Annotated in this window: 34 protein-coding genes (2 of these 34 only partly in view); 22 read left to right on the top strand and 12 right to left on the bottom strand. The window is 66.9% G+C overall.

Annotated features, from left to right (window positions below; genetic code table 11):
* Window positions 1-298: the 3' portion of an FxsA family protein gene (locus GV832_RS04365; RefSeq protein WP_168773611.1), read on the top strand. The gene continues 143 nt to the left of window position 1, outside the view; 298 of the gene's 441 nt are visible here — the last part of the coding sequence; the start codon falls outside the window, past its left edge; its stop codon occupies window positions 296-298.
* 38 nt (window positions 299-336) lie between these two features.
* Window positions 337-819: a protein-export chaperone SecB gene (gene secB / locus GV832_RS04360; RefSeq protein ID WP_168773610.1), complete on the top strand. Its 483-nt coding sequence runs from the start codon at window positions 337-339 to the stop codon at window positions 817-819.
* 40 nt (window positions 820-859) lie between these two features.
* On the opposite strand, the gene dnaQ is transcribed toward secB, so the two are convergent.
* From dnaQ to GV832_RS04340, 4 genes are read right to left on the bottom strand one after another with little or no spacing between them, the layout of a single operon-like run.
* Window positions 860-1,549, bottom strand: a complete 690-nt coding sequence (gene dnaQ / locus GV832_RS04355; protein ID WP_168773609.1) for a DNA polymerase III subunit epsilon — start codon at window positions 1,547-1,549, stop codon at window positions 860-862.
* Window positions 1,542-2,126 (bottom strand): dephospho-CoA kinase, encoded by a 585-nt coding sequence (coaE, locus tag GV832_RS04350; protein ID WP_168773608.1) that lies wholly within the window; start codon window positions 2,124-2,126, stop codon window positions 1,542-1,544. Before coaE ends, dnaQ begins: the two co-directional genes overlap by 8 nt.
* Window positions 2,123-2,959: a shikimate dehydrogenase gene (locus tag GV832_RS04345; protein ID WP_168773607.1), complete on the bottom strand. Its 837-nt coding sequence runs from the start codon at window positions 2,957-2,959 to the stop codon at window positions 2,123-2,125. The genes coaE and GV832_RS04345 overlap by 4 nt, the downstream gene beginning before the upstream one ends.
* Window positions 2,956-3,546, bottom strand: a complete 591-nt coding sequence (locus tag GV832_RS04340; protein WP_168773606.1) for a Maf family protein — start codon at window positions 3,544-3,546, stop codon at window positions 2,956-2,958. The genes GV832_RS04345 and GV832_RS04340 overlap by 4 nt, the downstream gene beginning before the upstream one ends.
* Before the next feature lie 402 nt (window positions 3,547-3,948).
* Here GV832_RS04340 and hemJ point away from each other — a divergent pair, with 402 nt between their 5' ends.
* The 7 genes from hemJ to GV832_RS04305 all read left to right on the top strand — a co-directional run bounded on the left by hemJ (window position 3,949) and on the right by GV832_RS04305 (window position 11,310).
* Window positions 3,949-4,398, top strand: coding sequence for a protoporphyrinogen oxidase HemJ (hemJ, locus tag GV832_RS04335; protein ID WP_168773706.1), 450 nt, complete (start codon window positions 3,949-3,951; stop codon window positions 4,396-4,398).
* A gap of 153 nt (window positions 4,399-4,551) precedes the next feature.
* Window positions 4,552-5,823 (top strand): transcription termination factor Rho, encoded by a 1,272-nt coding sequence (rho, locus tag GV832_RS04330; RefSeq protein WP_168773605.1) that lies wholly within the window; start codon window positions 4,552-4,554, stop codon window positions 5,821-5,823.
* A gap of 4 nt (window positions 5,824-5,827) precedes the next feature.
* Window positions 5,828-7,090 (top strand): tRNA uridine-5-carboxymethylaminomethyl(34) synthesis GTPase MnmE, encoded by a 1,263-nt coding sequence (gene mnmE, locus GV832_RS04325; RefSeq protein WP_227754216.1) that lies wholly within the window; start codon window positions 5,828-5,830, stop codon window positions 7,088-7,090.
* A gap of 12 nt (window positions 7,091-7,102) precedes the next feature.
* Window positions 7,103-8,968: a tRNA uridine-5-carboxymethylaminomethyl(34) synthesis enzyme MnmG gene (mnmG, locus tag GV832_RS04320; protein ID WP_168773604.1), complete on the top strand. Its 1,866-nt coding sequence runs from the start codon at window positions 7,103-7,105 to the stop codon at window positions 8,966-8,968.
* Window positions 8,961-9,587, top strand: coding sequence for a 16S rRNA (guanine(527)-N(7))-methyltransferase RsmG (rsmG, locus tag GV832_RS04315; protein WP_168773603.1), 627 nt, complete (start codon window positions 8,961-8,963; stop codon window positions 9,585-9,587). Before mnmG ends, rsmG begins: the two co-directional genes overlap by 8 nt.
* Window positions 9,580-10,401: a ParA family protein gene (locus GV832_RS04310; RefSeq protein WP_168773602.1), complete on the top strand. Its 822-nt coding sequence runs from the start codon at window positions 9,580-9,582 to the stop codon at window positions 10,399-10,401. Before rsmG ends, GV832_RS04310 begins: the two co-directional genes overlap by 8 nt.
* 15 nt (window positions 10,402-10,416) lie before the next feature.
* The gene (locus GV832_RS04305; RefSeq protein WP_168773601.1) at window positions 10,417-11,310 is read left to right on the top strand and encodes a ParB/RepB/Spo0J family partition protein; all 894 of its coding nucleotides are present in this window, start codon (window positions 10,417-10,419) and stop codon (window positions 11,308-11,310) included.
* Between the two features lies 1 nt (window position 11,311).
* Here GV832_RS04305 and hemW read toward each other — a convergent pair whose 3' ends face one another.
* Genes hemW through rph form a run of 4 tightly spaced genes read right to left on the bottom strand, consistent with a single transcriptional unit; the run spans window position 11,312 to window position 14,155 of the window.
* Window positions 11,312-12,472, bottom strand: coding sequence for a radical SAM family heme chaperone HemW (gene hemW / locus GV832_RS04300; protein WP_168773600.1), 1,161 nt, complete (start codon window positions 12,470-12,472; stop codon window positions 11,312-11,314).
* Window positions 12,469-12,843: a RidA family protein gene (locus GV832_RS04295; RefSeq protein WP_168773599.1), complete on the bottom strand. Its 375-nt coding sequence runs from the start codon at window positions 12,841-12,843 to the stop codon at window positions 12,469-12,471. The genes hemW and GV832_RS04295 overlap by 4 nt, the downstream gene beginning before the upstream one ends.
* Window positions 12,840-13,445 (bottom strand): non-canonical purine NTP pyrophosphatase, encoded by a 606-nt coding sequence (locus GV832_RS04290; protein WP_168773598.1) that lies wholly within the window; start codon window positions 13,443-13,445, stop codon window positions 12,840-12,842. Before GV832_RS04290 ends, GV832_RS04295 begins: the two co-directional genes overlap by 4 nt.
* A complete protein-coding gene (gene rph, locus GV832_RS04285; RefSeq protein WP_168773597.1) occupies window positions 13,442-14,155 on the bottom strand; it encodes a ribonuclease PH in 714 nt (237 codons plus the stop codon). Before rph ends, GV832_RS04290 begins: the two co-directional genes overlap by 4 nt.
* Before the next feature lie 129 nt (window positions 14,156-14,284).
* On the opposite strand from rph, the gene hrcA reads away from it, so the two are divergent.
* Together hrcA and GV832_RS04275 are read left to right on the top strand one after the other, a co-directional pair.
* Window positions 14,285-15,349: a heat-inducible transcriptional repressor HrcA gene (hrcA, locus tag GV832_RS04280; protein ID WP_168773596.1), complete on the top strand. Its 1,065-nt coding sequence runs from the start codon at window positions 14,285-14,287 to the stop codon at window positions 15,347-15,349.
* Window positions 15,350-15,366: 17 nt separating this feature from the next.
* Entirely contained in the window at window positions 15,367-15,900 is a 534-nt protein-coding gene (locus tag GV832_RS04275; RefSeq protein ID WP_168773595.1) for a nucleotide exchange factor GrpE, read from the top strand.
* Between the two features lie 98 nt (window positions 15,901-15,998).
* Here the strand turns inward: GV832_RS04275 and mutS are convergent, their stop codons facing one another.
* The gene (gene mutS, locus GV832_RS04270) at window positions 15,999-18,593 is read right to left on the bottom strand and encodes a DNA mismatch repair protein MutS (protein ID WP_168773594.1); all 2,595 of its coding nucleotides are present in this window, start codon (window positions 18,591-18,593) and stop codon (window positions 15,999-16,001) included.
* A 118-nt stretch (window positions 18,594-18,711) separates the two neighbouring features.
* Here mutS and GV832_RS04265 point away from each other — a divergent pair, with 118 nt between their 5' ends.
* The 4 genes from GV832_RS04265 (at window position 18,712) to GV832_RS04250 (ending at window position 24,112) form a co-directional block, all read left to right on the top strand.
* Window positions 18,712-20,460 carry a glycosyltransferase family 61 protein gene (locus GV832_RS04265; RefSeq protein WP_168773593.1) on the top strand — a complete coding sequence of 583 codons (1,749 nt, stop codon included), beginning with the start codon at window positions 18,712-18,714 and terminating at the stop codon, window positions 20,458-20,460.
* A 6-nt stretch (window positions 20,461-20,466) separates the two neighbouring features.
* A complete protein-coding gene (locus tag GV832_RS04260; protein WP_168773592.1) occupies window positions 20,467-21,363 on the top strand; it encodes a D-amino acid aminotransferase in 897 nt (298 codons plus the stop codon).
* 96 nt (window positions 21,364-21,459) lie between these two features.
* Window positions 21,460-22,173: a sulfotransferase-like domain-containing protein gene (locus GV832_RS04255; protein ID WP_494338078.1), complete on the top strand. Its 714-nt coding sequence runs from the start codon at window positions 21,460-21,462 to the stop codon at window positions 22,171-22,173.
* A gap of 76 nt (window positions 22,174-22,249) precedes the next feature.
* Complete coding sequence (locus GV832_RS04250) at window positions 22,250-24,112, top strand: calcium-binding protein (RefSeq protein ID WP_227754215.1); 1,863 nt, start codon at window positions 22,250-22,252, stop codon at window positions 24,110-24,112.
* A gap of 60 nt (window positions 24,113-24,172) precedes the next feature.
* On the opposite strand, the gene GV832_RS04245 is transcribed toward GV832_RS04250, so the two are convergent.
* Both GV832_RS04245 and GV832_RS04240 read right to left on the bottom strand, forming a co-directional pair.
* Entirely contained in the window at window positions 24,173-25,402 is a 1,230-nt protein-coding gene (locus GV832_RS04245) for an argininosuccinate synthase (protein ID WP_168773591.1), read from the bottom strand.
* 58 nt (window positions 25,403-25,460) lie between these two features.
* Window positions 25,461-25,805, bottom strand: a complete 345-nt coding sequence (locus tag GV832_RS04240; protein WP_168773590.1) for an Hpt domain-containing protein — start codon at window positions 25,803-25,805, stop codon at window positions 25,461-25,463.
* Window positions 25,806-25,977: 172 nt separating this feature from the next.
* Here GV832_RS04240 and GV832_RS04235 point away from each other — a divergent pair, with 172 nt between their 5' ends.
* The gene (locus GV832_RS04235; RefSeq protein ID WP_227754231.1) at window positions 25,978-27,243 is read left to right on the top strand and encodes a PP2C family protein-serine/threonine phosphatase; all 1,266 of its coding nucleotides are present in this window, start codon (window positions 25,978-25,980) and stop codon (window positions 27,241-27,243) included.
* Window positions 27,244-27,261: 18 nt separating this feature from the next.
* On the opposite strand, the gene GV832_RS04230 is transcribed toward GV832_RS04235, so the two are convergent.
* Window positions 27,262-27,990, bottom strand: coding sequence for a SapC family protein (locus tag GV832_RS04230; protein WP_168773588.1), 729 nt, complete (start codon window positions 27,988-27,990; stop codon window positions 27,262-27,264).
* A 137-nt stretch (window positions 27,991-28,127) separates the two neighbouring features.
* On the opposite strand from GV832_RS04230, the gene GV832_RS04225 reads away from it, so the two are divergent.
* The 6 genes from GV832_RS04225 to GV832_RS04200 form a co-directional block, all read left to right on the top strand.
* A complete protein-coding gene (locus GV832_RS04225) occupies window positions 28,128-28,901 on the top strand; it encodes an efflux RND transporter periplasmic adaptor subunit (RefSeq protein WP_168773587.1) in 774 nt (257 codons plus the stop codon).
* A gap of 132 nt (window positions 28,902-29,033) precedes the next feature.
* Window positions 29,034-50,777 (top strand): LEPR-XLL domain-containing protein, encoded by a 21,744-nt coding sequence (locus GV832_RS04220; protein WP_168773586.1) that lies wholly within the window; start codon window positions 29,034-29,036, stop codon window positions 50,775-50,777.
* 10 nt (window positions 50,778-50,787) lie between these two features.
* Window positions 50,788-52,614, top strand: coding sequence for an efflux RND transporter periplasmic adaptor subunit (locus GV832_RS04215; RefSeq protein ID WP_168773585.1), 1,827 nt, complete (start codon window positions 50,788-50,790; stop codon window positions 52,612-52,614).
* Window positions 52,611-54,752 carry a peptidase M50 gene (locus GV832_RS04210; protein ID WP_168773584.1) on the top strand — a complete coding sequence of 714 codons (2,142 nt, stop codon included), beginning with the start codon at window positions 52,611-52,613 and terminating at the stop codon, window positions 54,750-54,752. Before GV832_RS04215 ends, GV832_RS04210 begins: the two co-directional genes overlap by 4 nt.
* On the top strand, window positions 54,746-56,629 hold the full coding sequence (locus tag GV832_RS04205) for a preprotein translocase subunit SecA (protein WP_168773583.1): 1,884 nt from the start codon (window positions 54,746-54,748) through the stop codon (window positions 56,627-56,629). The genes GV832_RS04210 and GV832_RS04205 overlap by 7 nt, the downstream gene beginning before the upstream one ends.
* Before the next feature lie 129 nt (window positions 56,630-56,758).
* Window positions 56,759-57,671: the 5' portion of a sensor domain-containing diguanylate cyclase gene (locus GV832_RS04200; protein WP_168773582.1), read on the top strand. 437 nt of this gene lie beyond the right edge of the window; the window shows 913 of its 1,350 coding nt (coding positions 1-913); it begins with the start codon at window positions 56,759-56,761; the stop codon falls past the right edge of the window.

Here is a 57,671-nt window from a genome sequence, read left to right as displayed (position 1 = left end):
GATGCCCGCCGGCCGGTCCAAGGTGATCAGGGTCGAGGATGTCGCGGGGCCGCTCGCGCACAGCATCCTGCGCGGGTTGGCCGGGGTGCTTCTGATCCTGCCGGGCTTCCTGACCGACCTCATTGGCCTTTGCCTGCTGATCCCCGCGATCCGCGAAGTGATCATCGCCCGGATCAGGCAGCGTTTTCCGCTCCGCACCTCGGGTTTCCAGGCGGCGCAGGACGACATCATCGACGGCGAGGCCATCGAGATCGAAGCCTCACGGCTTGAGAAGCCTTCGGGATGGACCAAGCCGTGATGCCCTGCTAGACCTGTTGCAGGATTTTGGAGGGTCATATGGCCGAGGAAAATGGTGCGGCTCAGCCGCAAGTGAAAATGCAGGTTCTGGCGCAGTTCATCCGCGACCTGTCCTTTGAGAATAACGTGGCGCTGAAGGGGCTGACCGGCACCGAGATGCAGCCCGAGGTGCAGGTGGGCGTCAACCTCGACGCCAAGGCCCGCAGCCAGCCCAATACCTTCGAGGTGAACGCCAAGTTCAAGGTCACCTCGGTGAACAAGGTCAACGGCGACACGCTGTTCCTGTGCGAGCTGGATTACGGCGGCATCTTCCTGATCGAGGGCGTGCCGCAAGAGCAGCTGCACCCCTTCCTCTTGATCGAATGCCCGCGCCTGATGTTCCCCTATATCCGCCGGATCATCTCGGATGTGACGCATGACGGCGGCTTCCCGCCCCTGAACATCGACAACGTGGATTTCCTGGCCTTGTATCGCCAAGAGATCGCCCGTCGTCAGGCTGCTGCCCAGGCCGTGGCCAACTAAGCGCTTCCATCCCCGCGTTTCACGTGAAACGCGGGGCTTTTCATTGCCGTTTCGCCCAGATCGAGGCCTCGCCCAGCTTGGCGGTAAAGGCCTTGTGAGCCTCCAGCTCCGCGTCGGTCAGGCGCGAGGGCAGGGGGGTCGGTCGCGGCGCGGCCCGGGTGCTTTGCGTGGTGCGCGGCCCGGTCTGGGTGGTCGTGGCAGCCAGGGCAAAGTCCGGTTGACGGCCACCGATCAGCTCCAGGTAGACTTCGGCCAGAAGCTCGCTGTCCAACAGCGCGCCGTGCTTTTCGCGGCCCGAGTTGTCGACGCCGAAGCGGCGGCAGAGCGCGTCCAAGGAGGCCGGAGAGCCCGGGAACTTCTTGCGCGCCATGGCCACGGTGTCGGTGGCCTGGGTCATCGGCAAAAGCGGCAGGCCAACCGCCTGAAGTTCGGCGTTCAGGAACTTCATGTCGAAGCTGGCGTTGTGGATGATCAGTTGCGCATCGCCGATGAAGGCCAGGAAATCGCGGGCCACGCTGCGAAAGACCGGCTTGTCGCGCAGGAAGTCGTCGCCCAGACCATGGACCTCGAAGGCCTCTTTCGGCATGGCACGTTCGGGGTTGATATATTGGTGATAGGTCCGGCCCGTGGGCATGTGGTTCAAAAGCTCGACCGCGCCGATTTCGACGATGCGATGACCTTCCGAGGGTTCGAAGCCGGTGGTTTCGGTGTCGAGAACGATTTCACGCATGGCGGCCTCGGATATGGGCGATCAGGGCCTGAACATAGGCGCGGGTCGAGGCCAGGTCGAGCGTTTCGACGATATGGGTGGCGAGGGCGCGCTTTTCGGCGTCCGGCATCTGGCGGGCACGGATCAGGTCGAACTGCTCTTCCGTCATCGTGCCGCGCGCGAGGACCCTGTGGCGTTGCAGGTCGGCGGGTGCGGTGACGAGAAGGGTGGCATCCATCTCGGCCTGGGTGCCCTTCTCGAAGAGGAGCGGAATATCGAAAACCGCTATATCAGTGACGGTTTCAGCAAGGAAAGCCGCACGATCCTGCGAGACCAGGGGATGGACCAGGGCCTCGATCTGCGCCAGGGCGGCAGGGTCTTGGGCGATCAGCGCGCGCAAGGCGGCGCGGTCGATGCCATCCGGTGCAACCTGGGGAAAAAGCGCACGCAGGGGGGCAACGGCGGCGCCTCCGGGGGCGTAGAGGCGATGCACGGCGGCATCGGCATCCCAGACCAGGATTCCGGAATCGGCGAAGAAGCCCGCCGTGGTGGATTTGCCCATACCGATGGAGCCCGTCAGACCCAGCCGGAAGGTCATGCTTTCAGAACCGCGTCACGCAGCGCCTCATCGACCTCGGGGCGCTTGCCGAACCAGCGCTCGAAGCCCGGAGCGGCCTGGTGCAGCAGCATCCCCAGCCCATCGACGACATGGGCGCCGCGCTCTTGCGCCTCGATCAGGAATTGCGTCATCAGCGGCGTATAGACGAGATCTGTGGCCACCGCCCCCCGCTCCAGCTCCTCAAGCGGCAGGCGCAGGTCGGGCTTGCCGGTCATGCCCAGCGACGTCGAGTTGATGACCAGGCCCGCGCCCCGCAGCATCTCACCGGCATGGACCCAATCATGCACCACCAGCTTGGCACCGAAGTCGGAGCGCAGTTGCTCGGCCCGCAGCCGGGTGCGGTTGGCGATGCGGATTTCCGGGACGCCCACCTCGATCAGCGCGGCGATCACGGCCCGGGCCGCACCACCGGCACCAAAGAGCGCCACCGGGGCATTGGGGGCCCAATGCGGCGCATATTGGCGCAGGTTGGCCATGAAGCCCGCGCCATCGGTGTTATCGGCATGGACCTTGCCATCCTTGCGGAAAATCAAGGTATTGGCCGCACCGATCAGGGCCGCGCGATCGGTGACCACATCGGCCAGCGCCAGGACTTTCTCCTTGTGCGGGATCGTCACGTTGATCCCGACGAAGCCCAGGCGCGGCAGCATCTTCAGCGCCTCGGCCAGGTCCTGGGGGGCGATGTCCATGGGAATGTAATGCCCCTTGATCCCATAACGTCGCAGCCAATGACCATGCAGCGCCGGAGAGCGGCTGTGCGCGATGGGATGGCCGATGACGCCAGCCAGTGGAATTCGGGGCAACTCGGTCACGATGGGATGAAACCTCGCAGGGACAGGTAGTTCAACAGGGGCAGAAGCGGCAGGCCCAGGATGGTAAAGTAGTCGCCTTCGATCTGGCTGAAAAGCCGCACGCCCTCGGATTCCAGTTGATAAGCCCCGACGGAATGCGAAATCGCGGGCCAGTTGCGGGCGACATAGCCCTCCAGCCAGTCCGGGGTTGGCGTGACCATGGTCAGGCGCGCGACGCCGACATGCCGCCAGATCGGCTTCATATCGTGATACAGCACAAGCGCGGAGAGGAGCTGGTGGGTCTTGCCGCTGAGTTCATCCAGTTGAACGCGGGCTTCCTGCGGACTGCCGGGCTTGGCGAAGATCCTGGGCCCAAGCGCCAGGACCTGGTCGCAGCCGAGGACAAGGCTGCCGGGGTGTTTTGTCGCCAGTTTCAAGGCCTTGGCCTCGGCCAGCGCATCGGCCACGTCGCGGGGCGTGGCGCCCTCGGCCTGAAGGCTTTCGCGCAGGGCTTCCTCGTCGATGCGGGCCGGATGGGCTTCGACAGCGAGGCCTGCATTGCGCAGAAGCGTCAGGCGGATTTCACTTTGCGAGGCTAGCAGCAGCATGGGGCACCTGTGGGTAAGTCCTTGCAAAATGCCGCTTTGTTCCGGCCAAGGAAAGGGGGGATAGCAGCCAACCGCGAAAACCGAGGCAAGCGGGGCCGTGAACGAAAAGGCACTTTCCCCATGTGCAGGAGTTTCGGCCCGGGCTGGGGATGGCCGAGGCGACGGGAATTTGGGGAGAAGAGTCCGGGGAGAAGTCGGGCCCTCAACGCGCTGGACGTTAAGGGAATCTTAAGGAATTGACAGGGAAGATTGGAGCAGATGGCGCTGAGTCTTCCACAGGGTTCTTCCTGTGGAAAAGAACGTGGGTGATTTGGGCAATCCCGTTACCCACAGGGGCTATTACTATCATCATCCTTTCTCTATCTTCTTTATAAAGAGAAGGATGGATCGATGTTCGAAGCCATGAGCGATGTCCTGGGCGACTGGTACTTCTGGATCAAGACCCTCCATGTGGTCAGCGTCATCGCCTGGATGGCGGGGCTGTTCTACCTGCCTCGGCTTTTCGTCTATCACGTCGAGCAGGTGAAGGCGGGGACAGAGACGGACGACATGTTCCAGACCATGGAGCGGCGGCTCTTTCGGGCCATCATGCAGCCTGCGATGATCGCGACCTGGGTTTTCGGGCTTTGCCTGGTCTTCACACCGGGGATTGTAGATTGGTCGATGGCCTGGCCCTGGGCCAAGGCCTTCTCGGTTCTGGCCATGACGGGCTTCCATGAATGGATGGGCGCGCGGCGCAAGGACTTTGCCAATGGGCGCAACCTTTTGACGGGGCGGCAGTACCGGATCATGAACGAGGTGCCGACCTTGTTGATGCTGGTCATCGTGGCCTCGGTGATCGTGAAGTTCTGAGGGAGAGGTGCGCTGAAGCGCAGCCACCCCCGGAATCGTTGACTTTGGGGCGGGCTGCGCTTAAATGAGCCTCAGCGCGGCCGTCCGGCCATCCCGCTTTTCCATATCTGACACGCGACAGGCTGGGGGCTCCCGGCCTTTGGGGTTTTGTGCATGACCGTCGAACATCTGAATCTCTCTGACCTGAAAGCCAAGACTCCGGCGGAATTGCTGGCCATGGCGGAAGAGTGGGAGATTGAAAACGCACCCTCGATGCGCAAGGGCGAGATGATGTTCTCGATCCTGAAAGAGCATGCGGAAGAGGGCTGGGAGATCGGCGGGGACGGGGTTCTGGAAGTGCTCCAGGACGGGTTTGGGTTCCTGCGGTCGACTTCTGCCAACTATCTGCCCGGTCCCGATGACATCTATGTCGGCCCGGAGATCCTGCGGCAGTTTTCACTGCGCACCGGCGATACGATCGAGGGCGTGATCGCGGCGCCTCGGGATGGCGAGCGGTATTTCTCGCTGACCAAGGTCACCAAGATCAACTTCGACGATCCGGAGAAGGCGCGGCACAAGGTTCTGTTCGACAACCTGACGCCGCTTTACCCGGACGAGCGGTTGAAGATGGAGGTCGAGGATCCGACGATCAAGGATCGTTCGGCGCGGATCATCGACCTGGTTTGCCCGATCGGCAAGGGGCAGCGGGCCTTGATCGTGGCGCCGCCGCGAACGGGCAAGACCGTGCTTTTGCAGAATATTGCGAACTCCATCGCGGTGAACCACCCGGAGTGCTACCTGATCGTGCTCTTGATCGACGAGCGACCCGAGGAAGTGACCGATATGCAGCGCTCGGTGAAGGGGGAGGTCGTGTCCTCGACCTTCGACGAACCGGCGACGCGGCATGTGGCGGTGGCGGAGATGGTGATCGAGAAGGCCAAGCGCCTGGTCGAGCACAAGCGGGACGTGGTGATCTTGCTGGATTCGATCACGCGCCTGGGGCGGGCCTTCAACACGGTCGTGCCGTCAAGCGGCAAGGTTCTGACCGGGGGCGTGGATGCCAATGCGCTCCAGCGGCCGAAGCGGTTCTTTGGTGCGGCGCGGAATATTGAAGAGGGCGGCTCGCTGACGATCATCGCGACGGCCCTGATCGATACTGGTTCGCGGATGGACGAAGTGATCTTCGAAGAGTTCAAGGGCACGGGCAACTCGGAGATCGTGCTGGACCGCAAGGTGGCGGACAAGCGGGTCTTCCCGGCCATCGACATCACCAAGTCGGGCACGCGGAAAGAGGATCTGCTGGTCGAGAAGACCGATCTGCAGAAGACCTATGTGCTGCGCCGCATCCTGAACCCGATGGGGACGACGGATGCCATCGAGTTCCTTTTGGGCAAGCTGAAGCAGACCAAGACGAACGGCGAATTCTTCGATTCGATGAACGCTTGAGGGCATGATGGGCGACACGATCTTTGCCCTGGCCTCGGCGCGGGGCAAAGCGGGTGTGGCGGTGTTTCGTGTCTCGGGGCCGATGGCCGTGGCGGCCGTTGGGCAGCTGTGCGATGTGCCCATGCTGCGTGGTCTGCGGCGGCTGGTCTGGGGAGAGGTCCTCGACGAGGCGCTGGTGCTGCGGTTTTCGGAAGGGGCGAGTTTTACCGGGGAAGAGGTCGTGGAACTGCAGGTCCACGGCTCCGTGGCGGTGATCCGGGCGGTGTCCGGGGCGTTGCTGGAGTTGGGGCTGCGGCCGGCCGAGGCGGGCGAATTCACCCGGCGGGCGCTGGAAAATGGGCGGCTGGACTTGGCGCAGGTCGAGGGGCTGGCCGACCTGGTCGAGGCGGAGACGGAGGCTCAGCGGCGGCAGGCGTTGCGGGTGTTTTCGGGGGCGATCGGGATGCGTGCCGAAGGCTGGCGGGCAAAGCTGATCCGGGCGGCGGCGCTGATCGAGGCGACCATAGACTTTGCCGATGAAGATGTGCCGGTGGATGTGACGCCGGAAGTGCTTGAATTGATTGAGTCGTTGCGTGAAGAGCTGAGTGCGGAGATTGCTGGCTCTGTCGTGGCGGAGCGCGTCCGGGATGGGTTTGAGGTGGCGATACTCGGTGCTCCGAATGCGGGGAAGTCGACGCTGCTGAACGCCTTGGCGGGGCGGGAGGCGGCGATCACCTCGGACGTTGCCGGGACGACGCGGGATGTGATTGAGGTGCGGATGGACCTGGGCGGTCTGGCCGTGACGCTTCTGGATACGGCGGGGCTGCGGGAGACCATGGACAGGGTCGAGGCGATTGGGGTGGCTCGAGCCCTGGAGCGGGCGGATCGGGCCGATTTGCGCGTGTTCCTGCTGGCGGAGCCGGGGGAGGCCCTGATGATGGCGCCTCGGGCGGGAGATATCGTTGTCCTGGGCAAGGGGGATTTGCGGGGCGAAGGTATCTCGGGCCTGACAGGGCAGGGGGTAGATGACCTGATTGGCCAGATCAGGGCCGCACTTGAGGAACGCGTTGCGGCTGCGGGAGTCATGACGCGGGCGCGGCACCGTCATGCGATGGAAGCGGCGTTGGGGGCTTTGGAAATCGCCGAGAATCGGGTAAGGGTGGCGGGGGCTGAACTGATCGCCGAGGATCTGCGGCAAGCCGGAAGAGCGCTGGATGTCCTGGTGGGCCGCGTGGATGTAGAAAACCTGCTGGACGAGATCTTCTCCAGCTTTTGTATTGGCAAGTGAGGAGTGTTTCACGTGAAACATTTCGATGTGATCGTGGTTGGTGGCGGGCATGCAGGCGCGGAAGCGGCTGCTGCTGCGGCACGAATGGGGGCCCGGGTGGCCCTGGTGTCGATGCGGCGGGATCGTATCGGCGTCATGTCGTGCAATCCTGCCATCGGTGGCCTGGGCAAGGGGCACCTTGTGCGCGAAATCGATGCCCTGGACGGGATCATGGGTCTTGCTGCGGATGAGGCAGGGATCCAGTACCGCTTGCTGAACCGCCGGAAGGGGCCGGCCGTCCAAGGTCCGCGGGTTCAGGCTGATCGGAAGCTGTACCGCGAAGCGATCCTGCGGTTGTTGGAGCAACAACAGGGCCTGGAGCTCATAGAGGGTGAAGTTGTCGACCTGGTCGAAGAGGCGGGTCGCATCGGTGGCGTGGATCTTGCTTCCGGGGATCGCCTGTCGGCCGGCGCCGTTGTCCTGACGGCCGGCACATTCCTGAACGGTGTCATCCACATCGGTGATGTTCGTCGTTCCGGTGGCCGCGAGGGGGATACTGCTTCCATCCGTCTGGGCGAACGTCTGAGGTCATACGACTTTGCGCGGGGTCGTCTGAAGACGGGCACGCCCGCTCGTCTGGACGGTCGGACGATCAACTGGTCGATTCTCGATGCGCAACCCGGTGATGATGCGCCGGTGATGATGTCCTTTGCCAATCGATCGCCAAAAGTGCGCCAGATTTCCTGCGGGATCACCCATACCAATGAGCGGACGCATGACATCGTGCGTCGCAATTTGTCGCTTTCCGCGATGTATGGGGGTCACATCGAAGGGGTTGGGCCGCGTTACTGCCCGTCGATCGAAGACAAGGTGGTGCGTTTTGCCGACAAGAGCGAGCACCAGATTTTTCTGGAACCTGAGGGGCTGGACGATGATACGGTCTATCCAAATGGCATCTCGTCCTCCCTCCCTGCTGAAGTTCAGGAGGCCTATATCCGCAGTATCCGCGGTCTCGAAGTTGTTCGGATCATTCAGCCCGGCTATGCCATCGAATACGACTATTTCGACCCGCAAGCTCTGAGCCCTGGTCTGGAAACGGCTGTGCCCGGTCTCTATTTTGCAGGCCAGATCAATGGAACGACCGGTTACGAGGAGGCCGCCGCGCAGGGGCTGGTCGCTGGCTCATCGGCCGCCGCACAGGTTTTGGGCCGCGAGAGACTGCGATTCACCCGTCGGGACAGCTACATCGGGGTCATGCTCGACGATCTCAGGGCGCGCGGGGTCACGGAGCCTTACCGCATGTTCACCTCACGGGCAGAGTTTCGCCTTCACCTGCGCGCGGATAATGCGGATCAGCGACTGACGGAGAAGGGATTTGCGGCGGGCCTCGTAAAGGAGAGCAGGCGCGCAGCCTTTTCTGCGAAGATGTCGGCCGTCAACGCTCTGCGGCTCAACCTGGAGGAGATCAAGGTCCTTCCGGCGGAGATGCGGGCCGCCGGTCTTGCGGCGGGCAAGGATGGATCCAGGCGGAGCCTGCTGGAGGTTCTTTCCTATCCCGACGTGACTTGGGATAAAATCTACGCCCTCGCGCCCCAGGCTGAAAGTGTGGACCCGGCCATTCGTGACCAAGTCTGGTGCGATGCGCTCTACGCGCAGTATCTGGACCGCCAGGAGAACGATGCCGCCGGCTTGACCCGCCATGCCGATACGCCGATCCCGGGGGAGATCGACTACCGTGCCCTGCCAGGCCTCTCCACTGAACTCGCAACAAAGCTGGATCGGCTGCGCCCGGCGAGTCTTCGAGACGCCGAGGGTATCGAAGGCATGACGCCGGCAGCCCTGATCCTCGTCCTGGCACATTGTCGCAAGGCGGAGAAGGCAAGAGCAGCTCATGGTTGAGGGAAATCTTGAACGCAATCCGGCATGGCTGAACGTTTCACGTGAAACAATCGAGAGGCTTGAGATCTTTGAGTCGCTGGTGCGTCAATGGACCCAGCGCATCAATCTTGTCAGCCCCGCAACGGTCCAGGAGATGTGGAACCGACACATTCTGGACAGCGCCCAGCTCTATCGTCTCGCGCGACCGGGCTCGAAATGGGTTGACTTGGGCAGTGGTGGCGGCTTCCCCGGCATCATCCTTGCGATCATCGCACAAGAGCGGGACCCAGGCCGGACCCTGCACCTCGTGGAGTCCGATCAACGCAAGGCGGCCTTCCTGCGGAAGGCGGCGATTGAACTTCAGTGCCCGGTTGAGATTCACACCCAGCGCGCCGAGGTCCTGACACCCATGAGTGCCGATTGTGTCTCTGCGCGAGCTCTTGCGCCCTTGGTGGATCTGCTTCCCTTGGTCTCGCGCCACCTCATTGCGGGCGGGCGGGCCGTTCTTCCGAAGGGCATTCGGGCCACCGAAGAAATCGAAAAGGCACGGGCAGTATGGACCTTTGACTTGACGATTGAGCAGAGCCAGACCGACCCCCAAGCCAAAGTCCTCTTGATTGAAAACCTCCGTCATGTCTGATTTTACCCGCGAACGTCAGCCGATGATCCTCGCGATTGCCAATCAGAAGGGAGGTGTCGGCAAGACGACGACAGCCATCAATCTCGCAGCCGCCCTTGTGGAATCGGGAGCGCGGGTGCTGCTCGTCGACCTTGATCCCCAGGGCAATGCATCGACTGGGCTTGGCGTCGCTCCCGAGAGCCGCAAGAAGACCTCTTATGACCTTCTCGTCGAAGATGTCTCGCTCCGGGATATCATTCGCACCACCTCCATTCCGGACCTTGACATCGTCCCCGCCAACTCGGACCTGTCATCGGCGGACATTGACCTCGTGGCCAACGAAAAGCGCAGTTTCCTTCTGCACGACGCCTTGCGCCACAGTGGCGATGGAGAGTTGGACTACGATTTTCTCTTGATCGACTGTCCGCCGTCGCTCAGCCTGCTGACGATCAACGCCCTGGTTGCCGCCCACTCCGTTCTGATCCCTCTTCAGGCGGAGTTCTTCGCCCTCGAGGGCCTCTCTCAGTTGATGATGACGATCCGCAAGGTGCGCAGTGCGGCCAATCCGGCACTTCGGATCGAAGGAGTGCTCATGACCATGTCGGACGCCCGGAACCGTCTCAGTCAGCTTGTCGAGGCGGACGCCCGCCAGACCCTCGGCGACCTGGTTTTCCGCACCGTGATTCCAAGAAATGTCCGCCTCAGCGAAGCCCCCTCTTTCGCCCAGGCGATCCTCCAGTATGATCCGCAATCGCGGGGCAGCGAGGCCTATCGCAACCTCGCCATCGAGTTCCTGATGCGCCATCCGCTGGCGGCCAGGGGCGTTGCGAACTGAGGCAAGGAGAAGAAGATGGAAAAACGTGGCTTGGGTCGGGGTCTTTCGGCTCTTCTTGCAGATGCAAATCTATCCAATGGTCCGGAACCGGCGCGTCCGGTCAAGGCGGAGATGTCCGTGCCGGTCGATCGGCTGCATCCCAATCCGGACCAGCCCCGCAAGACCTTTACGCCCGAGGCGCTTGAGCAGCTCGCGCAGTCCATCCGGCAAAAGGGGGTCATCCAGCCGCTGATCGTTCGGAGCTCAAGCAAAGCTGATCACTATGAGATCGTGGCGGGGGAGCGCCGCTGGCGCGCTGCCCAACTTGCCGAGCTGCACAGCGTGCCCGTCGTCATCCGGGATTTTTCGGATGTCGAAGTTCTTGAAATAGCGATCATCGAGAATATCCAGCGCGAGGACCTTAACCCGGTCGAAGAGGCGCTTGCCTATCGTCAGTTGATGGAGCGCTTCGGTCATACCCAGGAAAAGCTGGCCGAGGCCCTCTCGCGCAGCCGCAGCCACATTGCGAATTCCATCCGTCTCTTGACGCTGCCGGAGCCCGTTCAGGCCATGATGCGCAAGGGAGAGCTCTCTGCGGGACATGCGCGTGCGTTGATCACCTCCGCCGACCCGGTCAAGTTGGCCATCCAGACGGTGCAACGCGGACTCTCCGTCCGCCAGGTGGAAGATCTGGTGCGAAAGCCGACACAACCCACCAAGGCCAGGGTTGCGCGGGACAGTGAGAAGGATGCCGACACCCGGGCAATCGAAGCGGACATCAGCGCAAACCTCGGGATGGGCGTGAAGATCGATTTTCGCGGGATCGATGGCGGTACGGTCACGATCTCGTTCCGCACGCTGGATGAGCTGGATCTGCTTTGCGATGTCCTGTCCCGGATTGACCGAAAAGAAATGATGGACCGGCTGTAATCTAGTCCAGCAACAGCTCGCGCAGGATCGCATTCAGGACCATCCGGCCCTTCCGGGTCGTCCTGATCCGATCTTCGACGCGGATCAGGAACTCACCCTCTACAAGACTGGCGAGGCGATCTTCGCGCATGGGCCTTCCGCCAAGGGCCGCAAACCTGCTCAGCTCCGCGCCCTCGGACAGGCGCAGTGCGTTCAGCAGGTACTCGGTGACGTGATCTTCCGGAGAAGAGGGTTCGCGGGCCAGCTCTCCCATCGCTTGCCGCTCGACCTGATCCAGCCAGGCACCAGGGGCGCGCGGCGCTTCGGTGGCCCAGCGTTGACCCTTGAGCGTCAATCGACCATGGGCACCCGGTCCGATGCCAGCGTAGTCTCCCAAGCGCCAGTAGATCAGGTTGTGCCGTGCCTCCTGGCCCGGTCTCGCATGGTTCGAGACTTCATAGGCGGGCAGGCCGGCCGCTTCGCAGAGGTCCTGGGTCAATTCGAACAAGTCGACCGAGAGGTCCTCGTCCGGCAAGCCCCGCAAGAGACCCTTGCGGCTGCGTTCCGCAAAGACGGTTCCATCCTCGATGGTCAGTTGATAGAGCGACAAGTGATCCGGCTCCATGGCCAGCGCCTCCATCAACTCTGTCCGCCAGGCCTCCTTGCCCTGGTCCTGACGCGCATAGATCAAGTCGAAGCTGATCCGTTCGAAGCTCTTCCGCGCCACATCCAGTGCCCGGCCCGCTTCGGCGACGGAGTGCATCCGGCCCAGACGTCGGAGGTCCTCGTCTCGCAGGGCCTGGAACCCAATCGATACCCGGTTCACGCCGGCCGCAGCATAATCGGCAAAGCGCCCCGCCTCGACGGAGCCCGGATTGGCCTCCATCGTCACTTCAAGATCATTCGACTGGGTCCAGGTCTGTCGAACGCGATCCAGGATCGCATGGACCAAATCGCCCTGCATCAGTGAAGGAGTCCCACCACCAAAGAACACGGTCGATAGCACGCGTCCCTCAGTTTCGGCGCCGATCCGATCAATCTCTGACAGATAGGCCGCCTCCCAGCGCTTCTGGTCGATCCGGTCGGCAACATGGCTGTTGAAATCGCAATAGGGACACTTCGACTGACAGAAGGGCCAGTGCAGATAGAGCCCGAATCCGCCGTTCCGCCAATCGTCGGTCATCCCTTGTAGGCCGTCACTTCGATCTCGACCAGCATTTCCGGTCGGATCAGCCCCGCAATGACCATGGTTGCTGCAGGACGAATTGCGCCCAAGTGCCGTCCCAAGACCGGAGTCAATTCCGGAACCAGGGCCGCATCGACCACGGTATATTGAACCCTCACGATGTCTTCTTGGCGAAACCCGGCCTCGGCCAGCACGCCGTCGATGGTGTCGAAGCAGTTCTCGGCTTGGGCGGCGATCCCCTCCGGCATGGTCATGGTCTTGTAGTCATAGCCCGTGACGCCGGAAACGAAGCACCAGCCGCCCTTGACCACGGCGCGGCTGTAGCCCATGGCCGCCTCGAAGGGCGATCCCGTCGAAATTTGTTTCACGTGAAACACTCCTCTACCAGCTTACGGAAAGCATCCGCCCGATGGCTGATGCGGTTCTTCTCGACTTCGCCGATCTCGCCAAAGGTCCGGCTCTCCCCCATCGGCTGAAAGATCGGGTCATAGCCATGCCCAAGCGTCCCCCGCATCGGCCAGACGATCTGCCCCTCGGCTCGACCAGAGACCACTTTCTCCGCCCCAGAAGGCTCTACAATGGCCAAAGTGCAGCAAAATGACGCTGCAAAGGGCCCCGGCCCCACCGCCTCCAGCATCCCCCAGGTCTTGCGCATCGCCCGAACGAAGTCGCGCCCCCGCGCCCCTTCCGCCCAATCCGCCGTGTAAATCCCCGGAGCCCCGCCCAAGGCCGCCACTTCCAGCCCCGAGTCATCCGCCAGGGTGACGAGGCCAGAGCCCTTGGCCCCCGCCTTCGCCTTCACCAAAGCATTCCCCGCGAAGCTCCGCTCCGTCTCTTCCGGTTCCCCCAGGCCAAAGTCCTTCAGCCCGAGGATTTCCACGTCAAAAGGCGCCAACAGAGCCTGAAACTCCGCCAGCTTCCCCTTGTTCCCCGTGGCCACCAGAAGCCGGCTGCCCCGCGCGATCTTCATGCCAGGGCCGCCTTCTGCGCGGCCACCAGCTCCGCGATGCCCTTCTCCGCCAGGTCCAGAAGCTCCCCCATCTCACCGCGCGAAAAGGTCGCCCCCTCCGCCGACATCTGCAGCTCGATCATCCGCCCGCGCCCGGTCAGAACAAAGTTCCCATCCGTCCCCGCGACCGAATCCTCCGGGTAATCCAGGTCAAGCACCGCCTGGCCCGCATAAATCCCGCAAGAGACCGCCGCGACATGATCCAGCATCGGATCGCTGACGATGGTCCCGGCCTTCAACAGCCCATTCACCGCCAGACGCAAAGCCACCCAACCCCCGGTGATCGAGGCGCAACGCGTCCCCCCATCCGCCTGGATCACGTCGCAGTCGATGACGATCTGCCGCTCCCCCAGGGCCGAGCGATCCACGCCCGCGCGAAGCGCACGCCCGATCAGCCGCTGAATCTCCTGCGTCCGCCCCGACTGCTTGCCCGCCGCCGCCTCGCGCCGCGTCCGCGAATTCGTCGCGCGCGGCAGCATGCCATATTCCGCCGTCACCCAGCCCAGGCCCGTCCCCTTCAGGAAACTCGGCGGCTTGTCCTCGATCGAGGCCGAACACAGCACATGCGTGTTCCCCATCTTGATCAGGCAAGAGCCCTCCGCATGCTTCATCACATGGGGCTCGATCACCACAGCCCGCATCTCATCCAGTTTCCGTCCCGAGGGTCGCATGCCGCACCTTTCATCCTTATCCACAGGCCAATTACGCCCGCCCGCCCCCTTCACGCAACCCTGATTGACGGTGCGATGAGTCTTGCGTCAAGATTGACGCGGGGCCCCTTCCGTCCCTACATTCCCCCCATGATCCCGAAGCCCCCACTCTCCGAGCTGAACGACCGTTCCCGTGAGGTCTTCCGCCGCGTCGTCGAATCCTACCTGTCGAACGGCGACCCGGTGGGCTCACGCACCCTGACCCGCGCGATGAGCGAAAAGCTCTCCGCCGCGACGATCCGCAACACGATGCAGGACCTGGAGTTCCTGGGCCTGCTCGACAGCCCCCATATCTCCGCCGGCCGCATCCCGACCCAGGTGGGCCTGCGCCTCTTCGTCGACAGCCTGCTCGAGGTCGGAGAGATCGACGCCCAGGACCGCTCCCGCATCGAATCCGCCCTCCCCCAGGAGGAAACCGAGGTCACAACTCTCCTCGACCAGGTCGGCGGCGCGCTCAGCCACATCACCGGCTCCGCCTCCCTCGTCCTGGCGCCCAAGCAGGAAACCGCGCTCCGCCATATCGAGTTCGTCTCGCTCGGCCCCGACCGCGCCCTCACCGTCCTGGTCTTCGCCGATGGCCATGTCGAGAACCGCGTCTTCACCCCGCCGCCGGGCCAAACCCCTTCCTCCCTCCGCGAAGCCGCCAACTTCCTGAACGCCATCGCCGAGGGCCGCCGCCTCTCCGAACTCCGCCCCCTGATTGCCGCCGAGATCGCCAATCGCCGCCAGGAAATCGACAGCCTCGCCCGCACCATGGTCGAATCCGGCCTCGCGCTCTGGGAAAACCCCGGCGAGCGCGGCGAGCGTCTCATCGTCCGGGGTCAGGCGAATCTCCTGCCCAATGCGCCCGAGGTCGACCTCGACCGCATCCGCATCCTCTTCGACGACCTGGAAAAGAAGCGCGACATCGCCGATTTCCTCGAAATGACCGAGACCGGCGAGGGTGTGCGCATTTTTATCGGTTCCGAGAACAAACTCTTCTCACTTTCGGGTTCCACTTTGGTCGTTTCTCCCTATATGAACGCCGACCGTAAGATCATCGGCGCCATAGGCGTCATCGGCCCGACCCGGCTCAACTATGGCCGGATCGTCCCCATCGTGGACTTCACCGCCCAGCTCATCGGGCGGCTGGTCTCCGAAAGGGCCAAGGGCTGACACAGAAGGGAAGAACCATGGCTGAAGAGACCGCAGCGCAAACCGAGACCTTTGACAAGGAACTGGAACAATTCCTCGCCCAGGACGGTGAGATCGAGGCTTTGAAGGCCGAGCGTGACGAGCTCCGCGACCGCTACATGCGCGCCCTGGCCGATGCCGAGAACTCCCGCAAGCGCGCCGACCGCGACCGCCGCGAGGCCGAGAACTACGGCTCCACCCGCCTCGCCCGCGACCTCCTGCCGGTCTTCGACAACCTGCGCCGCGCCCTTGCTGCCGTCACCGACGAACAGCGCGCCGCCAATGCCGCCCTGCTTGAGGGCGTCGAACTGACGCTCAAGGAGCTGACCGCCGTCATGTCCAAGCACGGCGTCAAGCCGATCGAGGCCAAGCCCGGCGACCTCTTCGACGCGCAGTGCATGGAGGCGATGTTCGAAGCCCCCCTCCCCGGCACCAAGGCCGGCCAGATCATCCAGGTGATGACCGAAGGCTTCATGCTCCACGACCGCCTCCTGCGCCCCGCGCAAGTCGGCGTCTCGTCCTTCACCGGCTAAAGCCTCGGGGTATACCCCGAGCTACGCAGCGGACCCAGAGCGCCCGCTGCCGCATCAAAGCTCTCTCGGCAAAGGCGTAGCCCGGGGTATACCCCGGGTCACCCCGCCAAACCCTTCAACTCATAGATCAGCGCCAATGCCTCTCGCGGCGAAAGCTCATCCGCGCTGACCTCCTTCAACCGCTTCTCCACCTGGCTCTCCTTCGCCACGGGTTTCGGAGCCTCCGCCACCGCCCGGAACAGCGGCAGATCGTCGATCAAGGCTTTCGAGGGCCGCTCCCGGTCGCCCTTCTCCAAGGCCTCCAGCACGACCTTGGCCCGCTCCACCACCGCCATGGGCAGCCCTGCCAACCGCGCCACCTGGACGCCGTAACTCCGATCCGCAGCGCCTTCCTTGACCTCATGCAGGAAGACGACCTCGCCCTCCCACTCCCTGACCGCCAAAGTCGCATTCCGCACGCCCTGAAGCTTCCCCGCCAAAGCCGTCAGCTCATGGTAATGCGTCGCGAAAAGCGCCCGACACCGGTTCACCGCCTGCAAGTTCTCCAAGACTGCCCAGGCGATCGACAACCCGTCCCAAGTCGCCGTCCCCCGCCCGATCTCGTCCAAAATCACCAGGGCGCTTTCATCCGCCTGGTTCAGGATCGCCGCCGTCTCGACCATTTCGACCATGAAGGTCGACCGCCCCCGCGCCAGGTCATCCGCCGCCCCCACGCGGCTGAAAATCTGCCCCACGACCCCAATCACCGCCCTCCGCGCCGGAACATAGCTCCCCATCTGCGCCAACAGAGCGATCAGCGCATTCTGCCGAAGGAAGGTCGATTTCCCCCCCATGTTCGGCCCGGTGATCAGCCAGATCGCCGGAACCCCCGCCTGCGTCAGCCCGCAATCATTCGGCACAAAGGCCACCCCCTGCCGCCGCAAAGCCGCCTCCACCACCGGATGCCGCCCACCCTCCACGACAAAGGCCCGGCTCTCCTCGATCTGCGGCGCCACCCAGTCCTCGCTAACCGCCAGCTCTGCCAGCCCCGCCGCCAGGTCGATCTCCGCCAGGGCCCGCGCCGCCGCCGCCACCTGCGCTGCCCGCTCCAGCACCGCCGCCCGCAGCCGCTCAAAGATCCCCTTCTCGATCTCCAAGGCCAGGTTCCCGGCGTTCAAAATCCGCGTCTCCAGCTCCGAGAGCTCCACGGTCGAGAACCTGACCTGGTTCGCCGTCGTCTGCCGATGGATGAAGCGCGGATTTCCCCGCATCGTGGCCTCATGCGTCGTCGTCGTCTCGATGAAATAGCCCAAGACGTTGTTATGCTTGATCTTCAGGCTTCCGATCCCGGTCTCGGCGACAAACTCCGCCTGCATCTCGCCGACAACCCCGCGCCCCTCATCGCGCAGCCGCCGCGTCTGGTCGAGCTCGGCATGAAACCCCTCCGCCACGAACCCCCCATCCCGTGCGAGCAAAGGCGGCTCCGCCACCAGGGCCGCCTCCAAGAGCCCCACCAGCTCCTCATGTCCCAACAAAGCCTCGTCAAACAAAGGCCCCCCTGCGACCAGCGCAGCCACCCGCGCCGCCCCCACTAGCCCAGCCCGCACCGCCGCCAGGTCCCGAGGCCCCCCGCGCTCCAGTGCCAGCCGAGACAGCGCCCGGTCCATATCCGGCACCATCCGCAAAGCGTCACGCAGCCCGTGCCGGTCGCCCTCGATCACCCAGGCCACCCGCCCCAGCCGTTCCCGCACCACCGCCACATCCCGCGACGGAGAGCCCAACCGCGCCTCCAACAGCCGCGCCCCGGCCGAGGTCACCGTCCGGTCGATCACCGACAGCAGCGACCCCTCCCGCCCGCCCGACAGGGCCTGCGTCAGCTCCAGGTTCCGCCGCGTCGCCCCATCCATCTGGACCGTGCCGCCAGAAGCCTCCCGCACAGGCGCCCGCAACAGCGGCAGCTTCCCCCGCTGCGTCAACTCCAGGTAATCGACCAAAGCCCCCATGGCCGAAACCTCGGCCCGCGTGAAAGCCCCGAACGAAGCCAACCCCGCCACGCCATAGAGCCGCGCCACCCGCGCCTCCGAGCCCGAGGAATCAAACGACCCCCGCCCCAAGGCCGTAACCTGAGCCCCCGCCTCCTCGACAACCTCGCGCCAGGTCGCCTCCCGCGCCTCACTGACCAGCACTTCCCGAGGCCCCAACCGCGCCAGCTCCGCCCCGAGCCGCGCCCCCGGGCAAGTCATCACCCGAAACTCACCGGTCGAGATATCCGCCCAGGCCAGCGCGCCCTCCTCCCGAACCTCGGCAAAAGCGCAAAGGTAATTCGCCCGCCGCGCCTCCAGCAAAGTGTCCTCGGTCAAAGTCCCCGGCGTCACCAGCCGCACGACATCGCGCTTCACGACCGCCTTGTAGCCGCGCTTCTTCGCTTCCGCCGGGTCCTCCATCTGCTCGGCAATCGCGACCCGAAACCCCTTGCGGATCAGCGCCAGCAGGTAGCCTTCCGCGCTATGCACCGGCACGCCGCACATCTGGATGGGAGCCCCCTGGTGTGTCCCCCGCTTGGTCAGGGCAATGTCCAAAGCCTCCGAGGCCAGGACCGCGTCCTGGAAGAACATCTCGTAGAAATCCCCCATCCGGTAGAAGAGCAAAGCCCCCGGATGCTGCCCCTTGATCTCCAGATATTGCGCCATCATCGGCGTGACGTCGTCGGACATGGGCCCCTCCCCTTATCCGGTCACAAAACCACCGCCAAGGCGAAAAGGGAACCCGTCAAGCCACTGGTAAGCCCCGCCTCCTTTGCTATTCTCGCCCCGGAAACAATCGGGCGCGTCCATGCAGAACCAGATCCACTTCGACCTGCCCCCCGAGGACCTGATCCTCGACCCGTTCCACGCCCCCGGCTTCCATGTCCTGCGTCAGCCAAAGTTCCTCTGGCGGTCGATCCCCGCCGGCCGCATCCATGGCTTCGTGGCCTCCGAACACCCGTCCATCGCCGAGCGCATCACCGCCACCCTTTCCGCCACCAAGCGCGACCGCATGTTCACCCGCGCGCTGGAAACCGCGACCGTCCCGGTCCATCTGACCGATGTCTGGTTCCGCAAGTCCTGGGTCACCCAAGGCGACCGCTGCCTGATCTCGGGCGCAGCGGGCCTGAGGCTCTTGAACCGCTATGTCTGGGAGAACGAAGAGGTCGACCCCGAGGGCGACACGACCCTGGCCGATCACTTCACCCGCCTGCAAGCCGTCCCCGGCCCCCGCCAGCTGACCCTGGCGCCGACCCTCCCCCCCGAGACCCCCATCGCCATCGAGTGCCGCAACACCTTCAACTACTACCACTTCCTGACCGAAAGCCTGTGCCAGCTCTGCCTGGTCGAGGAGACCGGCCTCAAGGGCCCGATCTACCTGCATTTCCCGAACAACGAGGACAAGACCCGCGCCTTCACCCGCGCCTTCGTCGAGGCCCTCTTCCCCGAACTCTCCCCCCGCGTGATCTTCGACCGCAGCCCCGCACATCACGACGCGGTCGTCGTGCCCTACAACTTCACCGCCTCGCTCTACCAGTTCTCCAACGCCGAACTTGACGCTTTCGAACACGAATTCCCCCCGGTCGGCGCCTGGAAGGGCCGCCGCGCCACCCGCGCCTCCCACGCCATCCTCGCAGGCCATGCGGTCGACTCCTCGCTCTTCAAGCTCCGCGCCCGGGCGCTGAAGGCGATCCAGGGCCGCGACACCTCCCACCTGCCCAAGCGCTTCTGGGTCACCCGCGAAGGCGAAGCCCGCGACCGGCGGATGAAGGGAGAGGACGAGATCCTCGACATGCTCCGCCTTTTCGGCTTCGAATCCGTGGCCTTCGAGCGTCTGGCGCCCCTGGACCAGATCGCCCTGATGGCGGGGGCCGAGATGATGATCTCCTACCACGGCGCCGGTTTCACCAACATGCTCTTCGCCCCGCCCGACGCCACCGTCATCGAGCTTGGCACCCTGCAAACCGCGCAATACCGCTGGAGCGACTTCTGGCCCCTGGCCGCCGTATCCGGCTGCCGCTACCTGACCTTCTTCGCCGATTTCGACGCCGAGGACCCGACCCGCGAGCCCCTCTTCTCCGAGGACGGCATCGTCCCCGTCCATCTCTCGCGCCTGGGCCTCGCCCGCGTCATGTCCGTCGTGGTGGCGCTTCTGGACCAGATCCCCGAGTTCCAGACCGCCGCCGAGGTCCAAATCCTGGGTCAGACCCTGATGCAACTTGGCGAATATGACCGCGCCCGGGCCTTGTTCGAGACACATAAGCACCTGGCCGAGGGTCACACCGGCCTGTCCCTGGCCATGGCCGACTTGGCCGACCACCAGGGCGACAGGGCCCAGACCCTGGCCGCTCTCTACTGCGCCTATCGCGCCGATCCCAGCGATTGGGCCGTGCTGATCCGCATGCTCTGGTGCGCCCGGGCGATGAACCAGGGCGAGCTGGTCGGAACGCTGCTCGCCACCCTGCACGACGGCTTCCCCGACCGTTTCGAGGCCTTCTCCCGCGCCCGCCCCTGGGTTCGCGACTTCTACAACCCCGACATCGCCCAGACGGCTTGAGGACCAATGACCGAAGTATCCACCCACCAGGCCGAAGAAGACGCCCGCAACGAGGAAATCCTGATCTGGCTGAACGGCAAGATCGTCCCCAAGGCCCAGGCCCTGGTCTCGGTCTATGACTCGGGCTTCATGCTGGGCGACGGCGTCTGGGAGGGCATTCGCCTCTACAACGGGAAATGGACCTTCCTCGACGAACATATCGACCGCCTCTTCGAGGCCGCCAAGGCCATCGACCTCGACATCGCCCGCACCAAGAAAGAGGTCAAAAAGGCCGTCACAGACACGCAAGCGGCCAATGGCATGGTGACCGACGCCCATGCCCGCCTGATGGTGACGCGGGGGGTGAAGACCCGCCCCTTCCAGAACCCCAGGCTCTCGCAACAAGGCCCGACCATGACGATCATCATGGAACACTCGCGCCAAAAGCTCCCAAGGCCCATCCGCCTCGCCACCGTGCCCCACCTGCGCGGCCTGCCGATGACCCAGGACCCCAAGTTGAACTCCCACTCGAAACTCAACTGCATCCTGGCCTGCATTGCCGCCGAAAAAGCCGGCGCGGATGAGGCGCTGATGCTCGACATCCATGGCTTCGTGAACACGACCAATGCCTGCAACTTCTTCATCGTGAGGAAGGGAGAGGTCTGGACCTCCACCGGCGACTACTGCATGAACGGCATCACCCGCCAGAAGGTCATCGACCTCTGCCGCGCCAACGGCATAACCGTGAAGGAAAAGAACTTCTCCCTCGTCGAAACCTATTCGGCGGATGAGGCCTTCCTGACCGGCACTTTCGGCGCCCAAACCCCGGTCGGCATGATCGACGGCAGGACCATCGGCACCGGCCAACTCGGCCCCATGACCGAAAAGATCCGCGCGCTCTACAAGCAATTGGTCGGCGCATGACCCGCAAGCACGCCCCCATCCCTTTCATCTTTTCATAAATATCCCACGGGGGTCCGGGGGTGTGAAACCCCCGGCGCTCAGCCACCAAGGACCACCATGACCCAAATAATCGCCATGTGGAGCGGCCCGCGCAACCTCTCCACCGCCATGCTCTACGCCTTCGCGGCGCGCGGAGACTGCGCCGTCTGGGATGAACCCTTCTACGCCACCTATCTTCAGGCCACGAAACTCCCCCACCCAATGGCCCCAGAGGTCATCGCAGCCGGAGAGCCCGACCCGGCCCGCGTCGCCGCCCTCTGCATGAAATCGCCATCACAGAGCCTGTTTTACCAAAAACACATGACGCTCCACATGATCCCCAGCTTCGACCGGGGCTTCCTCAAGCACCTCACCAACGCCTTCCTGATCCGCCACCCCGCCCGGGTCATCGCCTCCTATGCCCAAAAGCGCGAATCCCCGACGCTCTCCGACATCGGCTTCACCCAGCAATCCGAGCTCTTCGACCAAGTGGCCCAAATGACCGGCCAGACCCCCCCGGTCGTCGACAGCGCCGATATCCGCGCCACCCCGCGCGAAACCCTCTCCCGCCTCTGCGCCCGGCTGAACATCCCTTTCACCGAAAAGATGCTCTCCTGGCCCGCGGGCCCGAAACCCTTCGACGGCGCCTGGGCGCCGCATTGGTACAACGCCGTCCATGCCTCCACCGGCTTCGGCGACCCCGAGGGCCCGCTGCCCGACCTCCCTCCCAACCTGCAACGCCTCTGCGACCAGGCGTTGCCGCATTACGAGGCCCTGAGGAAATTCGTCTGACCCGAGGGGCGGTTTTCTTGACAGGCCAAGGCCAGCGGATATCGTCCGCCCCAGAAACAATAAAAACGAGCAGGCCATGTCGATTTCCGCCCAAAGCAGCACATTCCTCATTGAATCCCTCGGCCTGGACGCGACCGGCCGCAGCACCGACATCACCACCCTGACCGACGGCCGCTATGTCGTCGTCTGGCAAGAGGTCCTGGGCCGCCCGGTCGAGGGCATCGCCGACACCGATGGCGCGATCTTCGCCCGGATCTACAACGCCGACGGCACCGCGGTCGGAGAGGCGATCCAGGTCAACCTCTTCTCTCCCGGTGTCCAGGCCAATCCCAGGGTGGCCCCCCTCGCAGGGGGCGGCTTCGTGATCTCCTACGACTCCACGCTCACCTGGGGGACCTCCTTCAGCGACACCGACACTTTCATGGTCCGCTATGACGGAGCGGGGAATGTCGTCCCGGTCGACTATGGCAACGGCCCGGTGACCTCGGTCGATCTCGATCCCGATCAGCCTGGCGCGGCCGAGACGAAGAACTTCATCACCGGCCTGTCAAATGGCTCTGTGGCCGCGATTTCCAACGGGAATACCGTCACGGTCTATGACCCGACGGGCCAGGTCGATGGCCTGATCGACGACCTCGACGCCGCGGGCTATGCCGAGATCACCGCCGTCACCCAGCTGGCCGGAGGCAATCTCGTCATCTCGGGCAAGACGGCAAACGGGACGGCGATCCTGCGGCTGTCGGATTCCTCGGTCAACGGCGCCCCGGTCGGCATCCCCGGCCTGGTGGAGCCGGTTTTCTTCGGCACGCTGCTTGGCGCGCTCGCCAAGGATGTGCGGGTGACCGCCACCAACCCCGGCCTTTACAGCCCGACCGACCCCGAGGCCTTTACCCAGGGCGGCTTCCTTCTGACGGCCCTTGTCCCGAATGGCGCCGCCGCCTCGCGCCTCGTGCTGCAAAGCTTCACCGCCTGGGGCGCGCAGATCGGAACCGCCACGCTGAACAGCGCCATCACGCTGAACACCGGCAAGCCGGATTACGACGTCGTGGCGCTGCAGGACGGGACCTTCGTTGTCGCCTGGGTGACACAGGGCGCGAATGGTCTGGATATCCTGGCCGCGCATTTCGATTCCGATGCCCAGCAACTGGGAACCACGGTCATCATCCAGGGCAACGCGCTCGCCGGAGACCAGACCGACCCGCATCTGACCGCCTTCAACGACGGGCGGGTGATCCTGACCTATACCGATCTCGGCGCCAATCCGGTCAACGGCATCAGCGACACGCTGCATGCCGTGACCCTGACGCTCTCGTCCACCAGCGGAGGCTTGCAGCCGACCGGCGGCTCGGATGCGATCAATGGCACGGGCACGCATGACGCCATCGCGGGGCTTGCGGGCAATGACCTCATCGACGGGAAACTCGGCAATGACGCGATCTATGGCGGGGCGGGCAATGACACCCTGACCGGAGGCGGCGGCAATGACATGCTCTCGGGCGGGGCGGGGGCGGATTCCTTCTTCGGCGGTGACGGGGCGGACGGGATCTCGGGCGGCGAAGGGTCGGACTTCCTGCGCGGGGAGGCCGGGCGCGATGTCCTGCGCGGCGGGGCGGCGGCGGATCAGCTTTACGGCGGGCTCGATGGCGACAGGCTGGACGGCGGCGCGGGCAACGACACGCTCGGAGGCGGTGCGGGGGCCGATGTCTTCATCCTGCGCCGGGGTGGTGGCCTCGACCGCGCCATCGACTTCGCCGCTGATGACTTCCTGCGGCTGGATCACGCGCTTTGGCTGGCCGAGGGCGAGCTGACGGCGGCCGAAGTCCTGACCGCCCATGCTGCCGTGGTGGGGGGCAATACCGTCCTGACCTTTGCGGGGGGCGAGCAGATCACGCTGCTGAACTTCACCGCCCTCGTCGCGGGCGATTTGCAGTTCATCTGAGGCCCGAAACAAGAGGCGCCCCAAGTCAAGCCCGGGGCGCCTTTGGTCTTGCGGAGTGGGCTACTTCTTGACCCGCGCGTTGCGCGTTGCCACCAGCTTCAGCCGCAGCGCGTTCAGGCGGATGAAGCCCTCGGCGTCCTTCTGGTCATAGGCGCCGGCGTCTTCCTCGAAGGTCACGTGCTTTTCGCTATAGAGGCTGGCATCGGACCACCGCGCCACCGTCCGCGCCGAGCCCTTGTAGAGCTTGACCCGCACCGTGCCCGAGACATGTTCCTGCGTCTTGTCGATCAGCGCCTGCAGCGCCTCACGCTCGGGGCTGAACCAGAAGCCGTTGTAGATCAGCTCGGCATAGCGCGGCATGATCGAGTCCTTCAGGTGACCCGCGCCGCTGTCCAGCGTGATCTGCTCGATGCCACGGTGAGCCTCCAGGAGGATCGTGCCGCCGGGGGTCTCATAGAGCCCGCGCGACTTCATCCCGACGAAGCGGTTTTCCACCAGGTCCAACAGACCCACGCCGTGCTTGCCGCCGATCTCGTTCAGACGGGCGAGGATCGTGGCGGGCGACAGGGCCTCACCATTGATCGCGACCGCATCGCCCTTCTCGAAGGTGATCTCGACATATTCCGGCGTGTTCGGAGCCTGTTCGACCGGCGTCACGCGCTGATAGACGAACTCCGGCGCCTCTTCCGCCGGGTTCTCCAGCACTTTGCCTTCGGAGGAGGTGTGCAGCAGGTTCGCATCGACGCTGAAAGGCGCTTCGCCGCGCTTGTCCTTGGCGATCGGGATCTGGTTCGCCTCGGCGAACTCCAGAAGCTTGGTGCGCGAGGTCAGGTCCCACAGGCGCCAGGGCGCGATGACCTTGATCGCGGGGTCCAGGGCGGCGGCGGAAAGCTCGAACCGCACCTGGTCGTTGCCCTTGCCCGTCGCGCCATGGGCGACCGCGTCGGCCCCGGTCTCATGCGCGATGCGCACCAGGTGCTGCGAGATCAGGGGCCGCGCAATCGAAGTGCCCAGCAGGTAGAGCCCCTCGTAAAGCGCATTCGCCCGGAACATCGGGAAGACGAAGTCGCGCACGAATTCCTCGCGCACGTCGACGATATGGATGTTCTTCTCCTCGATCCCCATCAGGATCGCCTTCTGCCGCGCCGGCTCCAGCTCTTCGCCCTGGCCGAGGTCGGCGGTAAAGGTCACCACCTCGCAGCCATATTCGGTCTGCAGCCATTTCAGGATGATGGACGTATCGAGCCCGCCCGAATAGGCAAGGACGACTTTCTTCGGCTTGAAGGACATGGGACGCTCCGGCAAAGGGTTCCGGGCGGGAATAATCCCTTTGGCGCCGCGTCACAAGTCAGGCTGCGAAGGCTTCTTCCTGTCCGCCAAGGAATCTTGCCCGGCTTTCGGCATAGGTGGACCGCAGAAGGTCAAGATCGACCGAAAGGTCACCCTGGTTGGCCCGCCTTTCGCCGTCCTGGCAGCAGGCGGCCAGGGCCTGGAAGCCCAGGTTCAGCGCCGCCCCCTTCAGGTAATGCAGGTCGGCGGCGAATTTCTTGGCGCCCACATCGGGAGACAGCCGCGCGACGGTCTCATCCGCCTCGTCCAGGAAGAGGCCGACGACCTCTTCAAAGCCATCTTCGCCGATTTCATAGCGCAATTCGCGCACACGCGCCCAGTCGATCAACCGATCGTCAGTCATGGTCCTACCCCATTCACTTCACCCAGGGACATCGTGCCAGCCGCGTATGAACAGCGCGTTAATCCGCCCCGGGTTCGCGAGAGTTTTAGTCTTCACCACGCCTTAACCCGCGCTGGGGGAGAACAGGGTCTGAACCGGGTAAAACCGCTCCGAAATCAGGCCCTTGTTGATGATGCCCTCGCCGACCAAAGCAGACGATTCGTCCCTTGACGCCCCGGCCAGCCCGGTGCGCGTCCTGGTCGTCGACGACAGCCGGGCGCAGCGCCGCATCCTGACGATGCAGCTCGAACGCTGGGGTTACCTGGTGACCGAGGCCGAGTCGGGTGAGGCCGCGCTGGAGTTCTGCCGCAGCGAAAAGTTCGACATCGTCCTGTCGGACTGGGTGATGACCGGCATGACGGGGCTTGAATTCTGCCAGGCCTTCCGCGCCCTGCCGCATGAAAGCTATGGCTATTTCATCCTCCTGACCTCGAAATCCGAAAAAGCCGAGGTGGCGGATGGGCTGGAGAATGGGGCCGACGATTTCCTGTCCAAGCCGGTCAATTCCGACGAGCTGCGGGCGCGGCTGCGGGCGGGGCAGCGAATCGTTTCGATGCAGAACGAGCTGATCTTCAAGAACCAACTTGTCTCGACCACGCTGGGCCAGATCCAGAAGCTCTATGATTCGCTCGACCGCGACCTGATCGAGGCGCGCAAGCTGCAACAGTCGCTGGTGCGCGACCGCTATATCGACTTCGGCCTTGGCAAAGCCTGGCTGATGATCCAGCCCTCGGGCCATGTGGGGGGCGACCTTGCCGGGTCCTTCATCATCGACGAACGCCGCATCGCCTTGTTTTCGGTGGATGTTTCCGGCCATGGCGTCGCCAGTGCCATGATGACGGCGCGGCTGGCGGGGCTTTTGTCCTCGGGCGCGCCGGATCAGAACATCGCCCTGACCCTGACATCCGAAGGTGCCCGCGACGCCTTCCCCCCGGATGAGGTCGCAACCCGGCTCAACCGCATGATGCTGGAGGATGTGCAGGTCGAGCAGTATTTCACCCTGGCCTATGCCGAGATCGACCTGATTTCGGGCGAGCTGCACCTGGTCCAGGCGGGCCATCCCCATCCCTTGATCCTGCGGCGCACGGGGGCGGTGGACCGGCTGGGGAATGGCGGGATGCCGATTGGTCTGATCCCGGGGGCGGATTACCAGACCGTCTCTTCGGTGCTTTTGCCCGGCGACCGGCTTTTCCTCGTGTCGGATGGCGTGACCGAATGCCCAGGCCCGACGGGCGACCTTGGCGAAGAGGGTCTGGCGAAAATCCTGCGTGGTTCCGCGGGCTTGCAGGGCAACGAGCTTCTGGAATCCCTGATGTGGGACCTGTCCGACCATACGGGCGGACAGGATTTTCCCGATGACGTGTCCTGTCTTCTCTTCGAGTATACGGGCCCGGTCTAAACCCGGCCTTGGCCCTGTTCAGGCCGCTTCCGCCGCAGGCAGCCGCGCCACCAGCTTCTCGAAGTTGGCCATGGACTGCAGGTGCAGATAGATCAGCTCGGCCGCATCGGTCTTGACCAGTTCGGCCAGCTTATCGGCCGGCAGTTCCCGCAGCTTCTCGCGGTTCACCACGTGGAAGCCCGAAAGCGCCGATTGCCCGCCGCCCGGACGGGTCACCCGCGCCTCATGCGGCTCCAGCACACCCAGGCCCGCCAGAAGCCTGCCGAAGGCGCGCGTCCGCTGGTGCTCGGTCTGGTAGGCGTTCACGAAATCCAGCATCCGCGACAGGTAAGCCGTGCGCTCGCCATTGTCGAAAAGCTTCTCGCCCTTGGCGCCGCTGCGGTCGATGGCCGTGCAGGCCTCGTCGATGCACAAAGTATAGGTCTGCCCATCCTCGGAGGACGAGAAAACAAAGGGATAGCGGCGGACGAAGGCGGGCACATAGCGCGCATCCCAGCCCTTGTCATTGACGAAAAGCCCTGCGTCCTTGTCGAAGCCCAGGATGGCGACCGGCACGGCCTCTTCGCCGTCCAGGGTGAAGACGATGGGATATTCCTGCGCGGCCAGAAGGAACTCGGGGATCGTCACCGGGACGGAGTTCGTCGCGGCGGCAAAGCTGAAATCGGTGATCGGCGCGACAGACCAGTCGGCATGGCGCGACAGGGAAATCGGCGTCACCAGCTCGTAGAACAGAAGTTGTTTGGTCATGGCTCCTCCAGGGGATGTCAAAATGGAATAACGAAAGCACTGGCGCCAAGGCTTGCGGAATCGGATTTTGTTGTCAATCCTCCTGAAAGGTTTTGGGCAAGGCATTGGGGGCGGCTGTGAGACAAGGGGCATGGGTCGTGGCATTCTGCGTTCTGGCCTCGGGCGCCCGGGCCGAGGTCGTGGATTGCCTCGTGACCCCAAGCGCCCAGGTCGACCTGGTCTTCGCCGTGCCCGGCCTGATCGCCGAAGCGGCGGGGGATCGCGGTTCGGTCGTCCACAAGGGCGACATGCTGGCCCGGCTGGACACCACGGTCGAAGAGGTCGCGCTGAAATTCGCCCAAGAGCGCGCCGGGGCCCATGCGGCCATCGACGCGGCCCAGGCCCGGCTGGAGGCGGCAACGAAAAGCCTGGAGCGGGTGCAGTCCCTGGCCGACAAGGGCCTTGCGCCCCAGGCCGATGCCGACCTCGCCCGGCTGGAGCGCGACCAGGCCGCCAACGAGCTCCGCGACCGGCAAGAGACCCAAGCCGCCGCCGCGCTGGAGATCGAGCGCAATGCCGCGCTTCTGGATCAGCGGCGGCTTTACAGCCCGATCGACGGCGTCATCGTCGACCGCCTGGCCGAGCAGGGCGAGTTCGTCGACCGTCAGCCGGTCTTTCGCGTCGCCCGGCTCGATCCCCTGCATGTCGAGGTCATCGCGCCGGACACCGCCTTTGGCCGCGTGAAGCGGGGCGACCGGTTGGAGGTGATCTTGCAAAGCCCCGCCGATCTGCGCGTCTCGGCCGAGGTCTCGGTGGTCGATGGCTTCGTCGATGCCGCCTCGGGGACCTTCCGGATCCGCCTGGAACTGCCCAATCCCGAGGGCAAGATCACCGCCGGTTTTCGCTGCGCGCTGGACCTGCCGACGGGCTGATTGGTTAATGAAACCTCAATAAAACTTGCCCAGAATCGGTCTTCGAGCTAGGCTTCTGGCAACCACCTCGCCTTTCGCGGGGTCCATTTCATTTACCGACCTGTTTTCGGGTCATTTTTTCGCGGGGCAGACATGGGCTTCCAGAACTTCCTTACGGCTTTCGGCAATCGCGCCTCCCGTCGGAAACTGCGGGCCCCAAGGCTCTGGCAGGCCCTGACCCGCAAGACGGAGCCCAGTCTGCCGCCCCTCTTCTTCGAAACGCTCGAGCCCCGGCTTCTCTTGTCGGCGACGCCCTTCACCTTCACCGCTGCGCCCCTGATCGCGCAGAACCTGGCCATCGGCATCGTCGATGTGCTGGGTGTGCCCACGGTGCAGCTGACCAATGCCACGACCGGGGCGCTGATCCAGAGCCGGGCGCTGGTCGATGTGTCGGACATCACCCTGACCCTGTCTTCGCTGAACGACCGCGTCACCATCACCTCGGATTTCACCGGACGCGTCACCGGAACGATCATCGGCGGAGGCGGCACGGACCGCATCATCGGCGCGGCCAAGGGGGCCTATGCGGTCACGGGTCTGAACACCGGCACGGCGCTGGGCCTGGGCTTCTCGTCGGTCGAGGCGCTGACCGGGACCTCGGGTTCCGATCTCTTCACCCTGTCCTCCGTGGGCTCTCTCAGCTCGGGCATCGACGGGGCGGGCGGGACGGACCAGGTCCGCATCACCGGGGGCGCGCTTTCGACCACGATGACGGCGACCGGCACCACCACGGCTTCGCTTTCGGTCAACTCTGGCCTGATCACCCGCGTCACGGCGATTGCCAATGTCGAGACCGTCTCGGACCTGACCACGGCCACGGCCCGCAGCGCCATCGGCTCGGGCCTGGCCGAGGCCATGACGATCAGCCAGTCGCGCGGCGTCACGCTGGTGACCTTCAACGCGGGTCTCGCCTTCTCCTTCACGCAGGCGAATGGCACGGTTTCGGTGGCCGAGGGCGCGGGCCAGGGCAGCATCACGGTGACCAGCGGCCTGGGCTTCGGCAGCCTGGCGCTGAGCCTCCAGGCCGAGACGCTGGAGGCCGGGGCCTTCATCATTCAGACCAAGTCGGATGGGGCGGTGTCTTTCCTGGCCCAGGCCACGCCCATTGCGGTTGGCGGCACGATCGGCGGGATCGGCGCCTCGATCGACACGGGTTCGGCCCTCGTCACGATGAAGGGGACGACGATCACCTCCGGCTCGGTCTCGATCCGTTCGGTGGTCGAGATGACGACCACGGTCAATGCCAGCACGATTGCGGTCGGCGGGTCCAATGTCTCGGCACAGATCTCGCTGATCGGTGTCAACCTGACGGCGGCGACCTCCAGCGTCTTTGTCCAGGCCAACAGCTTCTCGGCGGTGAATGTGACGGCGACGGCGGCGGCGGGCAGCAGCTCGGGCGTCGATGCGGCCCTGGCCTATGCGCAGATGCGCAACCGGACCGAGGTTCACCTGGAAGACAGCGCCATCGCGGCAGCGACCGAGGCGACGGTCCAGGCCTTGCATCGCGGGTCGGTGCAGACCCTGGCGGATGGGCTGGCCTCGACGGCCACCAGTGCCGGGGCCATGACGGCGGTCAGCTTCATCGACAGCCTGACCCAGACCCGGCTGGTCGGCAGCTCCAGCGTCAAGGTCGGCGCGGGAGCCATGATCTCGGCGGATGGCTCGAACACGGTGACCACGACGGCCAAGGCCGGGACGGGCGGCGCGACGGGCACCGGTTCGACGCGGTCGGAGGGGCAACTGGCCGCTGCCAACGCAAGGACGCCCGATGGGGCGGTGACCGTGGCGGCCGCGGTGGCCATCACCCGGGCCCAGCACGAATCCAGCGTCCTCATCGCCTCGGACCTGGCGTTGGACGGGCCGGCCGCGCTGATCTCGGCGCGCGGGACGCAAAGCCTGGTGACCACGGCCGATGCCTCGACCGCTTCGGGCGCCGTGGCGGCGGCTGTGGCGATGAACCTGGCCAACTCGTTGGAATCGGTGCATGTTTTCGGCAAGGTTTCCACGGCCTCCCCCCTGACCATCGAGGTCGGAGAGCGCGATCTGCGCAGCCCCACGGTCGTCGAGGCCAATGCGACCTCGGGCGCGGGGTCGACCAAGGTCGCCGGCGTGGCGGGAGCCCTGGCGCTGAACGACGTGGACGACAGCCGCCGGATCGTGCTGGCGACGGGCTCGGCCCTGGTCGCCTCGGCGCCGGTGCAGATGAACCTGCGCGCCAATGCCATCGACCGCGCCACGGCCAAGGCGGCTGTGACCGGGACGGCGACTGTCGGCGTCGGCGCTTCGGTGGCGCTGAACCTGTCGAACCGCGATTCCGACATCACGCTTGACCTTGGCGCCTCTGTTTCGGTCCTGTCCGGTGACCTTTCGATGGCCATCGACACGGTGACGGCAGCGATCACCACGGCGCAGGGCGGGGCAGCGGGCGGGATCGCCACCTCTCCCGCCTTTGCCATGACTCTTTCGGACAACGACTCGACCCTGGCCCTGCGCGGCGGGCCCGACATGGACCTGGCCAAGGGCATCTCGGCCAGCCTTCTTCACCGCGAGACCGTGACGACCACGGCCCAGGGCAGCGCTTTCGGCTCGACGGCGGCGGTGGGCGCTTCCGTGGCGCTGAGCTTGGGGCAGCAGGATGCCCTGGTGCAACTGGACCGCGTGATCGCGGCGCCCTCGGCCAGTTTCTCGGCGCGGCAGATGCTGGACACCTCGACGGTGGCGATTGCGGCCTCGGGCGGGGCCAAGTCGGGCAGCGCCACCAATGCCGATCAGCAGGGCACGGCGGCGACCGATTTTGCGGGCAAAGAGGCAGGGACGGGTCTTTCGACCCCTTCGGCCAACACGACCCAGGGCCAGATGGGCCTGGCCGCAGCCCTGGCCATCGGCTTGCAGCACGGCTCGACGACGGCGCGGGTCAGCGCCTCGGGCGGGGTCAAGGGCGGCAACGCCTCGGTGACGGCGGGAACGGATGTCGATGCGACCGTGACGGCCGATGGCTCCGTCGTCGTTGCCTCGGCGGACAAGGCGGTCAACATCGGCGTGGGCGCGGCGGTGGCGCTGAACCTGGCCGAACTGCCGACGACGGCGGAGGTCCTGGGCAACATCGACGGCGGCGCGGTGATCTCGGCGACCGAGGGCGACGGCGCGGACCTTTCCTCGCCCGGTCGTTCGGTTCTGACGACCAAGGCGGTTGCGGGCTCTGGCGCCTCGAGCTTTGGCCTGGCCGGGTCCTTTGCCCTGACGCAAGAGCGGCTGGAGACGACGGCGCTCCTGGCCGATGGCGCCTCGGTCAGCGGAGCGCTGCGGCTGGCGGCCTCTTCGGCGGTGACGGTCGATACCCTGGCCACGGCGGATGCGAAACTGGGCGCGGGCTCTGGCAAGGCGACGGGGGCCGGCATCGGCATCGGCTTCGGCCTCTCGCTGGTCAAGGGTCAGACCACGGCCACGGTCGGAGGCCTGGCCAGTCCCGGGGTGGTGAGCCTGGCCATGCAGGCCGACAGCGACCGGCTGATCACGACGCGCGGCCAGGCCGGTGTGGCCGGAGCGGGCGTGGCCGTCACGCCCTCGGTCGCCATGACGATTTCCGACACCGTGGCCCGGGTCGCCTTGCCTGCCGGAGCGGCGATCAGCCTTTCGGGCCCGCTGAGCCTTCAGGCCACCAACAAGGTCGATTCCACGACGGAATCCCGGTCTTCGGCGGCGGCCTCCACCGCCGCGCTGGGCCTGTCCTTTGCCCTGTCCAGTCTTGAGGATTCCGCTGCCGTGACGGTTCAGCGCGGCGTCACGGCGACGGGGATTTCGCTTGTGTCGAGCCTGATCATGGACGGCAAGACCAAGGCCGAAGCCTCGGCGGCGGGCGTGTCGCAGCCCGCAGGCAGCTCGACGGACACGGCGGATGAACAGACCGCCGAAATGTCGGCCTTTGCCAGCGGTCAGGGCTCGGGGCTGGCCACGGGTCTGCCCTCGGCACAGGGGGCGGAGGGTGGCTTCGGCCTGGGCGCCGCCGTGGCGCTGGGGCTGCTGGGCGGGTCCTCGCTGGTGCAGGTCGGTGCGGTGCCGCTGGTTTCGGCCGATGAGATCTCTGCCCGGGCCCTGGCCGATGTCGATGGCGAGACGGTGGCGGATGGTTCGGTCGTCGCGCAATCGGCGACGACGCGGCCCTCGGTCGGGATCGGGGCGGCCGTGGCGATCACCGTGGCCTCGACCTCGGTCCAGGCGCTGGTGGAGGGCACGCTTTCCGCCGCCAAGGCCCTGAGCCTTGAAGCGGGCATGGCCGATGACAAGTCCGAGACCCTGCGCGACCAGATCACCACCCGGGCCGTTTCCGGCGTGGGTTCGGGCGATCTTGGCGCCTCGACGGCGGCGCTGACCGGGGCCTTTGCCCTGACCAAGGGCAATGTCGATGCCACGGCGCGGATGGCGGCGGGCAGCTCGGCTTCGGGGGGCGATGTTTCGCTGGCATCGGCCCGCAAGACCTTCCTGTCCACCACGGCGACGGCGGATGCGACCAGCGTCAAGGGGCGCGGCCTGGGCATCGGGGCCGCGCTTGCGCTGACCCTGGCCGATATCGACGCCACGACCTCGGTCGAGGCGGGGGCCGGGCTCTCGGCCCTGGGTCTGCTTGCGATGTCCAGCAGTTCCGATACCACGGTGACCGGGGCGGCCCAGGCCGGTGCGGCGGGCGGCAAGGTGGCGATTGCGCCCTCTGTGCTGATCGTCTCGGCCACGGGCTCGGCCCTGACCGAGCTGCAAGGCGGGGCTGCGACGACCACGGGCAAGGCCACGCTTTCGGCGCTGGACACCCTGACCGTGACGGTCAATGCGGGCTCTGCCGCCAGTGCCACGACGGCGGCGCTCGGCGTCACGGTGGCCCTGGTGATCGACGCGCAGACCGCGACGGTCAGTGTCGCGCGGGCCCTGGTGGCCGAGGGGGATATCTCTCTGACCGCCACGCAGAAGACCGATATCATCGCGGGGGCCGTGGCTTCGGCCAAGGGCGTGTCCGAGGCGACGACGGGCACGGGGGCTTCGGATGCCACGGGGCAGATGGGCAGCCAACTGGGCTTTGCCAATGGCTTGCAGGGCACTTCGGCGACCGCGCCGGCGGCCCAGGGCTCTTCGGGCAGTTTCGGTCTTGCGGCGGCGCTGGCGCTGTCGGTGATCAATGGCGGCGTGCTGGCCCAGGTGACGGCGACCGGTGCGCTGACCTCGACCGCCGGAGCGGTGACGGTCGAATCCCAGGCGGATTCCGACAGTTCGATCACGGCGGATGCCAGCGTGGTCAAGGGCACGGCGGCCTCGGACCCTGCGGTGGGCGTGGGCGCGGCGGTGGCGATCACCGTGGCGACCCGCCAGACCCGAGCCCTGGTCGAGGGCGCGATCTCGGCGGCGAGTTCGGTGCGGGTGGCGGCCATGATGGCGGCGGATCCCGAAAGGTCCTTCCTGCAAGCCAAGGCGGTTTCCGGCGTCGGCGCGACCAAGGCCGCGGTCTCGGGCGCCTTTGCCATGATCATCGACGGGCTGAGCTCCAGTGCCAGCCCCGGCACGGCTGCCTCGGTCTCGGGCGCCTCGATGGAGTTCGAGTCGATCACCCAGACGGTGGCGATCGCCACGGCCTCGGCCGATGGGTCCCTGGGCAGCGCCGGGGGCGGCGTGGGCGTCGGCGCGGCCATGGGCATCGTCCTGACAAATGGCCAATCCATGGCCAATATCGCCGGAACAGTGACGCTTGTGGGCGGAGCGCTGAAGCTGAATGCCGTGTCCGAACGCGGCATCGGCGCGGCGGTCAAGTCCGGCGCGACGGGGGGCAGCGTCGGCGTCGCCCCCGCCGTGGCCCTGACCATCGACACGGCGCGGACCACGGCTTCGCTGGCGGCTGGCAGCGCGCTCTTGCTGACCGGAGATGTCGCGATCACCGCCAGGGCCACGCTGACCTCGGTCAACATCGCGGCCTCGGCCGGGACGGGGACCACGGCGGGCCTGGGCGTCAGCTTTGGCCTTGCGGTGATTTCGGGCGATGTCCGGGCCTTCAGCGCCCGCGCCATCACGACCGATGGCGCCATTTCGATCGGCGCCAGCAGCAACTCCGACACGATCATGAACATCCAGGCCTCGGCCGGAGGCGTCAGCAGCACGACCTCGGGGACGGCCTTGCCCCAGGCCGATGCGCAGATCGCCCGCGAGACGGCCTTTGCCGGAACCCTGGGCGGCACGGTGGCGACCCCGCCCTCGGCGGCAACCTCGGGCGGGAAATTCGGCCTGGCGGCAGCGATTGCGCTTTCGATCGTCACCGGCCGGGTCGAGGCCAGGGTCGATATCGGCGCCCCGCTGGTCAGCCGGAACGCCAGCATCGAGGTCAAGGCCCTGTCGGATGTCGATTCCACCATCATGGCCGATGCCAGCGTGGTGAAGGACAATCCTGCGACGCGGACCGATGTCGGCGTCGGCGCGGCTGTGGCGCTGAACCTGGCCAACCGGACCACCCTGGCCCGGGTGCGGGCCGACCTCACGGCCTTCAAGGGCATCGAGATCATGGCGGGCATGGCGCCGGATGGCACCACGGTCAACCGCTCGACGCTCAACAGCCTCGCCGTTTCGGGGGCCGGCGGGAACAATGTCGCGGTGGGCGGCTCTTTTGCCATGAACCAGGTCAACCTCGACGCCTTGCCCGAGATCGGCTCGGGCGTCGTCCTGGATGGCGGAGCGGTCGGCGTGAAGCTTGGGGCCGTGACCCTGGTGAAGTCCGACGTCAAGGCCTCGGCCAGCGCGGCGCTTGGGGCTGCGGGTGGGACGGGGGTCGGCGTCGGCGCGGCCTTTGCGCTGAACATCCTGGATTCCGATGCGACCATCGCACCGCTGGCAAGCATCACCTTCAAGGGCGCCGGCCTGACGCTTGAGGCCAACACAGACACCGAATCCAGCCAGACTGCCCAGGCCGGAGCCCGCGATGGCACGGTCTCGGTCGCTCCGGCGCTTGCGCTGGTGGCGGCGACGAACACGGCCTCGGTCACGCTGTCGGGCCTGGCCAAGGTCACGCTTTCGGGCGGGCTGACGCTTGACGCCAAAGAGCGCACGATCACCACGGGCACGGCGGAATCGGCGGCGGGGTCCGGGGGCACGGCGGTCGGCGCCGCGGTGGCCCTGGCGGTGATGGAGAACAGCGCCTCGGCGCTCTTGGCGCGTCCGGTCACGGCCACGGGCGACATCTCGGTCCTTGCCGCGCGGCAGACCGGGGTGACGCTGAACGCCAAGGCGCTGGCCTCGGGGGCGACGCAGTCCTCGACCGGAGGATCGGCCAATGGGGATCAGCAGATCGCGCGGGAGCTGGGCTTCCTGAACGGGGCGGGCGGCACCTCGGGCGCGGCGGCACCCTTGCAGGCGCCCGATGCCAATGGCACGGCCAAAGGCGTCGGCATCGCGGCGGCCCTGGCGCTCTCCATCGTCACCGGAGGGGCCACGGCGGAGATTTCCAGCGGCGTCCAGACCACGGGATCGGTCTCGGTCGCGGCGCGGGGCGATACGGACAGTTCGGCCACGGCGGATGGCAAGGCAGTGGGCTCGTCCCAGCGTGGCGTGGGCGTGGGGGCCGCGGTGGCGGTCAACATCGTTCCGGCCTCGGTCCTGGCGCGGGTCAGCGCCGGGGTGGAGAGCGCGGGTCTGAAGATCACGGCGGCCGGGCTTGAAAACGACCTGACCCCAGTCAACACGATCTCGGCCCGGGCGGTTTCGGGGGCAGGGGCGGCCAATGTCGGCGTTTCGGGTGCCTTTGCGCTGAACATCCAGACCATGAAGTCGACGGCGATCCTTGCGGCCTCGACCGCGCAGGCGCTGACCGGCGATGTGGCGATCCTGTCGGATTTCGCCTCGGACAACACGGCCATCGGGTCTTCGATGACGGTGATCGAGGGCGGAACTGCGACCTCTTCCTCGTCCGGTGTCGGGGTCGGTCTGTCCTTCGGGCTGAACCTGGTGCAAAACGACGTTCTGGCGGCCGTGGCGGATGGCGTGGCGATCTCGGGCGGCCAAAATGTCTCTATCAAGGCGGAATCCGACATTGTCAGCCTGACCAAGGCCAAGGCCGGGTCGGGTGGCAGCGTCGGCATCTCGCCGTCTTTGGCGCTTCTCGTCTCGGGTTCCACGACCGAGGCGCGGCTGGGGACGGGCACGGCCCTGGCGCTGACGGGCGGCTACGAGGCCACGGCGCGGCAAAGCCATGATGCGACGCTGGAGTCCGATTCCTCGGCCAAGGCCGACAAGGTCGCCGTCGGCGCGGCGGTGGCCCTGGCCATCCTGCCCGAGCGGGCCTTCATCACCACCTCGCGGTCGATCACGGCGGCAGGGGATATCACGCTTTCGGCCGATCTCTTGTCGAATGTGGCCAGCACGGCCAAGGCCTCGACCAATGGCGTGACGCCGGGGGCAGGGCCCTCGACCGCCAATGCCCAGACGACGGCGCTGTCGGGCTTCGCCGATGGGCTGACCGGACAAAGCACGGCGGCGACGACCGGAGCCCAGGCGGGCGGAGCGGGCGGCAGCCAGGCGGTGGGCGTCGCGGCAGGCCTGTCCGTGAACATCCTGAACGCCAGGTCCGAGGCGATCCTGCTGACCGGGCTTTCGCTGGTCAGCGGCGGCCAGGTGACCCTGCGCGCGGCGATGGATGTGGATGCCAGCGCCACGGGCGACGGCTCGACCTCGGACACCACGGTGGGCGTGGGGGCGGGCGTTGCGCTGAACGTGGTGGCTGCGAACAACGAGGCGCGGGTTGACGGCCAGGTGAAAGCCGCCGGTGCAGTGACGATCCAGGCCCGGATGAGCGCCCAGGGCGACGGACGCCATGCGCTTGCGGCCGAGGCCATCGCCGGGGCGGGCAAGACCGAGGTCGGCGTGGCCGGTGCCTTTGCCATGAACATCTCGACCATCTCGACGACCGCGCGCCTGACCGGCTCCATCGAGAGTCAGGGCCAGGTCACGATCTCGGCCACCGGGCGCACGCAGGACACTGCGACGGCGCGGGCCAAGACCAGCGGCTCTGGTGCCGAGGCCCGGACCGTGGGTGTCGGCGCGGCCATCGCGATCAACATCCTGGACGACGATGTCCTGGCCGAAGTCGCCGAGGGCGCGGGCCTCGGGGCCCTGCAGGGTCTTTCCATGACGGCCAATGGGACGCATTCCGGCTTTGCGACGGCCAGCGCTGGCACGGCGGGCTCGGTTGCCGTCAGCCCTGCGGTGGCGCTGAACGTGGTGTCCAACCAGACGGCGTCGAACCTTCTGGCGGGCGCAGACCTGGTGACGCTGGGCGCGGCAGAGCTGATGACGACCCATTCCGGCGCCTATTTCACCACGGCCGATGCGGCTGCGGGCGGCGCGAATGTCGGCGTTGGGGCGGCGGTCGCGGTCAATATCGTCACCGATGCGGCCCAGGCGATCCTGGCGCGCAATCTCACGGCGGGCGGCGCGGTGACGGTCCAGTCGGTCAGCCGGATCGGCAGCAGCGCCACGGCCAAGGGCGGCGCCAAGGGCAATTCCGGTGACGCGGGCAATGCCGATCAGCAGGCCAACCAGGCGGTGAACAACAACGGCGCGATCCTGTCCGAGGCCGGGGCCCAGACCCTGCCCAAGGCCGAAGACGCGGTCCAGACCGGCTCTGACACGGCGCAGGGCGCGACCGGACGCAGCGCCGGGGCGGTGGGCGTCGGCGCGGGGGTCGCGGTCAACATCGTCACCACCGAAAGCCGGGCCGAGATCCGCGACGGTCTGACCGTCCGCTCGGGCACCGACCTTGGCGTCAAGTCGACGTTGGAGATCGACGCGGGCGCCCATGCCGAGGGCACGGCGCTTTCGTTGCAGAACAAGGCGGGCATCGGCGCGGCGGTGGCCTTGAACGTGGTCACCGCCTCGAACCTGGCGCTGGTGGGCAAGGAGGTGACGCTGGAGGCGGGCAAGTCGCTGGAGGTCTCGGCGCTGCAACCGACGCCGGAAAAGGGCACTTCGGCCAACGGGATCTTTGCGCGCGCCTTCGCGGGCGGCGGCGCGGACCAAGTCGGCGTCGGCGGCTCGATCGCCGTCCAGGTCACGACCTTCGAGGCCCTGGCGCGGCTGGGTGACGGCTCGGTGACCAAGGTGCAGGGCGATGCCCTGGTGCGGGCGGATTCCTTCTGGGAGGTGCAGAACGCTGCCGCCGCCGGGGGCTTTGGCCAGACGACGGGCGTCGGTGCGGCGGTGGTGGTGAACATCGCGACCATCGGCGGACATGCCGAGGCGCGGGGGACCAGCCTGGACGTGGCGGGCGCCCTGAAGATCGAGGCGCAGACCTCTTACGCGCCGATCAAGACCAAGCTGGTGGCCGGGGTGGATTACGAGATGACCTCGATCGCCCTGGGTGGCGGGGTGACAACGGGCGCGGCGGGGGTTGGCGGGTCGGTCACGGTGGATATCGCCAATATCGACACACAGGCCCTGATCGTTCCGAATGCGCTGGTGAACCAGGCGGGCCTGGCGCCCCTGGTCAATCAAAGCGTCACGCTCAGCGCCTTGCAAAGCGTCGTCCTGCGGTCGGGCACGGGCGGTTTCGGCGGAACCTTGGGCAATGCCGGCGTGGGCGCGGGCATCACGGTGGGCGTGATCAACGACACGGTCAGCGCCGAGATCGGTGATGGGGCGACGGTGAATTCCGCCGGTGCAGTCTCTGTTTTCGCCTCGGGCGCGGTGGATCGCGTCGGGATCGCGGGCAGCTTTGGCCTGTCGCTTGGGACGGTGGGAGTCGGAGGCTCGGTCCTGGTCGATGTGCTGAACAGCCGGACCACGGCGCGGGTCGGCACTGCGGCCAAGGTGGCTGCGGGCGGGCTCACGATCTCGGCGGGCGACAATGACACGCTGGTCTATGTCGTGGGCGCGGTCGGTGCTTCGGGCAATGTCGGCGTGGGTCTTGCGACCTCGACCGTGACCCATATGGACCGGGTCGAGGCGCTTTTGGGCGACAGTGCCACGGTCACGACCTCGGCCGGGCTGCGGGTCCTGGCCAATTCGGTCGAGGACCTCTCCATGGTCACCGTGGCGGGGGCAGGCGGGGCGACGGTGGGGGTTGCGGCCTCTCCGGCGGTTTCCGTGCTGAACGAGACGACGACGGCGCGGATCGGCAATGCGGTCAACGTCGTGGCGACCAAGGGGGTCGGCGAGAGCTTTGACGTCGATATCAACGCCAGCGACACGACGCGCAGCTTCAAGGTCACCGGGGCGGCCAGCTTTGGCGGCTCGGCCGGGGTGGGCGCCGGGGTGGATACGACGACGCTGATCAAGCGGACCGATGCGATCCTGGCGGCCACGGCGCAGGTCGCGGTCCAGGGATCTTTGGAAATCCGTGCCCGGAGCCAGGAGGATGTCACCTCCTTGGTCATGGCCGGGTCGGGCGGTGGCGTTGCGGTCTCGGGCGCGGTGGGCGTCGTGGTGGCCGATCTGCAAACCCGCGCCTTCATCGAGGGCACGGCGGCCAATGCGCCGGTCAAGACAAGGGTCGATGCCCAGGCCAATGTGATCGTCGAGGCGCTGGACCAGTCGGAATACGACCTTTTCGCCGGAGCCGTCTCTGTTTCGGGCTCGGCCTCGGTCGGGGCCTCGGCCTTCGTGCCGGTGGTGAACAAGCGGACCGAAGCCTTCATCGGCACGGCGGCGGATGTGACGGCCCGGGCGCGGGGCGCCTTGGGCTTTGTCCTGGATGGCACCTATGGCGAGGTGGTGAACGAGCCGGACAAGAACCCGACCGATGTGACGGTGCGCGGGTCCGGGGCGGGGACGATGCCGATCACCGCGACCAAGGGCAAGGTGAATGGGCCGATCACCGACACCAATGGCGATGCGGTGGACACGAGCTATGAGGGCCACCCGCGCGCGGGCTTCGCCATCTCGCTGGTGCCGAAGAATGCGGGCGTCCAGGGCGTCGTCGTCTCGGCGGTCTCTGCCGATGACGTGGCGACCATGGCGCTGAACGGCGGGGTTTCGGGCGGGGTCGCGGTGGCCTTGTCGGGCGAAGTCGGGGTTCTGAACATCACCACCTCGGGCCGGATCGACGATGCGGCGAAGATCAACAAGGCCACGGGCGTCGAGGGTGCGGGCCAGGATGTCCAGGTCCTGTCCAATGAAAAGCTGGTGGTCCTGGGCGTCGCGGGCGCGCTGTCGGTGGCGGGGGCTGTCGCGGTCTCGCCCTCGGTGGCGGTCAGCGTCATCAACCTGGTGACCGAGGCCAAGATCGGAGCGGGCGCCGATGTCGAGGCGCAGGACAGCGTGATCCTGCGCGCGAGGGCCAGCGAGGATATCTCGACCTTCGTCATGGGGCTTGCGGCTTCGGGGACGGCGGCGGTGGGCGGTTCGGTCGGCGTCGTCGTGCTGAACAGCCAGACCACGGCGCATCTGGGCCGGATCGATGCCGAAGGCGACGCGGGGGCCACGCTGTTCGCGCGGCGCGATGCGGCGATCATGGCGACCGACGACACCAAGGTGACGATGATCGAGGGCGCGCTTGCCGGGGCCCAGGTCGGCATCGGCGGCTCGGTCGGCGTGGCCACGATCACCAAGGACACCAGCGCGCAAGTGGCCGGCTTCTCGACGGTCACGGTCCTGGGCGAGACTGTCGGAGGCCAGGGCCTGGCCGCCGCGCCGCTGGATCAGCGCTGGGACAATACCAAGGAATTCCGTGGCTTGATGGTTCAGGCCGGGGCGGATGAGCGGATCGAGACCCTGGCCATTGCGCTCGGCGTCGGCGCCTTTGTCGGCCTGGCCGGAGCGGTCTCGATCGCCGTGATCGACAGCGACACGACGGCGCGGATCGGCACCGGGGCGCAGGTCAACCAGGCCGCGCTGGGCGGGGTTGGGCAGCAGGTCCGGGTGGATTCGCTGAACCGCGTCACGGGCACGGCGGGTTCGGGCGGGGTCGGAGGCGCTTCGGTCGGCCTCGCGGGGGCCCTGACGGTGGGGGTGGTGCGCAATGCCACGACCTCGGTCATCGACGACAATGCGCGGGTGCAGGCGGGCGGCAAGATCCACGTCATCGCCCGGTCCTCGCAGGACATCACCTCGGTTGCGGCCAGCGGCGCGCTGGGCGGCTTTGCCGGGGCGCTGTCCATGGGCATCTGGAACATCGGCGGCGACTTCAATTCGGGCGGGGGCGAGGCGTCGGAATCCGATTGGGCCTCGACCTACCAGGCGGCGCTGACGGGCAATGAGGCGGTGCTGTCGGGAAGCAAGCTGATCTCCTTCTCGGGCTCGCGGGTGGATGCGGCGACCGACCAGATCATCATCGGAACCAAGGCGAATGGTCTGCGCGACGGAGACGCGGTGATCTACCGCTCCAGCGGCGGGACGATTCCGGGGCTGGTCTCGGGGCGGACCTATTACGTCGTCGATACCGGCAAGACCTTTGGCCTTTCGGAACGGCCCGGCGGTCCGATGATCGACCTGGGCTTCACGGTTGGGCGCAGCACGCATACGCTGGAGCTGGCGGATGGCGCCCGGGCCAATGCCGGGGTGACGGATGCGCGCAACCGCGTGGCGGGTTCGGGTCAGCCGAACCTCTCGTCCAGCCTCGTCGCGGATCCCTCATCCGAGGGCACGACGGCGCGGTTCGGCACGGGTGCCATCGTCATCGCACGGGAGGACATGAAGCTCGCCGCCTCGGATGACCTGGACTTCTTCCAGGTCGCGGGCAACGTGGTCGCGGGCGGCGCGGGCGTCGGCGCCTCTTTCGCCATCCTGGTCCATGACATGCCGGTCAAGGCAGTGATCGAGGGCGACAGCCAGATCCAGGCCCGCAGCACCGGCCTGGTGATGGAGGCGCGCTCTACCGAGGATATCAGCCAGATCGCGGTCGGCGGCGGGATCGGTGGCGGCGGCACGGTGACGGGCTCGGCCACTATCGCCGTCCTGCAAGAGACGACGACGGCGCGGATCGCCTCGACGGCGCAGGTTTCGACCGATTTCAACACTGGCGGGCGGCCGGATGTGAGCCTCCTGGCGCGGGACGAGACCGCGATCTCCAATGTCTCGGGGGCTGCGGCCTTCGACGGGACGGCCGGGGTGGGCGTCGGCCTTGACGTGGTGAGCCTGTCCAAGGACACGCTGGCCACGGTCGATGCCGAGGCCGTGGTGACCAGCGAGGGCTCGGTCCTCCTGCGGGCGCAATCCACCGAGGATATCGGCTCGGCGGTCTTTACCGGCGCGGTGGCGGGGACGACGGCGGCTTCGGGTTCGGCCTCGGTCATCGTGGCGAATATCCGCACCACGGCGCAGGTTGCGGGGTCTGAAACTACGGGGGCCACGGTCGATGCCCTGGGCAATGTGGTGATCGAGGCCGCGAGCGATGGCGAGATCGACATCTTCGCCGGCGCCATCCAGCTTTCGGGCGCGGTGGGCGTGGGCGGAGGTGCTGCGGTTCCGGTGGTCAAGCGCGTGACCCGGGCCGAGGTGGGCGACAACGCCAAGGTCACGGCCCTGGGTCTTTTGGGCGCGGACGAGATCCGGACGGGGACCTATCACGACGACTTCACCCTGCCGGGCACGGGGGATGTGGTCTCGACCGATGCGGGCGGCGGCTCTTCGGGCTATGGCGACCAATCGGTCAGCAAGGACAAGGGCAGCGAGGTTCCTGCCGGCCAGGAAACCCGCGACACCGATTACGACGACAGCTACGAGGGCTTCTCGGGCGCGGGCAAGGTGCATCACGCGGTGGCCGATGTGGCGCAGCGGACCGGGGTGCTGATCTCGGCCACGGGCAGCGACGACATATCCTCGATCGCGGCTTCGGGGTCGATTTCGGGCCTGGTCTCGGTCAATTTCTCGGGCGCGGTGGCTTCGGTGGAGAATACGGCCACGGCGCGGATCGGGCGGGCCCTGGTCAATGCGCCGGATGCCAGGACGCCGGGCAATGGCCAGTCGGTGCTGGTGCTGGCGGGTCAGGACCTGACGCTTCTCTCGGTGGCGGCGGCGATTGCGGCCAGCGGTGGCGGGGCGGTCTCGCCCTCGGCCTCGGTGGCGATGGTGGGTCTGCGCACCACGGCCGAGATCGGCGACAGCGCCCAGGTGACGGCGGCGGACAGCGTGATCGTCCAGGCCTCGGCATCCGAAGAGCTTGCGGTTCTGGGTGCGGGCGCGGCGGTGGGCGGAGCCCTGGGCTTTGGCGGGACTTCTGTCGTCCTGTCCCTGGGCAACGACACGACGGCGCGGATCGCGGGCGGAGCCGTGGTGACGGCGGATGGCTCGGTGCGCGTGGGCGCGCAGGATGACACGCGGGTCTTTGGCCTGGGTGGCGCGCTGGGCGCCTCGGGCACGGCGGGGGTTGGCGCCTCGGCCGATGTGGTGGTGATGCGCAAGGACACCCAGGCGCTGATCGAGGGCGGGGCCGAGGTCCTGGCGCGGGGTCAACTGGCCCATGGCACGGGCGGAAGCGCGCTGACCGGGATCAATGCGGACACCGGGGTGATTGGCTCTGAGACGGGCCTGCGCGGCGTGATCCTTGACGCGCGGTCCTCTGAAGACGTCACGCTGATCACCTTTGCGGGTGGCATCGGCGGGGGCTTTGGCCTGGGCGGCGCGGTGGCCGTCATCGTGTCGGACAGCGATACGCGGGCCGACATCCAGGACGGCGCCGTGGTGACGGCGGGGGATGGGAGCGGCGCGGCCATGGTGGTCGTCGGCGCCTCCAACGATTTCAGCGCCGATACCTTCACCGGGGCGGGCGGGCTTGGCCTTGCGGGCGTCGCGGGCGCGGTCACGGTCGGCATCCTGCGCAACGGGGTCGAGGCGCGGATCGGCGCGGCCCAGGTCACCTCGGAGGGCGATGTCCGGCTGCGGGCGCTTGCCACCCGGAACGTCGAGGGCATCGTCGCGGGCGGCGCGCTGGGGGCTGCGGCCCTGGTCGGCTCGATCTCGGTCTGGAACCTGGGCGGGACGGTCAACAGCGGATACAGCTATCAAGAGCAGACCGCGACCGGCTCCGGTCCGGACGATGCGGGCCTGTCGGGTGGCGCGACCAAGTCCGCGGACGGGCTGAACGGTGGCGATTACATCACCCCGCAGGACCAGGTCCTGAGCGGGTCGGATGGCAAGAAGGCCGACGGCTGGGAGCGTATCCTGGACGGGCGGAACCAGGGCACCGGCGGCGGCTCGTCGCGGGTGGCGCTGATCAGCGGCGGGGCGCGCAGCGATGTGGCGGCGGACGGGCCGGATGCGACCGTCCTGGGCAGCCAGTCCCTGACCCCCGGCGATATCGAGGGCACCGTCGCCCAGGCCGAGGGCAGCACGATCACCACCGATGGCGCGCTGGATGTGCAGGCGGCGGACCATCTGCGCTTCAGCTCGGTCGTCGGCGGCATCGTCGCAGGCGCCGTGGCGGGCGGGGCCTCGGTCACGATCCTGAACAACTCGATGGGCGTCAAAGCCCTGGTCAGCGGCACGATCATCGCCGGAGACCTGAACCTTGACGCCGAGAGCTTTGCCAAGACCCGCAGCGGCGCCTTCCTTGGCGCGGCGGGGGCCGTGGTCCTTGGGGCCCAGGTCTCGGTCGTGAACGACACTTCGGTGCGGCTGGCCAAGGTCTCGGACGGGACGATGGACATTGCGGGCAACTCGGTCGTGGCGGCCAAGCGGACGGCGCAACATGTCGTCCAGACCCTTGGCGTGACGCCGATTGCCGTGGCGGCGGCCGGGGTCTCGGTGGCCGTGGCCAATTTCGCCGGTTCGACCGCGGCGCAGACGACTTCGACGGCCAGCTTCAGCGACCTGCGCGGCACGGCGGGCACCCTGTCGGTCCGCGCCGATAGCGATGCCGTCGTCAAGACCGAGGCCTGGGGCTTCATCCTCGGGGCCTTTGCCCTGAACGGGTCGGTTGCCTGGGCCGAGGACAAGTCCACGACCCGCGCCAGCCTGAGCGGGCTTCTCTCCCTGCGCGGCGCGGCCGATGCGACGGCGACGGCCCTGTCAGAGGTGCGCGCCAAGGCCTCGGCGGTGAGCCTGGGCCTGGCGGGGTCGCTGTCGGCCGGCGTGGCCGTGGCGCGGATGGTGCCGGTGGTGACGGCCGAGGTCATCGCCTCGGGCCAGGCCAAGACCCTGTCGGCCTCGGCCCGGCTGAACCCGACGCCGGATGCCCAGCATGGCGCCTATGCGCTGACCTGGGCGGCTTCGGGCTCCTTGGTCCTGGGCGCTTCGGGGGCGATTTCGGTGGCGACGGCGGCGCCCACGGTGCTGGCCTCGACCAATGGGCGGGCGGACAACCGGGTGGCCTTCGCCAAGGCCGGGCTGAAGTCGGATGCCCAGTCCATGGGCTTTGCCGGAGGCTTCGTCGGCATCGGCGCGACGCTGGGCTTTGCCACCACGGCGGGCAGCGTCAATGCCGAGGTCAAGGGCATCTCGGCCGGAGCGGTCGCGGTCAATGCCATCGCCGACCTGCGGGCCAATACGCTCAGCCAGGGCGTCTCGCTGGGGATCATCGCGGACACCTTCAACGCCGCCATCTCGGATGTCTCGACCGTGGTGGGCGCGACGCTGACGGGCAATGTGCAGACCGGCCAGCCGGGGGTCATCCTGGTCAACACCGATGTCACCGGAGCCGCGACGGCCAATGGCGCGGGGACCCAGGTCGGCGCGGCCTTGGCCGGGGCGACGCTGACCTTCGCCACCTGGCGGAGCAGCGCGACGGCCTCTTCGACCGCGACGATCCAGGCGGCGACGGCGGTCTCCATCACGGCCTCGCAGAACGGCAAGGCGCTCTCGAATTCGGGCGGCTCGGGCGGGTCGAACCATGTGGGCCTTCTGGCCGCCTATGGTTCGGTGTCGCGCGCCACCGACACGTCGCAGACGCGGGCCGAGCTGGGGGGCACGGTGACCGGGACCGGCGCGCTGAAGGTCGTCTCCAGCGTGACCTCGGACACCGAGGCCAAGACCTCGGACCGCAGCTTCACCTTTGCGACCATCGGCATGTCGCAGGCCCTGGCGACCAACCGCGCCATCGGCACGGCCATCGTGCTGGGCAATGCCAATATCACGGCCCCGTCGATCGAAGTCTCTTCGGCGGGCAATCACTACAGCCGCGCGGATGGAGACGGCGCCTCGGCCGGGATGCTCTTCGGCCTCATCGGGGTCGAGGTGGTGAACACGATGCGCACCCAGGCGCTGGCGACCGTTGCGGCCGGGGCACGCCTGACCGCCGCGGGCCAGTTGCGCATCCTGTCCGACAACACTTCCGAGGCCGATGGCTCGGCCCATGGCGCGGTGGGAGCGCCCATCGCGGTGGGTGTGACGGTCGGACGGATGGACATGGGCGTGACCTCGCTGACCACGGTGCAGGCCGGGGCGCAGATCACGGGTGGAACGGTCACGATCAAGGCGACGGGCGGGCGCGATCCGGCGGCGGTGGCCGCAGATTACTCCTGGACCACGACCGATGTCAGCACCTCGCAGGACCTGATCCGGGTCGATGACCATGGTTTGGTGACCGGCCAGCAGATCATGCTGGGCACCAATGTTGCGACCTCCTGGGGCGATCCGGGCCGGGTCTATTCGGTCCTGACCGTGGACGGAGACCCCTCGGCCATCCGGCTTGGCGCGGGCTTCGACGCCCAGACCGGGGTGGATCCCACGAAGGACCGCATCACCTTTGCCAATCCCCATGGGTTCAAGACCGGCGACCAGGTGATCTACAACGCCCAGGGCGGGACCTCGATCATCAACAGCGCCTCGCCGCCTGCCACGCTCTTCGTCCTGGTCATCGATGCCCAGACGATCAAGCTGGTGAATTACAACCCGGTCAATGGCTTGACCGGCAAGTCCTTCGACGGCGCAGACGTCAACACGACCAATGGCCAGATCACCATCACCAACCACGGGTTCACCGAGGGAGAGCTGGTGACCTATCACCCGCCGACCCAGGTGACCTTCTCGGGCGCCCAGGTCGATCTGAACAGCCTTGGCACGGCCTTTGACACCACGACCAACACGATCCGCCTGTTGAACCACCAGTTCCAGACCGGCGACCGCGTGGTCTATTCCACCACGCTGAACGGCGCTTCGGGCGGGACGGCGCTGGGCGGGCTGGCTTCGGGGACCTCGTATTTCGTCATCCGGGTCAATGCCAACACGATCCGCCTGGCCTCGAGCCTCGCCAATGCCAATGCGGGAACGGCGCTGGCGATCTCGACCGAGCTGTCGCAGGGCGATGCGGCCTCGGACCAGGCGCGGCAGACGCAGCACGCGCTGCGCCCGCCGGCCGGAAGCGGCTTCTCGGGCGCGGTGGGCGGGCTGACCGATGGGGTGGCCTACAAGGTCAACCGCATCGACGCCAACACGATCCGGCTGGTCAATGTCGCGACCGGCGCGGCGATCACCAGCTTCAGCAGCGCAGGCGGCTCGAATGCCCATAGCCTTCTGCGGGAGGGTGTGGACCTGCGCGCCCGCAGCGGCACGCAAAGCGTCTATATCGACATCACCTCGACCGACAGCGGCACCTTGACCGGCGCCGGTGGTCAATCGCTGACCGACACGATCAGCCTGCCCTCGGACGGCCGCTCGCGGCTTCTGGTCGATGGCTTCGTCGCGGGGCTTGGCGGCGGAACCTCGAACACGGCTTCGCTGAACTACTTCGGGACGGTCAAGGTCGATATCATCGGCTCCAGCCTCTCGACGACGCGGATCAATGCGGGGTCGCTGGAAATCTCGGCCCTGCACAAATACGACGCCAAGGTGAACACCTCGGCCGGCGGGGTGGGGGGCCTGGCCATCGCCTCGGCGCGGGCCAATGCCAGCTACAACACGATCACCACGGTGCAACTGGGCGCGGATGCGGGCACGGGGGCGGTGCGGATCGTGGCCAGCGGCAATGCGCTGATCCAGGCGCAGCAGGCGACCAATGGCGGGGCGACGGCGGGGGCCTCGGCGGTCTCGGGCCTGAGCTTTGCCGATGCCGATGCCACGACGAACTCTGTCAACCAGACGACGACGGCGGTGGGGCGCAACACCTTCATCGAGGGCGCCTCGGTGACGCTGCGGGCGACGACGAACCAGGACCTGGCGACCGTGATGGATGTCTCGGCGGGCGGTCTGGGCGTTTCGGCCAATGCGGGCGAGAATCCGAACTCGGGGACCTTCGTGCTGACCGGTTCGGGGTCTTTCGTCACCATCGGGTCCGCGGCGCAGGTGCGGGCGTCGAACACGCTGACGGTCGATGCCAATATCAACGGCTCGCGGACCGAGACCAAGGCGACGACGCACAGCGGCGCGGCAGGGGGCGATTCCGATGCCCGCGCCCGCAGCGACGTGCAGGAAAGCGCCAAGGTGGTCGTCACCTCGGGCGCCATCCTGCAGGGTCTGGCCAAGGTCGTCCTCGATGCGCGGATCATGAACCACGCGGTCGAGGTCAAGGGCCGCGCCAACCTGTCCGGCGCCCTGGGCGACACGGATGCCGATGCCTTCGTCTCGGGCCGTTCGGCGGCCACGATCGAGGCCCAGGCCGGTGCGCTGATCCGCACGCCGGACCTGGAGGTCGATGTCAGCCAGGGCGCTCCGGGCCTTGTCGTCGACTTTGCGGCGGTCAAGAACGGGGCCTTCGGCGATTTTGGCGAGGAAAGGAGCAGCTCTACCCTGGATCAGCCGCAGGGCATCCAGTTCGACGCCAATGTCGAGCTGATGCGGCGGCCCTCGGGCAATGTCGTCCTGGTCATCGGCACGGATGGCCGCATCACCCAGGCGCAGAACGCGACGGCCGAGGGTGTCGGCGTGGGGGTCGATGTCGATGCCGACGGGCGCATCGTGGTCGACGCCATCGCGACCGAGGCCGATGGCGAGGCGACCTTCACCGGCGGGGCAGGCTCGACGCTGAAAGGCTCCGGCGGGGTCTGGACCGTGCAAAAGGGCCTGGGGTCGGTGAGCATCACCAACCTCTCGACCTCGACCCTGGTCTTGAACGCGATCAACACGACCAATGACACGACCTCGGTCGCGGCGCGGGACGTGGAGTTGAATGTTGCGAGTGCCGCGACCTTCACCTTCGACATCGTCACGAAATACGACATCGCCTCGGGGACGACCGATGACCAGCGCGTCACGATCCAAAGCCGGGGCGGGGTCGAAATCGCCGGGCGGATCAACAATCCGCTGGGCGTGACCTCGATCACCGCGACGGGGGCGATCCTCAAGACCTCGGTCGCCGGGATCATCGTGACGCGCGGGCTGGTGCTGTCCGCAGGGGGCAATGTCGGCGGCACGATGGCCGATGGCCGCCTGACGGTGGAGTTCGTCAAGGCCGATGGCAGGACGCCCGACGCCAGCTTTACCGTCGGCGGCGACCTGTCGTTCCAGGGCAATGTCTCCAAGCGCGACACGGCGGCCGGGGCGGTCACGGTGACGGTCTCCAAGCTTCAGGTGACCGGCGCGGCCGACCTGGTCCTGGCCGATGCGGTGGTGGCGACCAATGTCTCGGCCTCGGTGCCCAACGGGATCGTGGTGGGCGGTGGCGGCTTTGCCAGCGGCTATTTCCGCGAGTTCTTCCAGCCGGACAGCACCGGTGGAACGCTCTCGCCCGACAAGGTCGCGGTCTTTGGCACGGCCACCGGGGCCAGGGCCAGCACGGTCTGGAACTTTGCCGGCGTGGCGGTGGGCAGCGTGACCGCGACCGGGGTGGCCAGCGCGGGCACCACGGTGACGATCAACGGGCTGGCGGCGGGCTTTGCGGCCCTGGCGGCGGCACGGACCACGGTGCTTGACAATTCCGCCCCGGCGACGACGCTTGTCGCCGAGGATGAGGATTGGTCCGCGCCTTCGGGCATCAGCGGCGCGATCGATTGGTCGGGGATGGCGGCGTGACGCTGAAGGCATGACAGAACACGGGTTCGACGCGCTGGCCTTGCCCGAGGGCGGGCCCTGGGCCGAGCTGCGCCAGGCCGCCTCGGCGCCGGATTACGCGCAGTTCTGGCTGGCCCTGCAGGCGCGGCAACTGCCCGGCGCGCGGCTTGGGGTGGTGATCTTCGGCGACCCCGACAAGGGCGGCTATGCGCCTTTGGCCGTCCATCCCAAGGGCACGCTGATCGGGCCGGACCTCGCCCGGGCCGCCGAAAGCTGCCTGGGCGAGAAGAAGGGCATCCTGCGCGAAAGGCCCGGGGCGGATGGCTCGGTCTGCATCGCCTGGCCGGTCATGGTCGAGGACCGGCTTCTGGGTGTCGCGGCCTTTGAGCTCGCTCCGGGCGGGGAGGCTGCGACGCTGTCGGCGCGGCGCCTGCAATGGGGCGCGGCCTGGCTGGAGCTTCTGGCGCGGCGGCGGGTTCTGGTGCCGCCGCGGCGCCTGGCAGATGCGATGGACATGGCGGCGGCCTTGGCCGAGGCGCCGAACCTTGCCGTGGGCCTGCGCGGGATGGTGTCGGAACTGGCGCTGCAGATGGCGGCGGAATGGGTGGCGCTGGGCCAGGTCGGCGCGGTCGATACGGTGGTCGATATCCCGGCTTTGTCACACCGCGCCTCGGCCGTGGGCAAGACCCAGACCCGCCGCGCCTTGCAGATGGCGATGCAAGAGGCGCTGGACCAGCGCGAGACCCTGCTGCATCCCGGCGACGCCACGCTGATCCGCCGCGCCCATGAGGAGCTGGCCGAGGTCGCCGGGCCGGGGCCCCTGGTCTCCCTCCCCATCGCCGAGGAAAAGAGCCGCGCCGTCGCCGTCCTGACCTTGCAACGCGGCCCCGATGCGCCGGGCTTCGCCCCTGCCGAGGTGGAGTTCCTGCGGCTTTTCTGCGCTTGGATCGGGCCGATCATGGCCCTGAAAGCGCGGGAGGAGATGGGGGTCTTCCGCCGCCTTGCGCAGTCCCTGCACAAGGGCCTTTCGGGGCTGTTCGGCGCCAAGAACCTGGTCTGGAAAGTCTCTGCGCTGGCCTTTTTGGCCCTGGTCGGGGTCCTCGCTTCGATCGACGCCCCCGACCGCGTGACGGCCCAGGCCCGGCTGGAGGGCTCGGTTCAGCGTGCCGTGACCTCGCCCATCATCGGCTATGTCGCCGAGGTGCGGGCGCGGGCGGGGGATGTGGTGACGGCGGGGCAGGTGCTGGCCCGGCTGGATGACCGCGACCTGAAGGTGGAACACGCCCGCTGGCAGGCCGAACGCGACCGCTGGGCGCAGGAATATGCCTCGGCCCTGGCCAAGGACGACCGCGCGCTGGTCGGCATCACCAAGGCCCGCATCGCCGAGGCGCAATCGCGGCTGGACCTGGTCGAGGACCTGCTGCGGCGGATCGAGATCACCTCTCCCATCGACGGGTTGATCGTGGCGGGCGACCTCGACCGCCTCGTCGGCGCCCCGGTGCAGCGCGGCGATATCCTCTATGAGGTCGCGCCCTTGGACGACTACCGCGTCACGCTGGACGTGGCCGAGCGCGACCTGACCTTGTTGCGTGAGGGGCAGGGGGGCACGCTTCTCCTGACCGGCCTGACCGAGGTGCAGATGCCGCTGACCGTCACCCGCATCACCCCGGTCTCCCATGCCGCCGAGGGTCGCAATGTCTTCCGGGTCGAGGCGGCCTTGGACCGGGGCTCGGACCTCCTCCGCCCCGGCATGCAGGGCTGGGCCAAGGTCGAGGTCGGGGAACGCCGCCTCCTGACCATCCTCACCGAACGCGCCGAGGCCTGGATCCGCATGCAGTTCTGGCGGTGGCTGCCGTGAGGCGGATCCTCTTTTCCACCGCCTGGTATCGGGTGGCGGGGCTCAAGCCCAAACTCCGCCGCGAGGCCGCCATCCACCGCCATGTCTATCGCGGCCAGCCCTGGTTCGTGGTGGATGACCGGCTTTCGGGCCAGATGCACCGCTTCTCCGCCGCGACCTTCTCCTTGGCGGGGCTCTTCGATGGCACCCGCACAGTGGACGAGGTCTGGCGCCACGGGCTGGAGAAGCTGGGCGACCAGGCCCCCACGCAGGACGAGGTGATCTCTTTCCTCGGCCGTCTGCATGCCACGGGCCTCTTGACCGCCGAGGTCTCGCCCGAGACCGAGGATATCTTCCGCCAGCAAAAGGCCGAAGGGCGCCGGGGCCTGATGCGGGCGCTGGCTGCGCCGTTTTCGATGAAACTGCCGCTCTTCGACCCCGACCGCGCGCTCACCGCGATGGAGCCCCTGGCGCGGCTGATCTTCTCGGGCTGGGGCCTGGTGGTCTGGCTGGCGGTGGTGGGCCTTGGGCTCTGGACCGCCATGCTGAACGCCGACCGGCTGATGGGGGATGTGGCCGACCGGGTGCTCGCCCCCTGGTCGCTGGCCGTCATGGTCCTGGCCTATCCGGTGATGAAACTGCTGCATGAACTCGGCCACGGATTGGCGGTGAAACGCTGGGGCGGGCGGGTGCATGAGGTCGGGCTGATGTTCGTCCTTTTCGTGCCCTTGCCCTATGTCGATGCCTCTGCCGCCACGGGCTTTCCCTCGAAACGCGCCCGGGCGGTTGTGGGCGCTGCGGGGGTGCTGGTGGAGCTGTTCCTCGCCGCCATCGCGCTCTTCATCTGGCTCCAGGTCGAGCCCGGCCCGCTGCGCAGCTTTTGCCATGCGGTGATGGTGCTGGGGACGATCTCGACGCTTCTGTTCAACGGCAACCCCTTGATGCGCTTCGACGGCTATTACATCCTCTCGGACCTGATCGAGGTCCCGAACCTCGCCCAAAGGTCGCAGGCCTGGCTGGGCTGGCTTGCCCGGCGGTCGATGGGGATCGAGGCGCAGAGCCCGGTGACCGCAAAGGGCGAGGCGGGGTGGTTCTTCTTCTACGGCCTGGCCTCCTTGGCCTACCGCGTCTTCCTGGCGGTTGTGATCACGCTTTTCGTGGCCAGCGCTTACCCCGTGATCGGCGGAGTCCTCGCGGCCTATGCCGTGCTTCTGATGATCGTCCTGCCCTTGGTCATGACGGCGCGGGTGCTGGTGACCGACCCGGGCTTCAAGTCGAAACGGCGGCGGGTGGTCTTGACCCTGGCCTCCGTCGCGGCCCTGGGCGTCTGGGCGGTGGCGGGGGTGGAGCTGCCTCGGCGCGCCCTGGTCCAGGGTGTCTCGGTCGCGCGGGAGGATGGGCCGGTCCGGGCAGGGGCGGAGGGGTTCGTGACGGAGATCCTCGCCACGCCAGGGTCGCGGGTTGTGCGGGGCGATCCGCTGATAAGGCTCAGCGATCCGACCGTCCAGACCGAACGCCGCGCGGTCGAGGCCGATGTGGCCGCCCGCCAGGCGCAGCTGCGGGTGGTGGAGTTCTCTGACCCCGTGGAGGCGACGCTGGTCCGCGCCGACCTCCGGGCCTCTCAAGCCGCCTTGGCCGAGTTCGACGCCCGCGCCGCGACCCAGGTGCTGCGGGCCGGGCAGGATGGGGTTTTCCTCATGGAGAAGCCGCAGGATAGCCTCGGCCGCTTCGTCCAGCGCGGCACGCAATTGGCGGTGGTGGCGCCGGAAGGCCCGCCGCTCATCGCCGCCGCCGTCCCGCAAGAGGCCATTGCGGCGATCCGCTCGGGCCTGACGGGTGTGACGCTTTGGCCGATCCGCCCCGATCCCGTGCCGCTCGCGGCGAAGCTCGATCGCATCGTCCCCGGGGCGTCGAATGACCTGCCCGACCCGGCGCTTGGGACCAATGGCGGCGGAGAGGTCCCCTTGGACCCCCGCGCCACCGACCACCTGCGCAGCCTGCAACCGATCTTCCGTGTCGACGTGGTCCCCCTGATCTGGGAGGCCCCGCCGCGCCTTGGTGAACGTTTCATCCTGCGCTTTGACCTGGAGCCCGAGACGCCGCTGGCCTGGGCCGTCCGAACGCTCCGCCGCATGGGGTTGGAGCATTTCGGATGGTGACCTGGCCGCTCACGCGCTTTTACCCGGAACGCGCCGAACCTGCGGGGGCGCGTGTCCCCACGGCCTTTGCCGTCAAGGGCAAGGCGCGGGAGTTTGCCCGGGCGGTTCTGGCCTCTGCCCCCGAACGCAGCAGCCTGCGCGGCAAGGTGGGCTTCGATGACCTGGTCCGCAACATGGCCGTGGTGGCAAAGGCGGTGCAGGCCGAGAAGGGCTATCTGCCCCATGACGTGCAGCTGATTGCGGCTTTCGAGATGCTGCAGGGCAAGCTGGTCGAGATGCAGACCGGAGAGGGCAAGACGCTGGTCGCCGTCCTTGTCTCGGCGATCCATGCCATGGCGGGGCGGCGGGTGCATGTGATCACGGCCAATGACTACCTCGCCGCGCGGGATGCCGAGATCATGGGCGGGATCTATCGCCGCCTGGGCCTGCGGGTCGAAGCGATCCCGGAGGGCGCAAGCGACACCGACAAGGCGCGGATCTACCGGGGCGATGTGACTTACCTGACGGCGAAACAGGTGATGTTCGACCACCTGCGCGACCGGATCAAGCTGGGCTCGACCGCCGGGTCGGCCTGGCGGCGGAACCTGAAAGTGGCGGTCAACCCGGGCGACTTCCTTTTGCCGGGGCTGGAGGTCGCGGTGATCGACGAGGCGGATTCGATCCTGGTGGATGAGGCCGTGGTGCCCCTGATCCTATCGCAGTCCTCGGGTGCGGCGGGGTTGGGGCAGATCGGGCGGGTGGCCCTGGACCTCGCGCGCGGGTTGGAGGAGGACAAGCACTTCACCCACGACCGCCGCCGCCGCGACCTTTGGCTTTTGAAGCCGGGGCAAGAGGCGCTGAAGGCCGATGCCCGCGCCATGGGGGGGATCTTTCAAAACGCGCTCTGGCGCGAGCAATATGTGCTTCAGGCGCTGATGGCGCTGCATATCTTCGCCCGCGACCGGGATTATATCCTGCGCGACGGGCGGGTCGAGATCGTCGACGTGAACACCGGGCGGACGATGAAGGACCGGTCCTGGGAGCGCGGCCTGCACCAGATGATCGAGGCCAAGGAGGGCGTGGCCATCACGGCGCCGAATGAGACCATTGCCCGGACCTCCAGCCAGACCTTCTTCCCGCGTTACCTGCGGCTTTGCGGCATGTCGGGGACCATTGGCGAGGTGCGGCACGAGCTTCGCCGGGTTTACGGGCTCGACTATGCGGTGATCCCGACGCGGCTGCCCTCGCGAAGGGCGCATCTGGGGGTGGTGGTGCATGAGACGGCGGACCAAAAGCGCCGCGATGTGGCGCGACGGGCGGCCAGGGCGGCGGCAGAGGGCCGGGCGGTCTTGATCGGCACGCGGACGGTCAGCGACAGCGAGGCGCTGTCACTTGTGCTGGCGGAAGAGGGTGTCGCGCACCAGGTCCTGAACGCCAGGCAAGACGCCGAGGAGGCCGCGATCATCGCCGGGGCGGGTGCTCCGGGCCGGGTGACGGTGGCGACCAACATGGCCGGGCGCGGCACGGATATCGCTTTGCCGGCCCAGGTCGTCGCGGCGGGCGGCCTGCATGTCATCGCGACCGAGCGTCACGACAGCCGCCGCATCGACCGCCAGCTCTTTGGCCGCGCCGCGCGGCAGGGCGACCCGGGCTCTTGCGAAGAGGTCCTCTCGCTGGAGGACGACCTGCCCCGCCGTTTCCTGCCCAAGTGGCTGCGGCACATTCTGACCCGCCCCGGCCTTGGCTGGCTGGCCGACCGCGCGCTGGCCCGCGCCCAGGCCCGGGCCGACCGCCGCACCGCCCGCCAAAGGATCGACCTCGCCCGGATGGAGCGGTATCTTGCCGAAAGACTTGCCTTTGCCGGGGCGGGGGTCGCCCATCGCGACCCTTCGCACTGATTGTGCTTGCCAAATCAGGTGCAAATGCAACACAGATTTCGCGTCTGAAGCGATTTTGACAGGCTGTTCATAATGACGCTGCAAGACTCTGATCCTATACTGCATGCTGTGCGGCGAACGGGGGCAAGCATGGACCTGCTTGGCAATATCGGACCGGAACCGACCAGCTATTGGCAGGCCGTGATCTCTGCGGCCGGTCTTGGCGTGTGGGATTACGACATTTCGACCGGGGAAAAGCACTATTCGCGCCGCTGGCATGAAATCCGCGGCCTGATCCCCGGTGGTCCCATGCCGCAAACCGATGAAGAATGGTATGACATCGTCCACCCCGACGACCTGGCCATCGCCCGCCACTACACGACCCTGATCAACGAGGGCCGCGCCGACGAAGTGTCCTTCGAATACCGCGAGAAGAAGCCCGACGGCGAATGGGTCTGGATCATGTGCCGGGGCCGTGCCATCGGGCATGACGCCCAGGGCCGGGCAACCCGCTTCGTGGGTGTCGATACCGACATCACCGCCATGAAGAAGACCGAGGACGAGCGGGCGCTCTACTCCAAGCAGCTGGATATCGCCCTGACGGTCGGCAAGATCGGCGTCTGGCAATACAATGCCAAGACCAACTCCGTGCATTGGGACCGCCGCCTGCGGCAGATCTACGGTCTCCCAGAGGACCTGGACCCCCTGCCGCGCGACATCTGGGAAAGGTCGATCCATCCCGACGACCTGGAAATGGTGCTCGAGCGGACAGCCTGGGGCCAGTCCAGTGGAGAGGATTACGACCTGGACTACCGGATCATAAGGCTTGAGGATGGCGTGATCCGCCACATCCGCAGCCGCGTCAGCCTGGTCGAAGACGCGCCCGAGGGGCTGAGCTTCATGGGCGTCAACTGGGACATGACCGACGACATCCAGCGCAGCCTTCAGCTGGAGGAAGCCAAGCGCGAGGCCGAAGAGCGGCTTTATCAGCTGAGCCTGGCGCATAAAGAGCTGGAGTATCTTTCGAACCACGATCCCCTGACCGGGCTGCACAACCGCCGCT

The organism is Stagnihabitans tardus (assembly GCF_009925085.1).
GTDB classification, from domain to species: Bacteria; Pseudomonadota; Alphaproteobacteria; order Rhodobacterales; family Rhodobacteraceae; genus Stagnihabitans; species Stagnihabitans tardus.
Note: the sequence above shows the minus strand (reverse complement) of the source record. Positions and strands in the feature narration are given on the sequence as shown.

What these genes read in the sequence shown, in the direction of transcription:
- GV832_RS04205 (WP_168773583.1), top strand. Translation starts at nt 54,746, where the DNA reads ATGGTGACCTGGCCGCTCACGCGCTTTTACCCGGAACGCGCCGAACCT.
- hrcA (WP_168773596.1), top strand. Translation starts at nt 14,285, where the DNA reads ATGATCCCGAAGCCCCCACTCTCCGAGCTGAACGACCGTTCCCGTGAG.
- GV832_RS04215 (WP_168773585.1), top strand. Translation starts at nt 50,788, where the DNA reads ATGACAGAACACGGGTTCGACGCGCTGGCCTTGCCCGAGGGCGGGCCC.
- GV832_RS04265 (WP_168773593.1), top strand. Translation starts at nt 18,712, where the DNA reads ATGCAGAACCAGATCCACTTCGACCTGCCCCCCGAGGACCTGATCCTC.
- GV832_RS04240 (WP_168773590.1), bottom strand. Translation starts at nt 25,805, where the DNA reads ATGACTGACGATCGGTTGATCGACTGGGCGCGTGTGCGCGAATTGCGC.
- GV832_RS04340 (WP_168773606.1), bottom strand. Translation starts at nt 3,546, where the DNA reads ATGCTGCTGCTAGCCTCGCAAAGTGAAATCCGCCTGACGCTTCTGCGC.
- hemW (WP_168773600.1), bottom strand. Translation starts at nt 12,472, where the DNA reads ATGACCGACGATTGGCGGAACGGCGGATTCGGGCTCTATCTGCACTGG.
- GV832_RS04235 (WP_227754231.1), top strand. Translation starts at nt 25,978, where the DNA reads ATGCCCTCGCCGACCAAAGCAGACGATTCGTCCCTTGACGCCCCGGCC.
- coaE (WP_168773608.1), bottom strand. Translation starts at nt 2,126, where the DNA reads ATGACCTTCCGGCTGGGTCTGACGGGCTCCATCGGTATGGGCAAATCC.
- mutS (WP_168773594.1), bottom strand. Translation starts at nt 18,593, where the DNA reads ATGTCCGACGACGTCACGCCGATGATGGCGCAATATCTGGAGATCAAG.
- GV832_RS04220 (WP_168773586.1), top strand. Translation starts at nt 29,034, where the DNA reads ATGGGCTTCCAGAACTTCCTTACGGCTTTCGGCAATCGCGCCTCCCGT.
- GV832_RS04255 (WP_494338078.1), top strand. Translation starts at nt 21,460, where the DNA reads ATGACCCAAATAATCGCCATGTGGAGCGGCCCGCGCAACCTCTCCACC.
- GV832_RS04305 (WP_168773601.1), top strand. Translation starts at nt 10,417, where the DNA reads ATGGAAAAACGTGGCTTGGGTCGGGGTCTTTCGGCTCTTCTTGCAGAT.
- mnmE (WP_227754216.1), top strand. Translation starts at nt 5,828, where the DNA reads ATGATGGGCGACACGATCTTTGCCCTGGCCTCGGCGCGGGGCAAAGCG.
- GV832_RS04245 (WP_168773591.1), bottom strand. Translation starts at nt 25,402, where the DNA reads ATGTCCTTCAAGCCGAAGAAAGTCGTCCTTGCCTATTCGGGCGGGCTC.
- GV832_RS04310 (WP_168773602.1), top strand. Translation starts at nt 9,580, where the DNA reads ATGTCTGATTTTACCCGCGAACGTCAGCCGATGATCCTCGCGATTGCC.
- GV832_RS04290 (WP_168773598.1), bottom strand. Translation starts at nt 13,445, where the DNA reads ATGAAGATCGCGCGGGGCAGCCGGCTTCTGGTGGCCACGGGGAACAAG.
- secB (WP_168773610.1), top strand. Translation starts at nt 337, where the DNA reads ATGGCCGAGGAAAATGGTGCGGCTCAGCCGCAAGTGAAAATGCAGGTT.
- rph (WP_168773597.1), bottom strand. Translation starts at nt 14,155, where the DNA reads ATGCGACCCTCGGGACGGAAACTGGATGAGATGCGGGCTGTGGTGATC.
- GV832_RS04275 (WP_168773595.1), top strand. Translation starts at nt 15,367, where the DNA reads ATGGCTGAAGAGACCGCAGCGCAAACCGAGACCTTTGACAAGGAACTG.
- dnaQ (WP_168773609.1), bottom strand. Translation starts at nt 1,549, where the DNA reads ATGCGTGAAATCGTTCTCGACACCGAAACCACCGGCTTCGAACCCTCG.
- GV832_RS04260 (WP_168773592.1), top strand. Translation starts at nt 20,467, where the DNA reads ATGACCGAAGTATCCACCCACCAGGCCGAAGAAGACGCCCGCAACGAG.
- GV832_RS04250 (WP_227754215.1), top strand. Translation starts at nt 22,250, where the DNA reads ATGTCGATTTCCGCCCAAAGCAGCACATTCCTCATTGAATCCCTCGGC.
- GV832_RS04230 (WP_168773588.1), bottom strand. Translation starts at nt 27,990, where the DNA reads ATGACCAAACAACTTCTGTTCTACGAGCTGGTGACGCCGATTTCCCTG.
- rsmG (WP_168773603.1), top strand. Translation starts at nt 8,961, where the DNA reads ATGGTTGAGGGAAATCTTGAACGCAATCCGGCATGGCTGAACGTTTCA.
- hemJ (WP_168773706.1), top strand. Translation starts at nt 3,949, where the DNA reads ATGAGCGATGTCCTGGGCGACTGGTACTTCTGGATCAAGACCCTCCAT.
- rho (WP_168773605.1), top strand. Translation starts at nt 4,552, where the DNA reads ATGACCGTCGAACATCTGAATCTCTCTGACCTGAAAGCCAAGACTCCG.